Raw genomic sequence first — 54,663 nt, forward strand, 5'->3', positions numbered from 1 at the left:
ACCTGATCGAGAACTTTTTCTGCAAACTCAAAGAGTTCAAACGCATCGCCATGCGCGCCTGCAAAACCGACAGCAGCTTCGAGGCCATCATCTACCTCGCCGCAGCCGTCATCAACTCTCGATGAATCCCCACAGGCCTTAGGTCAATAGGCAGGGGTTCAATCGGCTGACAACGCAATTCGGAGGAGATATTATGCGTAACGCCCTGATGGCCATGGCCGCCCTGTCGCTGGCCATTCCCGTGTCGATGGCCGTTCCCACGGACGGCGCGCAGGCCCGCAAACATTACCGCTACAAGGAATGGCGCGGTCGCGATGGTCGCACCTATTGCCGCAAGTCCAATGGCACGACCGGCCTGATCGTCGGCGGCGTCGGCGGCGCCCTGGTCGGCCGAGCGATCGATACCCGTGGCGACCGCGCCACCGGCACGATCCTGGGCGCTGCCGGTGGCGCGCTGCTCGGCAAGGAAATCGACAGCAAGCGCCGCTGCCGCTGATCCCGTCGTCAAGGACAACGAAAAAGGGCGGCCTCCCGATGGGAAGCCGCCCTTTTTGATGGCCGAGGCCAAATGGCTTAGTTGGTCGCGCCCGAAGCCGCGCCGCGCGCGTCATCGACCTTGAACGACACGGTCTGGCCGCCCGAGACGCCCGAAACCTTGTCACCCTTGACCTGCAGGTTGAAGGCGACGGCGTCGGGGTAACGACGGCCCGAGATCACCTTGCCGGTCTTGGTATCCTTGACGTCATAGACGTAGGTGTAACCTTCGTGGGTGAAGCGCTGCTTGGCGGCGTCCTGCGCATTGGCGGGGGCAGCGACGGCAACGATGGCGCTCAGGGCGCCGGCGACAACAAACTTGGACAGCATTCGCATGGGTGTGCTCCTTGTGAATGCCCTCAAACACCTCTTGGACATTCTGTTCTGTTGCCGCCCATATGTTGCAGCGCAAAAACTCATACAATCGCAAAAAAGGGCGTTCCAGTTGCGCGAAACGCAATCGAGACGCTCTCGTTTTTCTAAGCCTTTGACAAGGCGACGATATGCTCGAACTGCTGCGGCGTCAGCGGCGCGACGGAAAGGCGCGATTGCCGCAACATCACCATGTCGGCCAATGCCGGGTCCGCCTTCATCGTCTTCAGCGTCACCGGGCGATCCAGTTTCTTGTGCGGCGCAACATGTACCGCGATCCACTTGCCGGTCTCGTCGGTGCTGTCCGGCGCCGCTTCCTCGACAATCTCCATGATGCCGACCGCCTCGACGCCGATATTACTGTGATAGAAGAAGGCCAGGTCGCCCTTGCGCATCGCCTTCATGTGCAGTTGGGCCGCGTGGTTGCGCACCCCGTCCCATTCCGCCTTCCCCTTCTTGACCAGGTCGGCATAGGAAAAGACGTCGGGTTCCGATTTCATCAGCCAGTAGTTCATGCCGCATCCTTGCATCAGGCGCCAAGGACGATCAAGGATGGGAACCATCGCGGCTGATCGCTATATCATCCGCAAGCCAAATCGATCTGGAGAATATACGTGTCGCAATCCGTGCTGGACCAGGTGCCCGTCCTGTCCATGGCAGAGATGAGCAAGGGCGATTTCGCCGCCGCCTTCGGTGGTTCCTTCCAACGCTTCGGCTTCGCCATGGTCAAGGACCATGGCATGGACCAGGCGCTGGTCGACAAGGGATGGGCGCTGGCCCGCGAATTTTTCGCCCAGCCAGTCGAAATGAAGCGCGCCTATGATGCCAAGTTCAATGGCGGCCAGCGCGGCTACACCGCTTTCGGCGTCGAGATCGCCAAGGGCGCGAGCGAGAATGACCTCAAGGAATTCTGGCATGTCGGCCGCGACCTTGCGCCCGGCGATCCGCTCGCCGAAACCATGCCACCCAATGTCTGGCCGACCGAAATGCCGGCGTTCCGCGACGTGTTCGCGCCGCTCTATGCCGAGTTCGACCGGGTCGGCGCTGAATTGCTGTCGGCGATCGCCCTGTATCTCGGCCTGCCCGAACGCTGGTTCGACGGCCCGATCAAGGACGGCAACTCGATCCTGCGCCTGCTCCATTACCCGCCGGTGTCGCCCGAGGCGCCGGGCATCCGCGCCGGCGCGCATGAGGATATCAATCTCATCACTCTGTTGCTGGGTGCCGAGGAAGGCGGGCTGGAGTTGAAGGATCGCGACGGCAACTGGCTGCCGGTCGTGCCGCCGCCGGGCGCGCTCGCGATCAATGTCGGCGACATGCTGCAGCGGCTGACCAATCATGTGCTGCCCTCGACCAGCCACCGCGTCGTCAATCCGCCGCCGGAACGGCGCGGCCATTCGCGCTATTCCATGCCCTTCTTCCTGCATCTGCGCCCGGACTTCATGATCGATGCGCTGCCGCAATGCGTGACGCCGGACAATCCGCGCCGCGAGGAACCGATCAGTGCACATGACTATCTGACCGAGCGGCTGATCGAGATCGGCCTGATCAAGAAGGCATAAGAGCCTGTTTGAGAAAGTCGGTACCGGCCCGCTCCCCCGCCCAGCCACCCGATCCAGTGTCATCCTGTCGGGTGGTTGGGCGGGGGAGCGGGCTGGCACCGTAACGAAAAATCACTCTTTCGCGATTTCTCAAACAGGCCCTACGAAAAGGCCCGCCGCTGCATCCGGCAGCGGCGGGCCTTTCATTCCCAGCGCAAGCAGCGCTTATTTCCGGCCGCGGCCCAGGGTAATGCCGATTTCCTCGCCCCGTTCGCTCAGCGCCAGCTTGACGATCTTCACCTCGACATGGCGGACCTTGTCGTCCTGCAGGAAGATGGTTTCGATGATATGATCGGCCACCCCCTCGATCAGGGTGAAGTGCAGCCCCTCGGGCAGCGCGGTCGACGCGGCATGCTTGAGGTCCATGTAGTTTTTCGACTCGCTGAGCGGCGTATCGGGATCATAATGGTCCGCGATCCGCAGCTTGGCCCGGATCGAGATGCGCAGCGGCTGGGGCAGATGCGTCTCTTCCGAATAGATGCCGGTCAATACGTCGACGTGCAGGTTGTTGACCTCCAGCGTCAGATAATCGTCAAAAATGCTGTCCATAGCTCGCCATGTCCGGTCGCGCGAAGGGCGCGGGTCCAGTTTGATCTTTCCTTTTGCGGCATGGACGCTATAGGCCCGCCGCTTCCGGCGCGGTCCATGCGCCATTGATGGCGGATCGGCAAGACATGTCAGCAATTCTTCCCCTCGACAGCCAGCCCGCCGACGCGGTCGAGGGCCTGCTGGACGCCGCCTTCGGTCCCGACCGGCACGGCCGCACCGCCTATCTGATCCGTGGCGGCATGCCCTGGCTGCCTGCCCTCTCCTTTGCGGTGCTCGATGAAAAGGACGCCCTGATCGGATCGCTACAGAGCTGGCCGGTGGCGCTAACCCACGAGGATGGCAGCCAAATGCCGCTGATCATGGTCGGCCCGGTCGCGGTTGCGCCAGCACATCAGAAGGGCGGCCACGGCCGCGCGATGATGGATGCAGTGGTCGCCGCCGCCCGCGCCCAGACCTGCGAACCGCTGATGATGATCGGCGATCCGGAATATTATGGCCGCTTCTGGGGCTTCACCGCCGACGGCACCGCCGGCTGGGATTGCCCCGGCCCGTTCGAGCCCCGGCGCCTGCTCGCCTTGTCGGTCGATGGCCGCCCGGTCGGCGGAACCGGCATGCTGTCGCCGCGAATCACCGTTACCGCCTGACCCGACCGAAAGACCTTTGCCAAGCGGGCCGGCCGCTCCTATCTGCTTTTCATGCCGATGGAGCCCCTGCCCGACCTCGCCGACCTGTCGCTCGCCGACATTGCCCGCCTTGCCGCCGAAAAGCGCCTGCCGCCGGTCGAGAAATGGAATCCCGACCATTGCGGCGACAGCGAGATGCGGATCGCGCGCGACGGCACTTGGTTCCATCAGGGATCGCCGATCGGGCGCGAAGCGATGGTGCGGCTCTTTTCCACCATATTGCGGCGTGAGGGCGACGGCTCTTATGTGCTCGTCACCCCGGTCGAGAAGCTGAGCATCGCGGTCGAGGATGCTCCCTTCGTTGCGGTCGAACTCAAGAGCGAGGGCGAAGGCGCCAGCCGCAAGCTCGCCTTCCGGCTCAACACCGGCGAACTGGTGCCGGTCGGCCCCGACCACGCGCTGACCCTGCGCGAGAAGGATGATGGTCCCCATCCCTATCTCCACGTCCGTGCCGGGCTCGACGCGCTGATCGTGCGCAGCGTCTATTATGAACTGATGAACCTGGCCCTGGATGAAGAAGGCGAGCGGGTCGGCCTGTGGAGCGAAGGCCGCTTCTTTCCGTTGGACGGCGCGGCATGACGCTGGCCGAGCGGCTGCGCGCCGCACTGATCGACGGGCATAGCCGCGACATCCAGTTGCTTCCGTCCGAAACCCGCGATCCGCGCATCGTCGGCGACATGGCGCTGGCCCCCGCCGCGGTGCTGGTCGCGATCACCGACCGGGCCAATCCCGGCCTGATCCTGACCCAGCGTTCGGAAAAGCTGCGCAAGCATGCGGGGCAAGTCGCCTTTCCCGGCGGCCGGGTCGATCCGGACGATGTCGACGAGATTGCCGGCGCCCTGCGCGAGGCACGGGAGGAGATCGCCCTGCCCTCCGACAGGGTCGACATCATCGGCACCTCCGATCGCTATCACACCTTCACCGGCTTCGACATCGTCCCGGTGCTGGGCGTCATCCCGCCCGACCTGCCGCTGCGCGCCCAGCCGGGCGAAGTGGCCGACTGGTTCGAACTGCCGCTTGACTATGCGCTCGATCCGGCCAATCGGGTGCGCCGCAGCCTGATGTTCGAAGGCATCGAGCGGCAATATTATGAAATCGACTGGCAGGGCCGCCGCATCTGGGGCGTGACCGCTGCCATCCTCGCCAATCTTTCCCGCAGGCTCGGCCATGACCCGCATTCTTCCTGACGCCCCCTGGCGCCACCGCTCAGGCCTTTCCGGCCTTCTCGCCGCGCTCGACGCCGACCAGGGCCGTGCCCGCTATGTCGGTGGCGCGGTGCGCGACGGGCTGCTTGGCCTGCCGGTCAATGATCTCGACATCGCCACCAGCCTGATGCCGCAGGATGTGGTCGATCGGCTGAAGGCGGCCGGGATCAAGGCGGTGCCGACCGGGATCGAGCATGGCACGATCACCGCCGTGTTGCCCGACGGGCCGGTCGAGATCACCACGCTGCGCCGCGACGTCAGCACCGACGGCCGCCGCGCCACCATCGCCTATACCGACGACTGGCAGCAGGATGCCGCTCGTCGCGACTTCACCTTCAACGCCCTCTATGCCGATCCGTTGACCGGCGCGATTAGCGACTATTTCGGCGGCGTGGCCGATCTCGACGCCCGGCACCTGCGCTTCATCGGCGATGCCAGCGCCCGGATCGCCGAGGATCATCTGCGCATCCTGCGCTATTTCCGCTTCCTGGCCCGCTATGGTGACAACGAAGTTGACGCATCGGCTTATGATGCCTGCGTCGCCGCGGCCAACAGCCTGATGGCCCTGTCGCGCGAGCGGATCGCCGACGAACTGCTCAAATTGCTGGTGGTGAATGATCCCGTGCCGGCGCTGCGCCTGATGGTGGACGGCGGCATCTGGCTGCCGGTTCTGCCCGAAATCACGCACGAAGGCATCGACCGACTGGCGAAACTGATCGCGCGGGAGAATGAGGCGAGCATGGCACCATCGGCGCTGCGCCGATTGGCCGCGCTGGTGCCGGCAGACGCGGCGCTGGCGGACCAGATCGGCGCACGGCTGAAACTCTCCAACAAGGCGCGCAAGCGGCTGATCACCGCGCTCGAAACCGCCTCCGCACCCGAAGGCCCGCGCGCGCTGGCGCACCGGGTCGGCGTGGAAGGCGCGATCGACCGCATCCTGCTCGATCCCGCAGCGTCCCTGTCGGCACTGGTCCCGCTCGACGGCTGGACGCCGCCCAGCCTGCCGATCGGCGGCGGCGCGCTGATCGCGCGCGGCCTCCAGCCCGGCCCGGACGTCGCCCGTGCCTTGCAGGAAGTGCAGAAATCATGGGTGGCGGAGGATTTCCCCGACGCCGACCGGGTCGGCGAAATCGCCGATCAGATCGTCTCGAAATTCCAGCGCACGCGCCAATAGTCGAAGGCATCGGCTTCGCTCATCGGGCGGGCGAAATAATAGCCCTGCCCCTGCCAGCAGCCCATCTTCTGCAGCATGTCGGCCAGTTCCTGGGTTTCTATACCCTCGGCCGTGACCCGCAGGTTGAGCGATTCCGCCAGTGACAATATGGTGCGGACGATCACGGCTTTATCGTGATCTTCCAGCATGTTGGATACGAAACTTCGATCGATTTTTAGGATGTCGATCGGCAGGCTGTGCAGGCTCGCCAGGTTGGAGAAGCCGGTACCGAAATCGTCCATCGCGATCGGCATCTGCAGATCCTTGAGCGCGAACAGCAATTTGCGCGCCTTGTCCGGATCGGCGATGATCGCGCTTTCGGTCAGTTCGGCGGTCAGGCGATGGCCGCCAATGCCCGAATAGCGCAGCGCTTCCTCGAACATCGATGCGACATCGTCGCGCGCCATCTGGATCGGCGACAGGTTGACGTTGACGCCGACCGGCAGGGCCTGGCCGAATTTCGCGTCCCAGCGGCTCAGCGCCTGCGCCGCTTCATAGGCGGCCCAGCGACCGAGCGGGGTGATGAGACCGCTCTCTTCCGCGACCGGCACGAACTCCACCGGCGAGACATGGCCCAGTTCCGGGTCATCCCAACGCGCCAGCGCCTCGAAACCGGTAATTTCGCCGGTCTGGAGATGGATCAGCGGCTGATAGGCCAGGGTCAGCCCGCCATGGGCCAGCGCATCACGCAGTCGGCTCTCGATCGAGAAGCGGCGCTGCGCTTCCTTGAGCACGCCATTGCGGTAAATCTCGACTTTGCCGGTGCGCTTGGCGATCTTGACCGCCGCCTGCGCCTTGCGGACGACATCGTCCGGATCATCCTCCAGATGCGTCGACAGGGCGCAGCCGATCGCGCAATCGACGCGGATCTGCAGGTCGGACAGGCGGATCGGCGAACTCAGCGCCTCCCTGATCCTCTGAACAATCTGAAGAGAGTCAGACAAGCCATTGTTCAAGCGTGCGAAAATGGCAAAATCATTGCCGCCGATACGGGCCAGCACATCGCCCTGGCGCAGGCAGGATTTGAGCCGCTTGGCGACCGTGATCAGCAGTTCATCACCTGCCATCGGACCCAGCGATTCATTCACCCGGCTGAAGCGGCTGAGGTCGATCGCGATAATGCCGAACTGGGCATTGCCCGGCCAGCTGCCATTGGCGAGCCGATCGTCAATCTCCTCGCCGAAGCCGGTGCGGTTGGGCAGCGCGGTCAGGCCGTCGGAGAGCAACTCGCGCCGCAAATTCTTCTCCATCGTCCGCTCGCTGGTGCGATCGATCGCGGTGAAGAGAAATTGTTCGGTGCGCGCGCCGGTGGCCCGCAGCCGTCCGAGCGTGCAGAGAAAATATTCAGGGCCAAGCTTGCCATCGCGGCGAATTTCGAAACTTTCCGAATCGCGATCCGACTGGGCGAAACCAGTGACGCGCGCGCGCCATTCGGCCGATGCCTGGGCCGTTGCGGCCGTACGTTCGCGATGTTCCCGGAACGCCTTGAGGAACGGCTCATTCGCCTCGACAATGTTTATAGCATTGTTTTCACACGATAAAATCGCCGCAGCCTGCGACAGGGCGGTGAGCCATTCGCTCGCTCCGATCATGTGCGGCAGATGCGTGTCATCACCCCCGGGCAAGGGGAGGCCACTGGTCTGTTCAGGGGGCCAGCTACGCACCGACATGGCTTTCATGCCTCTGCCTTATCCGCCAAGGGTAAATATTCGGGAAACGAACATCTGCCGATGGTGCTGAATTTGCGTCAGAACTTGTTGTCGCGCGGGAAGCCTGTCGGTGGCATGCGACCGGCGGCGCCGCGTGCGACCCGCCATGGCGTCATGTCCGCCTCGGTCCGGGTCCGGCCGGTCTCGCCGCCCATAGCCCAGCTGATCCCGTCGCTCAGGCGGAAAGCGATCGCGTCGGACAGGCCGCCGTCCCGATAGCGCTGCATCTGCACACCCTGCCCGCGCGCCATCTTGGGCATTTCGATGATCGAATAGACCAGCAGCTTCCGGTTCTCGCCGATGACGGCAATGCTGTCCGCCTCCGGATCGACCGCATGCACCACAGCAAGCTTCGCGCCCGTGCGGACATTGACCACCTGCTTGCCCTTACGCGTCTCCGCCAGGATATCCGCCACATCGGCAAGGAAGCCGCGTCCGTCGGACGAAGCCAGCAGCAATTGCCCGCCCGTCCTGGCCGGCATCAGCGCGACGATGCCGCCCTGATCGTCCATGTCGACCATCATCCGCACCGGGTCGCCAAAGCCGCGCCCGCCCGGCAACTTGTCCGCCCCCAGCGTGTAGATGCGCCCGCTCGACGTCGCCATCAGCAGCTTGTCGGTGGTATAGGCGTGGAAGGCGAATTGCGGGCCATCGCCTTCCTTGAACTTCAGCGTATCGGCCGCAGCCAGGTCACGATGCCCGCTCATCGCGCGGATCCAGCCGCGTTCGGACAGGATCACCGTCACCGGCTCGCGCTCGATCATTGCCTCCAGCGGGATCTCACGCGCCGGGCCGGCTTCCTCGACCAGCGTGCGGCGCCGGCCGATCACCGTATCGGGGCCATAGCGCTTGCGCAGGTCGGCAATGTCGCGCTTCAGCCGCGTGCGCTGCCGGGCCGGGCTCTCGACCAGCTTTTCCAGCTCCGCCTGTTCCTTGACCAGCTCGGCATGTTCGCGCCGCAGCTCCATTTCCTCCAGCTTGCGCAAGCTGCGCAGCCGCATGTTGAGGATCGCCTCGGCCTGACGATCGGTCAGGCTGAATTCGGCCATCATCACTTCTTTCGGCTCATCCTCGGTGCGGATGATCTCGATCACCCGGTCGAGGTTGAGATAGGCGATGATATAGCCGTCGAGCAGTTCCAGCCGCGCGGCGATCTTCTCCAGCCGGTGCTGCGCCCGGCGGACCAGCACCTCGATCTGGTGCTTGAGCCATTCGACCAGCACCGCGCGCAGCCCCAGCACGCGCGGCGTGTGACTGGCGTCGAGCACGTTGAGGTTGAGCGGAAAACGATTTTCCAGGTCGGTCAGCCGGAACAGGCTGTCCTTGAGGATATCGACCGGGACGTTGCGGCTCTTGGGCACGATGACGATGCGGATCGCCTCGTCGCTCTCGTCGCGCACATCCTCCAGGATCGGCAGCTTCTTGTCGTTGATCAGCGCCGCAATCTGCTCGATCAGCTTGGACTTCTGCACCTGATAGGGGATTTCGGAAATCACCAGCTGCCAAGTACCCCCGGCCAGCTTCTCGATCCCTTCCGCTTCCCAGCTGCCATCCTCGTTGCGGCCGGTGGAGAAGCGGGCACGGGTGCGGAAGGAGCCGCGCCCGGTGCGATAGGCTTCGGAAATGATCGCCTGATTATCGACCAGCACGCCGCCGGTCGGGAAGTCCGGCCCCTTGACGATCTCCATCAGCGCGGCGTCGTCCGCCTCCGGGCTGTCGATCAGCAAGGTGGCGGCATCCAGCAGTTCGCCGACATTGTGCGGCGGGATGCTGGTCGCCATGCCGACCGCGATGCCGCTGGCGCCATTGGCCAGCAGATTGGGGAAGAGGCCGGGAAAAACCTCCGGCTCCTCATCCTCGCCGTTATAGGTCGGACGGAAATCGACCGTGCCTTCGTCAAGGCCCGCCATCAGATCGGCCGCCGCCTGGGTCAACCGCGCCTCTGTATAGCGCATGGCCGCCGCATTATCGCCGTCGATATTGCCGAAATTGCCCTGGCCATCGACCAGCGGGGTGCGCAGCGAGAAATCCTGTGCCAGGCGCACCATCGCGTCATAGACCGACGCGTCGCCATGCGGGTGATATTTACCGATGACATCGCCGACGACGCGGGCGCATTTCTTGTAGCTGGTGGTGTTGCGCGCCGGATTGGCGACCAGAATGTCCGCGTTCGCGCCGCCCGGCTCCATCCGCAACAGCCGCATCGCCCAGAGCAGGCGCCGATGCACCGGCTTCAGCCCATCGCGCAGGTCCGGCAGCGAACGCGCGGTGATGGTGGAGAGCGCATAGACCAGATAGCGCTGCGAGAGCGCCGCGTCGAAAGGATGGTCCTTGATAGCGTCGAACGGGTCGCGAAAATCGGTCATCGGGAGTGGCTTAGCAGGACGGGGGCAAAACGGAAACGGATTTGCTCAATAGCCGCTGACGAGCATGTCCAGCGCGGTGGTGATGACATAATGATGCTGCTCCAGCGACAATAGCGGCTTGCCGATGGAACGCGCCGACACCGCTGCGGAAAATTGCGTCATCATCACCAATTCCTGCCCCTCAACATCGAAGCGCGGATTGAGCCGCGCCATCGGCGTCCCGACCTGCGCGATCGGCACCAACGGCACGACGAAACGGGTGGTAAGATGCGATAATAATTCTGCCTGACAGTCCAGCACATAGGCGCCGTCGGGCAATCGGTGCGCGTGAAAGCGCGCCATCAGAACAACCGATATTTTTCGAGCGGCAGTCCGTATTTCTCGACATAGGCGTTCGACGCCGCGATCCCCTCGGCATTCTCCGCCTGCCATAGCCGACCACGTTCTGCCGCGATCTCCTGGCGCAAGGCATCTTCGCAAGCACGCGACAGGTTGATGCCAAGAGCCTTGGCTTCCTCCACCAAGGCACTGTCGAGCGACAGGTTGGTCGCCTTGCGCGCTCCGATCCGCTCCTGCTTGGTCATACCGGCACTCCTGCATACAACATGCGCATAGATATACGCATGAACGCTCAACGCGGCAAGAAACGCGCGTCCGGATCGGCGGCGATGGCGGAAGCAAACTCGGCGCTGATCCAGTCGCGAAAAGCCTTGATCTTGGGCGTGTTGCGGACATGGGGCGGATAGACCAGCCAGTAGCTGGCAATCTCGCGGACATAGGAGGGCACCGCCTCCACCAGTTGCCCCGCTTCCACCTCTGCCTTCCAGAGGAAATGGTTGAGGATGGCGACACCCTGCCCGGCGATCGCGGCGCGCCCTTCCATCACCTGGCTGTCGAGCGCGATGCCCGGCGGGCCATCGGCCGGGTCGGCCTCAACGCCCATCGCCGCGAACCATTCATGCCACCACATGTCGTCGGGCGAGAGGCGCGGCAGGGCATGGAGCGCCTGCGCATCGGCGATCGGCCCGTGCCGGTCGCGCCAGGCCGGGCTGCACATCGGCACCAGCCGGTTATGGGTCAGCAGCTTCGCCTCCAGCCCCGGCCACTCGCCCTTGCCGCCGCGCACCGCCAGATCGATGCCGTCGCGCGCCAGATCGACCACCGCGTCATCCGCCATGATCCGCACTGCGAGGTTCGGGTGGCGCATCTGGAAAGCCCCGATCCGCGGCGCCAGCCAGAGATGCGCGAAACTGTTGGTACAGCTTATGCTCAGCACCGCCGAATGATCCTGGGTCAGCGCGGCAAAGCCCTGCCGCATCTGGTCGAAGGCGCGGGTCAGGATCGGCGCGATCTCGCGCCCCTTCTCGGTCAGCGCCACCTTGCGCCCGGTTCGCTGGAACAGGCTGATGCCCAGCCGCTCCTCCAACAATTTCACCTGATAGCTGACCGCCGCCTGGGTCATCCCCAGCTCCTGCGCGGCGGCCGTGAAATTTTCCAGCCGCGCGGCGGCCTCGAACACGCGAATGGCGGACAGGGGCGGCAGCGGCGACATGCGCCATTCGATAAGCCAGGCTTATCTATGCTGTCCATGCTTTTGTTGGCGCCAAGCGTGCCGTTCGGGCAGAGACAGCGGTGCCGGCGGCCATCCGCGCCCGGCGATGATCATGGACGGAAGGAACAGTGATGCGCGATCAATATGACGCCCGGCTGTGGAACGACAGCCATGAAGAAATCAGCAAAAGTGCCGACCATTTCCTGCATCGCGTGATGCAGGCATTTCGGGTGCTTCACCGCATCGAATGGAGCGCGCCCTGGGCCGATGAACGCCAATGCAAGCGCCCCTGCCAATCGTGAAAATCCCGGCAAGGGGCAAAACAGGGGTTGCGGTTTCCGGTACAGGCGCCACCTTTAGGCCGTGCCCGAAACCGCTCTTCCCCCTCTGCCCGATCTTCCCGCTCCCCCGCCCGCGCTGCTGACCGGCGCCGCCCTGTTCCTCGATTTCGACGGGACATTGGCGCCGATCGCGGACACGCCCGACGGGGTACATGTTGATGACGATCTGCTCGCCCTGCTGGCGGCGCTGCGGCGCAAGCTGGACGGACGCCTCGCCATCGTCAGCGGCCGGTCGATCGCCACGCTGCGCGATTTCGGCTTTGAGGATTTCCTGCTTGCCGGCACCCACGGCCTTGAATTTGCCGCGCCCGGCGCAGCGCCGGATGCGCCGCCCCGCCTGCCCGCCATAGACGCGGTCGAACGGGCCTTTCATATCTTTGCCGACACCCGTCCCGGCGTGCTGGTCGAACGCAAGTCGATCAGCGTTGGCCTCCATTTCCGTGGCGCCCCCGATTGTGGCGAGGCCGCCGGCCTGCTTGCCCATCAACTTGCAGAGGAACATGGCCTGGCCGTGCAGGCCGGCAAGATGCTGTTCGAACTGCGCCCCGGCGGCGCCGACAAGGGCAGCGCCGTCACCCGCCTGATGCAGCAGGCGCCGATGGCTGGCGGCACGCCGATCTTCATCGGCGACGATGTCACGGACGAGGAAGGTTTCGCCGCCGCCGCGCAATTGGGCGGCCATGGCATATTGGTCGGGCCCGCGCGGCACACGCACGCGGCCTTCGGCTTGGAACAGGTTGCCGCCGTCAGGCATTATCTGGCGCAGGGGGTCGCCGCGATCATCTGACCGGCGGCCACCATTCGCATGAACGAAGGGGGCCGAACATCATCGATACCAGCGACCATATCCTGGCCGGAAACGAGCGTGATCTCGACCTCTGGCCGATCGGAAACTGCCAGGCATCCGCGCTGATCGACCGCGCCGGGCGCATGGTCTGGGCCTGCGTGCCGCGGGTCGACGGCGACCCCGTCTTTTCCGCCCTGCTCGACAACAAGCATTGGGACAGCAAGGAAGCCCGCGGCTTCTGGGCAATCGAGCTGGAAAATTGCGTCGCGGTCGAGCAGCATTATATCCGCAACACGCCGATCCTGGTCACCCGCCAGAGCGACGGCCAAGGCAATGCGATCGAGATTTTCGATTTCTGCCCGCGCCACAAGCATAAGGGGCGCATGTATCGCCCGGTCGCCTTCGCGCGCATCGTGCGCCCCGCCGCCGGCAGCCCGCGCATCCGTGTCCGCCTGCGCCCCACGACAAGCTGGGGCAAGGAAAATGTCCCGATCACCTACGGCTCCAACCATATCCGCATGGTCCTGTCCTACATGGCGATGCGGATATCGACCAATGCACCCATTGGCCTCATTTCCCAGGAAAGCTGGTTCCGGCTGGAATCGGACATGCATTTCTTCATGGGGCCGGACGAGGGGTTTTCCGACGCGCTGCGCCCGGCGATCGAGCGGATGCTGGACGACACCATCCTGGAATGGCAGCTCTGGGTGCGCGGCCTTGCCATCCCGCCCGAATGGCAGGAGGCGGTGATCCGTTCCGCCATCACGCTCAAGCTCTGCCAGCATGAGGAAACCGGCGCGATCGTCGCCGCGCTCACCACCTCCATTCCCGAACATGCCGACAGCGGCCGCAACTGGGACTATCGCTACTGCTGGGTGCGCGACGCCTATTATACGGTCGAGGCGCTGAACCGGCTCGGCGCGCTGGACGTGCTGGAAACCTACCTCGTTTATCTGCGCAACATCGTCGACGGTGCCAAGGGCGGCCATATCCAGCCGCTCTACGATGTGCGCGGCAATGCGACGCTGCATGAATGGGAGGCCGCGCACCTGCCCGGCTATCGCGGCATGGGACCGGTGCGGGTCGGCAATGCCGCCTATGAACAGATCCAGCACGACGCCTATGGTCAGATCGTGCTGTCCTCGGTTCAGGGCTTCATCGACCGGCGGCTGCTGCGCATGGCCGGCCATGCCGATTTCGAGGCACTGGAGGCGGTGGGCGAACGCGCCTGGCAGGTTTATGACCAGCCGGACGCGGGCCTGTGGGAATTGCGCACCCGCGCCCATGTCCACAGCTACAGCGCGGTGATGTGCTGGGCCGCCTGCGATCGTCTGGCCCATGCCGCCACCGCGCTCGACCTGCCCCTGCGCGCCGCCCATTGGGAAAACCGCGCCGAAACCATGCGCGCCCGCATCATCGAATCCGCCTGGCGCGCCGACAGCAAGGCGATCTCCGCCAATTTCGAGGATGACGCGCGCGACGCGTCGCTGCTGCAACTGCTCGACCTGCGCTTCCTGACCGCCGACGATCCGATGTTCACCGGCACGCTCGAAGCACTGGAAAAGGATCTGCGCCGCGGCAACGACATGTTGCGCTACAGCGCGCCGGACGATTTCGGCGAACCGGTGACCGCCTTCAATGTCTGCACCTTCTGGCTGATCGAGGCGCTTCATCGCACCGGCCGGACCGAGGAGGCACGCGAACTGTTCGAGGAGATGCTGTCCCGCCGCACCGCCGCCGGCCTGCTGTCCGAAGATATCGATCCCCATAATGGGGAACTCTGGGGAAATTACCCGCAAACCTATTCGTTGGTCGGCATCATCAACTGCGCCGTCTTGCTGAGCAAACCGTGGAGCGTGATGCGATGAGCCGTCTGATAGTCATTTCCAACCGGGTCAGTCGCCCCAATGGCGCCGCCAACCAGGGCGGGCTTGCCGTGGCACTGGCGCAGGCGCTGCGTGAAAGCCGGGGCATCTGGGTCGGCTGGTCGGGTGGCACCACCGACAATTTCACCGGCCATATCGGCTTTGCCGACGATGACGGGGTGAAGACCGCGACGATCGACCTGGAAGAACAGGATGTCGACGAATATTATAATGGCTATGCCAACAAGACGCTGTGGCCGCTCTTCCATTACCGCATCGACCTGGCCGAATATGCCCGCGATTTCGAGGGCGGATACAACCGCGTCAACCAGCGCTTCGCCGACACTGCCAGCCCGCTGATCGAACCGGAAGACATTATCTGGGTGCAGGATTATCACATGATCCCGCTGGGCCAGATGCTGCGAGACCGGGGCCATCAAAACCGGATGGGCTTCTTCCTGCACATTCCCTGGCCGCCAACCCGCCTGCTGGTCTCGCTGCCCCATCATACCAAGCTGGTCAGCACCCTCTTCGCCTATGACGTCATCGGCTTCCACACCGAGGAATGGCTGGAATCCTTCCGCCATTATGTCGAGCGCGAGATGGGCGGCACCGTGGATGGCGACTTCGTCACCGTCGGCGGTCGCACCATCCAGGCCGTCGCCTGCCCGATCGGCATCAATGCCGAGGAGTTCAAGCAGGCCGCCGCCAGCGACGCGGCGGTGGAGATGCACCGCCAGGTCCGCGCCTCGCTGCAAGATCGCTCGCTGATCGTCGGCGTCGACCGGCTCGACTATAGCAAGGGTCTGGAAGAACGGTTCAACGGCTATGCCCGCTTCCTGAAGGATCATGCCGAACATCATCGCCGGGTCGTGCTGGCGCAGATCGCCCCGCCCTCGCGCGGCGAGGTGGAAAGCTATCAGCAGATCCGCGCCACGCTGGACTCGCTCGCCGGCCGCATCAACGGCGAATATAGCGATGTCGACTGGACCCCGATCCGATACGTCAACCAGGGCTATCCGCGCGACAAGCTGGCCGGCATCTATCGCTCCGCCCGGATCGGGCTGGTGACGCCGCTGCGCGACGGCATGAACCTGGTCGCCAAGGAATATGTCGCGGCCCAGAACCCGGACGATCCCGGCGTCCTGATCCTGTCCCGCTTCGCCGGCGCAGCGATGCAGCTCAAGGACGCGCTGCTCATCAACCCCTATAGCCCCGAAGAGATGTCCGACGCGATCGACCGGGCGCTGGCCATGCCGCTCGACGAGCGCAAGCGGCGCTGGCGGGCCATGATGGACAGCGTCGAGCAGCAGGATATCAGCTGGTGGCGCAGCGCCTTTACCGATCGGCTGGCGGCGACCCGCCAGGAAGAGCCGGAGGCCGAACCGGAACCGGCGACCGAATGATTGAGATCAGGCACCGGTCCCGCTAGGCCGGTGCCATGCATAGCGAAGATGATGACGAACCGCGCGGCCTGTGGGCCGCCATCAGTGCCAAATCCGGCGTGATCATTGGCAGCATCGGCCTGATCGCCTGGCTGGCGCTGATCTGGTTCATGTTCGGCGACGTGCTGTAGCGCGTCCCCTGCGGATTTCCCCTTGCGCCTCGTTGAACCAGCGGCAGACATGATGCCGCTCCGGCTTCGGGAGCGCCAAATGGGGGATGTCCATGCTCGATCGCCGTTCCTTCCTCGGCAGCGCCGCTGCCGCCTCGCTCGCCGCGCCGATCGGCGCGGAAGCGCTGACCAGCGTGCCGCTGCCGGCCGCCGATCTCCATGCGAAGAATGAAGATGCTTATTGGGCGGCGCTGCGCAAACAGTTCCTGATCCCGGCCGATGTCGTGAACCTCAATGTCGGCACCGTCGGCTCCTCGCCGCGCCCGGTATTGAAGGCGATCTTCGACGGGTTCGAGACGACCGAGCAGATGACCCAGGAAGGGTCCGAGGATTATCCGATCTGGGGCTATGGCGCCTGGGACCAGTATCGCAAGCCCTTTGCCGACTTCATGGGCGCGAAGGTCGAGCAGATGGCAATCCTGCGCAACTGCACCGAGGCGAACAGCTACATCGCTAATGGCTTCGACATGAAGCCGGGCGACGAAGTGCTGATATCCGACGAGGAACATGGATCGGGCGAAATGCCCTGGATGCTGCGGTCGCGCCGCTATGGCGTGGTGGTCAAGAAATTCGCCATGCCCAAGCCGCCGAAGAGCGCGGCCGAAATCCTCAACCGCATCAACGACGCGATCACGCCGAAAACCCGGATCATCTTCGTCAGCCATATCAGCACCTCGACCGGCGTGGTGCTGCCGGCCAAGGATATCGCCGCGCTCGCCCGGTCGAAGGGGATCATCTCCGCCTTCGACGGCGCCCATGCGCCCGGCATGATGAAGGTCGACCTCAATGATATCGGCTGCGATCTCTATACCGGGTCGATGCACAAATGGCTGTTCGCGACCAAGGGGACCGGCTTCCTCTATCTGCGCGACAAGAGCGTGATGGACCGGGTGTGGAACACGATCGCGACCGGCGGCTATGACGATCCGACCCGCATGGCCGACCGCTATATGCAGATCGGCTCCTCCTGCATCCCGACCTTGATGGGCCTCAACGCCGCGATCGGTTTCGCCACCAGCATCGGCATGGACCGGATCGAGGCGCGCAACCGCATGCTCGCCGACTATATCCATGCCGAAATGGTGAAGCGCGGCGCGGAGGATTGGACCTCGCCCGATCCGGCGCTGCGCTGCGCGATCACCACCGTCAACGTGCCCCCGGTGCAGCGGATGGAATTGCAGGACTGGCTCTGGAAGAACCACAAGGTCCGGATTCGCGGCGGCAACCCCAGCAAGCTGCGCCTCGCCACCCCCTATTTCCTGAGCAAGGCGGACATCGACCGCGTCCTTGGCCTGTTCGATGACTATCGGAAGATGAAGGGGGCCTAGCGGCTACAATTGCACCCCCGCCTATATTGCTCTATGGGCCACCCCAAGCAGCCCCGGCACCCGCTGATCCTTTCCGATTCGCGTTTGCCGGGGCAAAATCTTTTGTAAGAAAAAGACAGGAACGCGCATGGCCCGTCGCCGCCAGATCTACGAAGGCAAGGCAAAGATCCTTTACGAAGGCCCCGAGCCCGGCACGATCATCCAATATTTCAAGGATGATGCGACCGCCTTCAATGCCCAGAAGAAGGGCACGATTTCGGGCAAGGGCGTGCTCAACAACCGGATTTCCGAGCATATCTTCACCCTGCTCGGCCAGATCGGCGTGCCGACCCACTTCATCCGCCGCCTCAACATGCGCGAACAGCTCGTCCGCCAGGTCGAGATCGTGCCGATCGAGGTCGTGGTGCGCAACGTTGCCGCCGGTTCGCTGTCGAAGAAGCTCGGCATCGAGGAAGGCACCCAGCTGCCCCGCACACTGATCGAATATTGCTACAAGGATGATGCGCTGGGCGACCCGCTGATCTCCGAAGAGCATATCGCCTGCTTCGGCTGGGCCACGCAGGAAGAGATGCACGACATCGCCGACATGGCGATCCGCATCAACGACTTCATGTGCGGCCTGTTCGCCGGCATCGGCATTCGCCTGATCGACTTCAAGCTGGAATTCGGCCGCCTCTATGACGGCGACTACAGCCGCATCATCCTGGCCGACGAGATCAGCCCCGATGGTTGCCGCCTGTGGGACATGGCGACCAACGAGAAGCTGGACAAGGATCGCTTCCGTCGCGACCTCGGCGGCGAAGTCGAAGCCTATCAGGAAGTGGCGCGCCGTCTGGGCCTGCTGCCCGAAGGGCTGGACACCACCGTCCTCGACCTCGACACGCATCGCAAGAAGCGCGAGAAGGACTGATCTACGAAAAGGCCGGCCGCAGCGCCGGCCTTTTTTTATGCGCTTTTGGCGCGCCTGCACCGCTTCCGAAATGCGCTCTTTCGCGCATTTCGAGGCAGCCTCTCAACCGATCAGCGCATCCGCCATCAGCTTGAGCCCCAGCAGCACCATCAGCACATAGATGAGCGTGTAGAAGCGCGCAGCGTCCACCCGCCGGACCAGCCAGACGCCGGCGAAGGTCGAGACCACCGCCACCGGCACCAGCAGCGCCGTCGCCATCAGATTGGCGTGGGTGAACTGACCCAGCGCGGCATAGGCCGGCACCTTCATCCAGTTCATGACAGCAAAGGCGACAGCCGTCGTGCCGACCAGCATGTCGCGCGGCAGCTTTTTGGGCAGCACCCACATCTGGAAGGGCGGTGATCCGGCATGGGCGATCTGGCTGGTGAAGCCGCTGGCGATACCGAACAGGGTGCCGACCCAACCCGGCGAACTGGACGGCAGGACGATCGCCCCGCCCCGCTCGACCCAGAGCCGCTGTAACCCGAACAAGGTGGAAATGGCGCCGAGAGCGCCCAGCACTACGGTTTCGGAAACTTGCGCCGCGAACCAGTAGCCCAGCCCGACGCCGATCGCCATGCCGGGCAGCATCACCGCCAGGATATGCCCGTCCCAGCTGCGGCGGAAGGCCCAGACGCTGACCGCGTCCTGCAGGATCAGGATCGGCAGCAGGATCGCCGCGCCGCGCACCGGATCGACTCCCAGCGCCATGATCGGCATCGCCAGCGCCCCGACACCGGCAAAGCCGCCCTTGGCGAGCCCCGATATGATGACGGCGATGATGGCACAGGCGAGATAGAGAAGGTCGGGACTCATGCCCCAGCCTTATAAGCAGTTGCCCGCAAAGAGAATAAGCGGGGCGACCTGGGCCGCCCCGCCCGTGACATTCAGTTCCGTTCGCGTCCCAGATTGGGCAGGAAGGCGGTGAGCAGGCCGATCGCCGGCAGGAAGGCGCAGACACGGAACACCATCTCGATGCTGCTATGGTCGGCCAGCCAGCCCAGCCCGGCCGCGCCCAGCCCGCCCATGCCGAAGGAGAAGCCGAAGAACAGACCGGAGATCATCCCGACCTTGCCGGGCACCAGCTCCTGCGCGAAGACGACGATCGCGGGAAAGGCAGAGGCAAGGATCAGCCCGATGATGACGGTCAGCGGCCCGCTCCAGAACAGCCCGGCATAGGGCAGCGCCAGGGTGAAGGGCAGCGCCCCCAGGATCGAGAACCAGATCACATATTTGCGCCCGAACCGGTCGCCCAGCGGCCCGCCCGCGACCGTGCCGACCGCCACCGCGGCCAGGAAGGCGAACAGATGGAGCTGCGCATTCTGCACCGACAGGTCGAACCGCTGGATCAGGTAGAAGGTGTAATAGCTCGTCAGGCTGGCGAGATAGACATATTTGGAGAAGATCAGCGCCAGCAGGATCGCAATCCCCCGCGCCGCCTGCCCACGCGGCAGTTCGATATGCAGCGCGCCAGCACCACCGACCTGCAACCGGCTGAGGCCATGATGGCGATACCAGTTGGCGACATTCCACAGCACCGCGCCCGACAGCAGCGCCAGCAGCGCGAAGAAGGCCAGGCTCGACTGGCCCCAGCGCACCACGACCAGCGCCGCCGCCAGCGGCCCCAGCGCCTGCCCCGCATTGCCGCCGACCTGGAACAGCGACTGGGCCAAACCATGGCGACCGCCCGCCGCCATCCGCGCCACGCGCGAGGATTCGGGATGGAAGACCGAGGAACCGACGCCCAGCATCGCCGCGCCGACCAGCACCAGCCCATAGCTGTGCGCGATCGACAGCACGGTCAGGCCCGCCAGCGAGAAGAGCGTGCCGCCCGGCAACGCCATCGGCGTCGGTCGCTTGTCGGCATAGAGGCCGATCATCGGCTGCAGGATCGACGCGGTAATCTGATAGACCAGGGTCACCATGCCGATCTGGCCGAAGCTCAGATGTAGCTCGCTCTTGAGACCCGGATAGATGGCGGGAAGCAGCGACTGCATCATGTCGTTGAGCAGATGGCAGAAGCTGATCGCCACAATCACGCCAAATGCCGTGCCGCCCGCTGCCAATTGTGCGCCTGCCTTTTCTATCCTTATCTCTTTCATTGTCGGTTCCTTTCTGAGGCCGGACCGATTAGCGCTTCCCTTCCCGTCCCGCTTCCGCATATGGGTCAATCTCTTTTGCGATCGGGACAATGATGGACCAGCGCCACCCCGACGATCATGAGCATGTGCCCCGGCCCGTGGTCGGCATCGGCAATGATTATCCGCCCTCCTTCGAACTGGCCGAGCATCAGCATCGCCGCGGGCAATTGCTCTATGCGGCGTCCGGCGTGGTCGCGGTGAGCACGCCGCAGGGCGCCTGGGTCGCCCCACCCGAGCGGGCCGTCTGGATTCCGGGCGGCACGCCCCATGCGGTGCGAATGGTCGGCGCGGTGCAGACGCGCAGCGTGCTGGTCGATCAGGCCGTCTATCCCGGCCTGGCCCGGTCCTGCCGGGTGCTCGGCGTGTCACCGCTGCTGCGCCAGTTGCTGGTGGAGGCTGCCCATGTTCCGGTCGAATATGCGGAAGCGGCGCGCGATGGTCTCGTCATGCGGTTGCTAGTGGCGGAGATCGAGCGGGCGCCTCTGATCCCGCTCGCCGTGCCCTTCCCACGCCATGCCGCGCTTGCGGCGCGCTGCCACGCCTTTGTCGAACAGCCACAGGCCCATGTGACGATCGACCAATGGGCTGGCGCGCTGGCGATGAACCGGCGTCGCTTCACCCGGCTGTTCCGGCAGGAAACGGGGATGAGCTTCGCGCAATGGCGGCAACAGGCCTGCCTGTCGGCCGCCCTGCCCCGGCTAGCGGCGGGCGAACCGATCACGACGATCGCGCTGGACCTGGGCTATGACGGGCCGGCCAATTTCTCGACCATGTTCAAGCGGGCGCTGGGCGTCTCGCCCAGCCGCTATCGCCCCTAAAGGATCAGGCGGACTTGGCGCGATAGCCGACCAGCAAGCCGAAGCAGAAGGTCGCGAACAGCGCCAGCTGAACCCGCCCATGCGGGTCGTCATAGCCCACAATCTGCTGCCCCCAGGCAAAAAGCCCCACAAACATTGCCAGTGCCAGACCGGACATGCCCCATATCCCTGTAAAAAACTCGGCGATCAGATTATCCTCAGCTTCCTAAGAAAGTCATAATCTCTTGCCTGCGCGCCGCGCCGCGCCTAGGGGGAGCGGCAAAGTTCATCCCCCCGCATCGGCGGGCGGCATGCCAAGGAGTTTGCACCTCATGAAAGCCCGCATCTTCGTCACTCTCAAGGGCGGCGTCCTCGATCCGCAGGGCCGTGCGATCCATCACGCGCTCGAAGGCCTGGGCTTTGGCGGCGTCAACGACGTGCGCGCCGGCAAGCTCATCGAGCTGGACCTGGCCGATGGCACCAGCGACGAGGATATCGACGCCATGTGCCGCAAGCTGCTGGCCAACACGGTCATCGAAAATTATCGCATCGAAAAGGTGGCCTGAGCCATGAAGAGCGCCGTCATCGTCTTTCCGGGCAGCAATTGCGACCGCGACCTGGCGGTGGCGTTCGAGGCTGCGACCGGTTCCAAGCCCACCATGGTGTGGCATCGCGATACCGAACTGCCCGACGACATCGACCTGATCGGCGTGCCCGGCGGCTTTTCCTATGGCGACTATCTGCGCTCCGGCGCTATGGCCGCCCGCTCGCCGGTGATGCAGGCTGTCGCCCGCGCCGCTGACCGTGGCGCCTTCGTCCTGGGCATCTGCAACGGCTTCCAGGTGCTGACCGAAAGCGGTCTGCTGCCCGGCGCGCTGCTGCGCAACGCCGGCGGTCATTTCGTCTGCCGCGACGTCGCCCTGACCGTCGAGAACGCCCAGAGCGCCTTCACCAGCCGCTATGCCGCCGGCGAAGCGATCAGCTTCCCGGTCGCCCATCATGACGGCAATTATTTCGCCGACGACGCCACGCTCGATCGGCTGGAAGGCGAAGGCCGCGTCGCGCTGCGCTACGCCCTGAACATCAACGGTTCGGCCCACAACATCGCCGGCGTCCTCAACGAAGCCGGCAATGTGCTGGGCATGATGCCCCACCCCGAACGCGTGATCGAACAGGCCCATGGCAACACCGACGGCCAGCGCCTGTTCGCCGGCCTGGTCGAGGGCCTGCTCGCCCGCGCCTGATCCTCCGGATCGAGATCACAAAAAAGCCCGCCACGCATCAGCGCGGCGGGCTTTTTTTTTAGTCCGGCTGCGGCGATGCCGGCATCGGTCCTGACTTGCATCATTCCCCCTTTGTTCTACACGGGATGGACAATGACCAAGGGGGATCGATGATCAGCAAATCGCGCGTGCAGCTGATGGCCTTGCTGCTATTGCCGACGGCCGCTCAAGCTGCCGAACCCGGCACGATCGCGGTTCCCGAAGCGGTCCTTGCGCTAAGTGGCTGCTGGGAAGGCGAAGGCAGCGTGATGGGCAAGCCGGTCAGCGTGTCCATCCGCAGTCAGCCCATCACGCTCGACGCCATGCTCGCACTCGATGTGGAAAGTAGCGCCCTGGCCGATCCCAAGGATCGCTATGCTGCGCATCTGATCTTCGGCGGCACCGCAAAATCCCATCCGATCATCGGTTTCTGGGCCGACAGTTTCGGCGGCGCCTTCACGGCCCTTGGCGAAGGCGAAAGCCAGCCCGATGGCTTCGACATCGACTATGCCTATCCCGACGCGACCTTCGTCAACCGTTGGCGCATCAAAGGCGCGCAACTGACATGGACCATCGTCGCGCGGGACGAGGCAAATGCCGAAAAGCCCTTCGCCAGCTACAGCCTCCACAAGGTTGCGTGCGCGCCCGCCAAGACGCGCTAAACGATCAGGTTCTAGCCGCCCCGGTGATAGTCATAATCATAGGCCCGGCCATGCGCCTTGGTCAGCACCGCGCCGACGATCGAGCCGCCAGCCCGGCGCAGTCGTTCCACCGCGACCCGCAGGCCGCCATGATGGTTGCGGCCCCATTCGACCACCAGCAGCGTGACCTGCACCTTGGCGGCGAGCAGTTGCGCGTCGGACATGCCCAGGATCGGCGGCGCGTCGATCAGCACCGTGTCATAGCGGTCGCGCACCGCGCCCAGCAGCGCGTCGAGCGCCGGGGTGGAGAGCAGTTCCGCCGGATTGGGCGGCACCGCGCCACAGGGTAGCAGCGACACGCCCGCGACACCGCTGTCGAGGATCAGATCCTCGGCCTTGCCCTGCCCGGTCAGCACCTCGCTGATGCCGCGCGTCGCGGTCACCCGGAACAGGCTGTGCTGCACCGGCCGGCGCATGTCGGCGTCGATCACCAGCACCTTCTTGTCCAGCCGCGCCAACGCGCGGGCCAGCGCGTTGACGGTCAGCGACTTGCCTTCCTCCTCCTGCGCGCTGGTAACCAGGATGGAGCGCGGCAGGCCGGCAACCGATGCCAGTTGCAGCGACGCCGCGATCGGCGCGAAGATGTCGGGCGCGCTCGGCTGGTCGCCGGTGGTCGGCACTGCGCCCAGCAGCGGCAGGTCGACACGCTCCGCCAGCGTATCGGCCGACGTCACCGCATCGTCGAACATGTGCCGCGCCGCGATCAGCAGCAGGCCCAGCAGCATACCGCCGAGCAGCGCAAGCAGCATGATCTGGCCGGCATGGGGGGCAAAGGGCGTGGTCGGCACCGCCGCCCGGTCGAGCGGCTGGATGCGGCCGGCCTGGAAGCCCGCCTGCGACGCCATGTCGCGATAACGCTGCAACAGGCTGTCATGCAGCAGGCGATAGGTTTCGACCGACCGGCTCATCATGCTCATCTGCATGTCGCGGCCGCGCTCGACCCGCGCATCGCCTTCCAGCGCGGCGATTTCCGAAGCGATCTGCTTCTCGCCATGCGCCGCCACCTCATATTCCTGGCGCAGCGACGCGCGGATGGTGTTCGCCATGCTCTCGGCCTGATCGTCAAGCGCCGCCAGCCGCGCCCGCGCCTCGCGCATTTCTGGGTGGGCATCCTTGCGGAACTGCCGTTCCTCGACCAGCGCCGCCCGCGCCTGCGCCCGCTCCGCCATCAACTGCTGCATGGCGCCGTTACCCAGCACCTCGGGCAGCGTCTCGGCGCTCGCCGCCTTGGCGCTTTCCCAGCGCTTCTGCGCGGCGATACGGTCGGCGACGGCCTGCGCGCGGAAGGCGTTGAGCTGCGCCAGACGCGCTGCGGTCGACCCTTCCGGCACCGGCGCGGCATCGGGCTTTGCATCCTTGCCGTCGCTCTTCTTGTCCTCGTCCGTGGCCGCCTCGGCCGGCACAGCGCCGGTGCGCGAGGCATAGACCGCCAGATCCCGCTCGGCCCGTTCCAGATCCTTGCGTGCCCCATCCAACTCGCCCAGCAGGAAACGACGCGCCTGCACGCCGGATTCAAAACCGCGCTTCAGGTCCGCCCGGATCAGGCTGTCGGCATAGCTGTTCGCCACCCGCGCCGACAAGGCCGGATCGGCGCTGACGAAGCTGATGCGCAGCACGCGCGACTTGCCCGGCAGTTCGACCTGCAGATTGTCGCGCAGCAACTTGATGACCTGCTCATGCTCGACCTGGCGCTGGGTCAGGCTGCCCTGCCCCTGTGCCGGGCGGCGCGCATCCATGCCCTGGAAGAAGACCGGGCTGCCGACCAGCGCCAGATCGCGCGCGACATCCTCGGCCAGTGCCCGACTGCGCAGCACTTCCAGTTCGGTCTGCATCATGCTTTCCGTGTCGGCCGCGCTGACCGGCTTCTGCATCGCGCCGGCGCCGGCGGCTCCCGCCGGCACATCCTCCACCTCGACCGAGGCGGTCGCGCGATAGTCGGGCGTCGACAGCAGGATATAGATCACGCCCGCCAGCACGCAGAGCGCCATGGTAACGAACAGGATCACCCTGTGCCGCCGCACCACGGTCCATGTGCCGCGCGCGCTCTCGACAAAGCGGGTGGTGCGATCCTCCTCCCCGGCCTGACGCTGTTCCAGTTCGATGATCCGGGACACCATCAATTGCCTCCGTCTATGGCGATGAAGCCGGTCGCGACGGCAGGAATGGCGATCAGCGCGCCGCCAAGGATAGCCTTGGCGCGCGACAGGCCGACGATCACCAGATCGCCGGGCAATATTTCAGGATCGGGCGCTTCGCCCCTGCGGATGGCACCCAGGTCGAAAGTCGCAGCCTGGCGCTGCCCCTCGACGGTGCGGACCACCACCACCTGCCCCAGGCTCGCCAGCCGGGTTGGGCCATGGGCCAGCGCCACCGCCTGGATGAGGCCGATCCGGCCTTCGATCGGGAACAGGCCGGGCTCGCGCACCTCGCCATCGACGGTGATGCGGCGGCCGATCGCCTGCTTCACGAACACCGTGACCTGCGGCGACACCAGATAGCGCTCGCCAAGCCTACCGGCGATCACGTCCGACGCCTCGCCGGCGGTCAGCCCGCCGATCGACACATCGCCGACCAGCGGCATGCGGACCATGCCGGCCGCGCTGACCCGCGCATCCTCCAGCGACAGGTCGGGCTCATGATAGACCTGGATACGCAGCACATCGTCGGGACTGATGACATAGTCGCGGCCCACCGCGGCGGGCGCGGGCATCAGCGCATAGGCGGCCTCGCCGCGCGGGGCATCCTCAACAGTCGAGCAGCCGGCGAGCAGCATCGCCGCTGCCGCGACGGCGCCGCCCTTCATGCCCTTGCCATAGTGCCCCAAAATCTGGCGCTTCATGCGCATCAACACCCCATTGCGAACCGGGTGCGGCCCGCAAAAGGGCCGCTCGGCTCGGGGGTTAGCGACGCGGCACCGTCATGGCAACCGCGCGGGGGGCAGGACGAACCGCCCGGCCGACGATCAGACCGCGATGCGCTGCGCAGCCGGCTCGGGCTGACGGCGCGGCTGGTCGGGCCAGATGCCGCGCGTGTCATAGACGGCCTTACCGGCGCGTTCGTCGACGGGAACGGATTTGAACATGTCATGATCGACAAGAATGATGAACACGCCGCATTGTTCCAGAGCCGTATCGAGATCGATCAGTTCGGCGCCGGTGCCGGCGAACTCCATCGGCAGATCCTGGGCATAGGGTTCGACCAGCTTGACCCGCTTGCCGTAGCGGCGGGCTAGCCGGCTGGCGACCTTGACCGCCGGGCTTTCGCGGAAATCGTCGATGTTCGGCTTGAAGGCGAGGCCGAGACAGGCGACATCCTCGCCGGCAAAGGCGTCGATCATGTCCGACGATTTGGCCACGACATAATCGGTCTTGCCGTCGTTCACTTCGCGCGCGGTGCGGATGATGCGGGCATTTTCCGGGTCGCCATGGACGATGAACCAGGGATCGACGGCGATGCAATGACCGCCGACGCCCGGCCCCGGCTGCAATATGTTGACGCGGGGATGACGGTTGGCCAGGCGGATCACTTCCCACACGTCGATGTCCATGCGGTCGGCGATCACCGACAATTCATTGGCGAAGGCGATGTTGACGTCGCGGAAGCTGTTTTCAACCAGCTTGACCATCTCGGCTGCCCGCGCGGTGGTGGTGATGCAGGCTCCGCGCACGAACTGGCGGTAGAAGCCCAGCGCCTTGCGCGCGCAGCGCGGCGTGATGCCGCCGATGCAGCGATCATTGTCGATCAGCTCGACCAGGATGCGGCCGGGCAGCACCCGCTCGGGGCAATAGGCGATAGCGATGTCGCCCGCCACGCCCGGCGCCGGCATCTTGAGGTCGGGGCGTAGCTCGGCGATCAGGTCGCGCATCGCCTCGGTCGTGCCGACCGGCGAGGTAGATTCCAGGATCACCGTATCGCCGTTCTTCAGCACCGGCGCGACGGTCCGCGCCGCCTGCAACACATAGGAGATGTCGGGCGCGCGGTCCTCGGCCACCGGGGTCGGCACGGCGATGATGAAGACGTCACTGGCCTCTACGCTGAGCGACGCACGCAGATTACCGCGTGCCACCACGCCCTGCACCAGGCCGTCCAGATCGACTTCCTCGATATGGACCCGGCCCGAATTGACCGTCTCGACCACATGGGCGCTGACATCGACACCGACGACCTGCGCCCCGCCGCGCGCGATCAGCGCCGCAGTCGGCAGGCCGATATAGCCCAGGCCAATGACGGAAACCTTCTGCTTGCTGTCGACGGGCATGGATATTTCAAATCCTTTTTGATCTGTTCAGCCTGTTCCTGCCCGAAAATACTGAAGATTCTGGTAATAGGCAGGATCGAATGTCAGTGCCGCGCCATTTGCAAGCCGATCAGCAAGATCGATGCAACCCAGACCATGCCGATATAGAGGCGTATCCGTCGTTGCGGAAGGACCATGCCTGACGGCAACCGAACGGCTGGCTTTCCCCATGCCCAGACCAGCACCGCGCCCTGCGGGAGTGTGACGTAGAGCAGCATCAATGCCCGACCGACCCAACTCGGCGCACCAAGGCTGAACAGCAGCATCTGGAGGATTGCCAGGACGATGAAAGCCATGACGACCGCGCAGGCAACCACCGGCCCATAGCTGCCAAATTCCTCGAGATCGACGGCCTCCGCTTGATCGGCGGCTTCATCAGCGAACAGCCGATCGAGTTGGTCCTCGTTAGGCAGCATCGGCAATGATATCCGCGATCCGCTCGGCCGCCTTGCCGTCGCCGAACGGGTTATGGGCACGGGCCATCGCCTGATAGGCGGCATCATCGTCGAGCAGCCCCAGCACCTCGCGCACGATCCGGTCCCGGTCCGCGCCGACCAGCTTCGCCGTGCCGGCCTGCACCCCTTCGGGCCGTTCGGTGGTCTCGCGCATCACCAGCACCGGCTTGCCGAGCGAGGGCGCCTCTTCCTGCACGCCGCCGCTGTCGGTCAGCACCAGATGGCACAGGTCGAGCAGGCGGACGAAATGCGGATAGTCGAGTGGTTCGATCATCGCGACATTGGGCAGGTCTCCCAACACCGCATCCATGACCGGACGGACATTGGGATTGGGATGGACGGGGAAGATCACCGCGACATCGGGCCGCGCGGCGATATCGGCGATGGAGCGCGCGATCGCCTCCATCCCACCGCCGAAATTCTCGCGCCGGTGACTGGTGACGGCAACGATGCGCTTGCCGGCGAAGCGCGCCGCCAGATCGTCGAGGCCGCTGGCCAGTGCCGGTTCGCCATTGACCCGATCGACCGTCGCCAACAGCGCGTCGATCACGGTATTTCCCGTGACATGAATGCCGGCCGCGTCGCGATTTTCCCGCAGCAGCGCATCGGCCGCCGCCTGGGTCGGCGCGAAATTCATGTCGGCAATGCACGCCACGACGCGGCGATTGACCTCCTCGGGCCAGGGATGATGGATGTCGCCGCTGCGCAGGCCGGCCTCGACATGGGCGACCGGGATCTTGCGATAATAGGCCGCCAGGCTCGCCACCATCGTCGTCAGCGTGTCGCCATGCACCACCACCCGGTCGGGCTTCTCCGCGTCGAACGCCTCGCCCAGCGCGACGATCAACTTGGCGGTCAGCCCGTCCAGCGTCTGGTTGGGCGTCATGACGTCCAGATCGATGTCGGGCACGATACCGGCAATCTCCAGCACCTGATCCAACAGGCCACGATGCTGCGCCGTCACGATCACGCGGGTGTCGATATCGGCACGCGCCTTGAGCGCGTGGATCACCGGAAACAGCTTGATCGCTTCGGGCCGTGTCCCAAATACCAGCGCTACCTTCATCTTCGCCCCATCCTGCTGCGGTTTCCGCCCCATCGCAGAAATTCGTAACCATCGCCTGAACGCGCGGCGCTTTTCCTGCCCACACCATTGATGCTATCGGCAGGAGCCTCCCTGCCCGACGCTATGGATCGCCAGTATGACAGCCATCAAATGGAACGCGCCATGATGTGGCCCTGGCAAGAGGAAGGGCCTGAGCACCTTCCTCCGCTGCGCCACTGGCTGCTGGCCGCCATGCTGATCCTGGGCGCGATGCTGGCCGTGCCGATCTTCGCCGCGCTCACCTGACGTCGTCAGGCCTTGAGCTTCCAGCCCTTGCGCAGCAGCACATAGCAGAGCACCGCCAGCCCGGCATTGAGCGCCAGCAGCACGACGCTGCCGACCAGCACATTGCCGTCCGCCGCCGCGACGAAGCCATAGCGGAAACCGGAAATGGCGTAGAAGAAGGGGTTGGCGTGGCTGATCGCCCGGAAGAGCGGCGACAGGCGGTCGATCGAATAGAAGGTGCCCGACAGCAGCGTCATCGGCCCGATCACGAAATTGGTGATCGCGGCGGCATGATCGAATTTTTCCGCCCAGATCGACGTCATCACGCCGATGAAGGCGGTCAGGCTGGCGCCCATCAGGCCGAACCAGATCACCGCCCACAGATGCGTCGGCGTCACATGCACGCCGGGCCACAGCGCCATCGCCCCCCACAGCGCCAGACCGACCGCCACCGCGCGCGTCACCGCCGCGCCGACCAGCGCCAACAGCAATTCACCCACCGACAGCGGCGGCATCAGATAGTCGATCAGCGTCCCCTGCATCTTGCCCGCCAGCAGCGAGAAGCTGCTGTTGGCGAAGGCATTGTTCATCATGCCCATCATCATCAGGCCCGGCGCGATGAAATCGGCAAAGGGCACGCCCAGCACCTGGCGGTTCGCCCCGCCCAGCGCGATGGTGAAAATCACCAGGAACATCAGCGTGGTAACGGCCGGCGCCCAGATCGTCTGGAGCTGCACCTTCATGAAGCGCCGCACTTCCTTGCGGTAGAGCGCGCGCATGCCGGCCCAGTTGACGTTGCGGATCACCAACTCCCCCGGTTCGTGGAAGGGAACGGGTGCGGGATGGGCGGCTGCAATTTTGGGCTGGTCGTTCATGATGGGATCGACTATCGGCTGGTCCGTTATGCCGCAAGGGCGTTCTGCGCGGTTGGAAGTCGCGCCTGCATGCCCCATATAGGGCGCATAGCACAGATTGTGAGGAGTTTTCATTGTCCTGGACCGACGAACGTATCGACCAGCTCAAGGCGATGTGGGAAAAGGGCCTGACCGCGAGCCAGATCGCGGACGAACTGGGCGGCGTCAGCCGTAACGCGGTAATCGGCAAGGCGCATCGCCTTGGCCTGCAGTCGCGCCCGTCCCCGGTGAAGGCCAACGAGGCGCCCAAGAAGGCCGCGCCGGCCCGCAAGCCGGCAGCCCCTGCCCCGGAAGCTGAAGCGCCCCGCGCCGCCGCGCCCGTGGCCGCCCCGCCGCCGCCGCCGCGTCCGGCCCCGGTCGCCGCACCGGCTGCGCCTGCCGCACCGGCTGCCGCCGCTGCCCCCAGCGACGCGCCCGCCGCGCCGCAGCCGCGCATCGTGTCGGTCGGCCCCGGCGGCTTCCTGCGCCAGGGCCCCGGTGACCAGCAGGCACCGATCCCGCCGGCACCGCCGCGCCGCCTGGTGCCCGCCAAGCCGAGCGCCGAAATTGCCGGCAAGACCAGCCTGCTCGACCTGACCGAGCGGATCTGCAAGTGGCCGATGGGCCATCCGGGCGAGCCGGACTTCCATTTCTGCGGCGAAGCAGTGAACCCCGGCTTCCCTTATTGCGTGGAACATTGCGGCCGCGCCTATCAGGCACAGCTGCCGCGCGGCACGCGCCGCCCGCCCCCGCCGCTGCCCTTTGGCGGCCCGCGGGTTCGCTGAGCCAAACCAGATAAGGAAGGCCGCCCCACCGGGCGGCCTTTTCTTTTGCCCCTATTTGCCGACCAGTTGCGGATTTTCCGCCTTCCAGACCATCGCCGCATGGATGCGCCGCTCGACGCTGGGATGGTCGTAGAACAGGATTTCCTCCAGCCGCGAGGGCGATGAGGCGCGATATTCGATCGTCTTGACCAGCGCCTTGGCAAGGCCATCGGGCTCATGCGCGACCTTGAGCGAGAAACGGTCGGCGGCATTCTCGTCATAGCGGCTGATGCTGTTCATCAGCGGCACCAGGAATATCCCGACCACTGCCGCCACCGCCCAGGCGACCGGCATATGCGCCGGATCGCTGATCGCGCTGCCCGCACCGAACCAGCGCGCCGCCACCGGATAGAGCCGGTCGACCAGGAAGAAGAGCAGCATCGCCAGCAGGCTCATGCCGCCGGCCAGCCACAGCACATGATGTTCGGCATAATGGCCCATTTCATGGCCTACGACGCCGCGCACTTCTGCCAGGTCGGCGCCGCGCTTGAACATGGTGTCGCTCATCGCCACTCGCGCCGTGCCGAACAGGCCGGAGACATTGGCGGTATAGCGTTCCGACTGCTTCGACCCGTCATAAATATAGATTTTGTCGCCCGGCACGCCGGCACGATGGGCCAGTTCGACCACCGCATCGCGCGTCGGCCCGGCGGGCGCGGGCGTATAGTTATTGAACAGCGGCTCGATCGCCACCGGCGCGATCACGACCATCAGGATGATGCCCAGCACGACCACCAGCCCCGACCATGCCCACCACCAGCGCGGCGTCCGCCGCATCAGCGCATAGATGGCGACCGCCAGCAGCGCCACCAACGGAATGCTGATCGCGCTCGACAATATATCCTCGCCCAGCCAGCCGCCGAAACCCTGGCTGGTCAGCCCATAGCTGCGCTCGCGTCCCCAATTGGCATAGATGGACCAGGGCAGTTCAATCAGCCAGTCGAGCAGGAAGAAGAGCAAGGCGGACAGGAACACCGCCAGATTGGGGCGCCGCACATGCACCCGCCGCCCCAGCCGCACCAGCAGGCCGCTGCGCCAGATCAGCCCCATGGCGACCAGCGTCACCAGCACGCCCCACAGCAGCAGCCAATGCCCGCCCTGGGTATAGGCGATCGCCCGTTCATGCTGGGCCGGCGACAGCGTCGCCAGATAGGCGGCGGTCGCCGCATCGGGATTGAAACCTGCCGGCATTTTCTCGACCTCCCGCCATATCCTGTCGGCGGAAAGCTATGTCGGGCGCGGGATCAGGTAAAGATCACAAGAGGAAAGGGCCGGAACATCGTCCCGGCCCCTTCATTGCGGCGGATCAGAAGCGGAAGCTGGCGGTCGCCATCAGGCTCTGATTGTCGAACTTGTCGCCACGGTTGATGCTGGTGCCGCCGGATGGCGTGATGATGAAGGGGTTGGTCGCGGGCGCGCTGCCCTGCCCCACATCGACGCGATAGTCGCCCGTGTTATAACGCGTCCACAGATAGCGGGCGCCGATCGAGAAATTCTGCGCGACCTTCGCCTCAATGCCGCCGCCCATGGTGTAGCCCCAGGCATCTTCCTTGCGATCATATTCGGTGAAGCTGTTGGCGGTGTTGCTGGTGTCGAAATGATTCTTCACCTTGGCATAGGCCAGGCCGCCGGTGATATAGGGCATGACCCCGCCATCGGTGGTGTAGCCCAGCCGCGCGCGCAGATTGGCGTTCCAGCCGATCCGCCGGGTCATGGTATAGCTGGCCGGCGTGGTCGAATATTCGGTCACGCTGTCGCTGACATAGGCCTTGCCCGCTTCGCCGACGATGCCCGCCACGATGTTGCCGAACTGCCGGTCATAGCCGACATGGCCCATCCAGCCGATCGCATCCTTGTCGCCATTGCAGCCGCTGGCTGGCGTCGCGCCCCGTGCCGAACCGCCGCAGGTGCCGGGCGAAAAGGCATTGGCCCCAGCCGCCGTGGTGACGACATTATCGTAATTGCCGTCCCCGTCCGTGTCGAAGCGCAGATGCTCGCCGCCATCACCCTTCGACCAGTTGTAGCCGAAGGAACCGCCGACATAGGGGCCGGTCCAGTCGACCTTGCCGCTGTCCTGCTGCGCCATTGCCGGCGTCGCCAGGGCGAACGCCAGCGTGGCGCTAATCGGCGCAAAATGCTTGAATGTCATGAATTTCTCCAGCCTGACCTTGGGAATATACCCTGATGGAGGCAACCGACCGGACGGCCGATTTGTTGCACCACGGCTTGTAACAATTGATTGCTGACGATCGCGTGCGCGCAGCGCTTGCGCCCGACGCCCGGCTGCCTATAGCTTGGCGGAATGTCCGAAGACCTGTTCGCCTCCGCCCAGTCCACCACCTCGCCGGGCTATGACGCCTCCACCATCGAAGTGCTCGAAGGACTGGAGCCGGTCCGGCGCCGTCCGGGCATGTATATTGGCGGCATTGACGAGCGCGCCTTCCACCATCTCGCCTCCGAAGTGCTCGACAACAGCATGGACGAGGCAGTGGCCGGTCATGCCACCCGGATCGAGATCAGCCTGGAACCGGGCAACAAGCTGACCATCACTGACAATGGTCGCGGCATTCCGGTGGATGACCATCCCAAATTCCCCGGCAAGTCGGCGCTGGAAGTCATCCTCACCACGCTCCATTCGGGCGGCAAGTTCGAGGGCAAGGCCTATGCCACCTCGGGCGGCCTGCATGGCGTGGGCATCAGCGTCGTCAACGCCCTGTCGATCAAGACCGTGATCGAGGTCGCACGCAACAAGGAACTGTTCCGCCAAAGCTTCAGCCAGGGCCTGCCCACCAGCGGCCTGGAAAAGGTCGGCGCCGCCCCCAACCGGCGCGGCACCGCGGTCAGCTTCATCCCCGACGGCGAGATTTTCGGCGAGCAGAAGTTCAAGCCGGCCAAGCTCTATCGCCTTGCCCGGTCCAAGGCCTATCTGTTCGCCGGGGTCGAGATACGCTGGAAATGCGCGCCCGAACTGATCGGCGACGACACCCCGCCCGAAGCGGTATTCCAGTTCCCCGGCGGCCTGGCCGACCATCTGAAGGAGCAGCTGGGCGACCGCGAATGCGCCACCACCCAATTCTTCTCGGGCAATCAGGATTTTCCGGGCGAAGCCGGCCGGGTCGAATGGGCGGTCGCCTGGCCGCTCTGGTCCGACGGCAGCTATAGCTGGTATTGCAACACCATCCCCACGCCCGATGGCGGCACCCATGAAAACGGCCTGCGCGCCGCGCTGGTAAAGGGCATCCGTGCCTTTGGCGAACTGGTGGGGCAGAAGAAGGCGAAGGACATCACCGCCGATGACATCATGACGTCATCGGAAATCATGCTGTCGGTCTTCATCCGCGATCCCCAGTTCCAGAGCCAGACCAAGGATCGCCTGACCAGCCCGGACGCCGCGCGCCTGGTCGAAAATGCGGTGCGCGACCATTTCGACCATTTCCTGACCGACCATATGGACCGGGGCAAGGCGCTGCTCGCCTATGTCATCGACCGCATGGACGAGCGGCTGAAGCGCAAGCAGGAAAAGGAAGTCAAGCGCAAGACCGCCACCAGCGCGCGCAAGCTGCGCCTACCCGGCAAGCTCACAGATTGTTCGAATGATGACCCGGAAGGTGCTGAAATCTTTCTGGTCGAAGGCGACTCGGCCGGCGGATCGGCCAAGCAGGCCCGCGATCGCAAGACGCAGGCGATCCTGCCCTTGCGCGGCAAGATCCTCAACGTTGCCTCAGCAAACACCGCCAAGATATTGGCAAACCAGGAAATTGCCGACATGATCCTGGCGCTGGGCTGCGGCACGCGCAAGGATTGCAACCCAGACCAGCTGCGCTACGAGCGCGTTGTCATCATGACCGACGCCGATGTCGACGGCGCCCATATCGCCACCTTGCTGATGACATTCTTCTTCCAGGAAATGCCCGAACTGGTGCGACGTGGTCACCTGTTCCTGGCCCAGCCGCCGCTCTATCGCCTGACCGCCGGCGGCAAGAGCCTCTATGCAATGGACGATGCCCAGCGCGAGGCGATGCTGGCCAAGGAGTTCAAGGGCAAGAAGGTCGAGATCAGCCGCTTCAAGGGGCTGGGCGAGATGAACCCGATGCAGCTGCGCGAAACTACCATGGACCCCAAGACCCGCAGCCTGATCCGCATCACCCTGCCCGACGATATCGAGGACCGGCAGCAGGTGCGCGATCTGGTCGAGCGGCTGATGGGCACCAATCCGGCCCATCGCTTCGCCTTCATCCAGGAAAATGCGGCAGCGGTCGATGAGGAAGCGATTGACGCATGAGGCTGCTGGCGGCCGCGCTTGTCCTCATCGGGATGGCGCTGCTGCCGGGCCGCGCCATGGCTGATCCTGCCCCTGCCTTTCGCGCACGCGCCACGCAACTGGTGACCATCCTCGCCGGCCCCGGCAACGAAGCCGACTTCTTCTCCCCCGTCTTCATCGACGCCATCCCGGTCGACCGCTGGCGCGCGCTCGCCGCCGACCTGCGCCGCCAACATGGCCGGCCGGTCGCGCTGGGCGCGCTCACCCAGCAAAGCGCAACCGCCGGGCAGATGGAGGTCCGCTACGAACGGGCGATCGTCGCCATCACGCTGGTGATCGCCCCCGATCCGCCCAACCGCGTCGTCGGCCTGCGCATCATCGGCAGCCGCCAGGCCGATGACAGCATGGCCGCGGTGCTGCGCGACATTGCCGCCCTGCCCGGTCGCAGCAGCTTCGCCATCGCCCGGCTGACCGATGCCGGTCCCGTCCTGCTCCAGTCGCACCATCCCGACCAGCCGATGGCCACCGGCTCCTCCTTCAAGCTGACCGTGCTGGCCGAACTCGCGCGTGCGGTGCAGGCCGGCGAGCGGCGCTGGAGCGATGTCATCCCGCTCGGCCCGAAAAGCTTTTCCGGTCGGCTGATGGCATGGCCCGATCACGCGCCGATGACGCTGCACAGCCTGGCGACCGCGATGATCGCCGAAAGTGACAATAGCGCGTCGGACACGTTGCTGCTGGGCCTGGGCCGCGACAAGGTCGACGCCATGCGCCAGCGCTTCGGCATCACCGATCCCCGCAGCCTGCCGATGCTGACCACGGCCGAGGCCTTTGCCCTCAAGATGCCGGCCAATGCCGAATTGCGCCGCCGCTATGAGGCCGGGACCATCGCCGATCGCCGCGCCCTGTTGCGGGATGCCGCCACCCGGCTGACCGCCGCTCATGTCGATGTCGGCACCGTGTCGGAAAATCCGGTAGCAATCGACACGCTCGAATGGTTCGCCAGCCCGCAGGAGGAAATCGCCCAACTCGACTGGCTCCGCCGCAACGGCGGCGACGCCCTCTCGATCATGGCGGTCAATCCGGGCATCCCCCCCGCCAACGCGAAACGCTGGCGCTATTTCGGCTACAAGGGCGGCAGCGAACCCGGCGTCATTGCCATGAACTTCCTGGTGCAGGCGCAGGACGGCCAATATTACGCGGTCAGCGGCGCCTGGAACGATCCGGTCGCCCGCGTCGACGAAGGCCGCTTCGTCATGCTGATGACGCGCGCGCTCAACCTGCTCGCCGACTGATCCCCGGCCCGGCGCCTGTCCTACACGCCGCCGATCCTCTATACATGCCCGATGGGACATGAACGGAACGCGCAACAATCCATCACCAGCTGGACATTTAATGTCGAAATATGCGGGAAATATGCGAAGTTAAGCGGACGAAATCCTATTTTCCCGGCCGCGCCGGATCAGGCCGTGAGCGCCTCGACCAGCGCCTTAACCTTCTTCTGGCGCCACTGCGGCAACGGCGCGATCAGCCAGTAGCTGAGCATCGTCGGCAGGGCCTCGCCCACCTTGCGCACCCGTCCATTCTCGATATCCGCCTGCGCCAGCAGCAGCGGCACGCTCGCCCGGCCAAAGCCGTTCGCCGCCGCCTCGATCGCCAGCCCTGCATCCGCCACCCGGATCGCGGCAGGCAGGTCGCCCGAGGGGCAGCCGGGCCATTCGATCCGCTGCTCCGGCCCACCTGCCGCCGCTTCCACGGTGACGAAGGCGGTTTCGCCGATCTTGATGCCCTCATGCTCGCCCGCGCCATCGGTCAGGCGCAGCGCCAGGTCCAGATTGGCCTCGGTAAAGTCCAGCGCCTCATCGGCTGCGACCAGTGAGAAGGTCAGGCCGGGTTGGCTCGCGGCATAGGCGGCCAGGCGCGGCTGCAGCCATTTGGCGGTGATGTCGCGCGGCGCCGCGATCGTCAGCGACGAACTGGACTGGCCCGCCTGCATCGCCCGCACCGCTTCCTCGAACTCCAGGAAACCGGCGCGCAGCGCTTCCAGCCCCGCCTCGGTCTCGGGCGTCAGTTCCAACCCCTTGGGCGTGCGGCGGAACAGCACCACGCCAAGCATATCCTCCAGCGCGCGGATCTGCTGGCCGACCGCCGCCGGCGTCACCGCCAGTTCGTCGGCGGCGCGGGTGAAGGACAGGTGACGCGCGGCGGCATCCAGCACGCGCAGGCCGTTGAGCGGCAAATGGGTCCGCTTCATTCGGCCACCGCCGGCGCGATCAGCGCGAAATGGGGAATGGTAACCTCGAACGTCTCGCCATCGGAACCGATCATCGTATAGGCGCCGCGCATCGACCCCGTCGCCGTGTTGAGCGGGCAGCCCGACACATAGTCATAGCTTTTGCCCGGTTGCACCACCGGCTGTTCCCCGATCACGCCTTCACCCTCCAATTCCTGCTGAATGCCCCGCCCATCGGTGATGATCCAGTGACGGCTCAGCAGTTGCACCGGCTGTTCGCCCTGATTTTCGATCCGGATATGATAGGCCCAGAACCAGCGCCCCCGGTCCGGCTCCGACTGTTCGGGCAGGAAAGTCACGGCGACATGGACGATGATGTCCCGCGTCGTCGCGTGCAGGGGGAACAATGCGTTCATGTCTCCCGCATGCGCCTCCCTGCCCGGTTCCGTCAACGCCCTATCGTCTTGAGCGCCTGGTCGAAGTCCGCGATCACATCGTCCGGATCTTCCAGGCCGACGTTCAGGCGCAGCATATCCTCGGTGATGCCGACTTCCAGTCGCGCCTCTTCGGCCATGCCGAAATGGGTGGTGGATGCCGGATGGGTCATCAGCGAGCGCGAATCGCCGATATTGTTGCTGATGTCGACCAGTTCCAGCGCGTTGAGCAGGCCATGCGCCTCGGCCCGGCCACCACCGGTGTAGATAGAAAAGATCGGCCCGGCCGCGTCCATCTGCCGCATCGCCAGCGCATGCTGCGGATGGCTCTCCAGCCCCGGATAATTGACCTTGGGCAGGCGGGTTTCGAGGAATTGCGCAACCTTGAGCGCATTCTCGCTCTGGCGGCGAATGCGCAGGTCCAGCGTCTCCAGCCCCTTCAACACCACCCAGGCGTTGAACGCACTCAGCGTCGGGCCGGTATTGCGGTGGAAGGGCAGCAGCACATTGTCGATCCAGTCGCGGCTGCCGCAAATGGCCCCTGCCAGCACGCGGCCCTGTCCGTCCATCATCTTGGTCGCGCTATAGGCGACGACATCGGCGCCGAACTCCATCGGCCGCTGCAATGCGGGCGAGGCGAAGGCATTGTCGACGACGGTGGTGATGCCGCGTGCCTTTGCGATCGCGCAGACGGCGGCGATGTCGACCACGTCCATGGTCGGGTTGGCCGGCGTCTCGAAGAAGAAGACCTTGGTATTGGGCTGTGCCGCCGCTTCCCATGCTGCAACGTCGCTGCCGTCGATCGTCGTCGTCGCGATGCCGAACTTGGGCAGCAGCGTGTCGACCAGCCAGCGGCAGGAGCCAAAGGCCGCCTTGGCCGCGACGACATGGTCGCCGGCCGACAGCTGGCACAGCAGGGCAGCGGTCATCGCCGCCATGCCGGTCGCGGTGGCGCGACAGGCTTCGGCGCCTTCCAGCAGGGCGATGCGCTGCTCCAGCATCTCGACGGTCGGGTTCTGCAGCCGGCTATAAGTCATGCCCTGCTGTTCACCGGCGAAGCGCGCGGCGGCATCCTCGGCCCGGTCATAGCAATAGCCGCTGGACAGGAACAGCGCCTCGGACGTCTCGCCATATTCGGTGCGCGCGGTGCCGCCCCGGATGGCCAGCGTCGCCGGCTTCCAGTTCTTGGTGATCTCAGGGTTCTGCCCGCTCTTCCGCTTCATATCGCCTTCCGCATATCCGTCGTGACGCGCGGCGTTTCGCCGCCCAATATCTGTGCCATCTGGCTCATGTCGCCATTACCGCCCGAGAGGATAACCGCAACCTTCTTGCCGCGCATCTGCTCCTTTTCCTGGATCAGCGCAGCGAGCGCCACCGCACCGGCGCCCTCGGCCAGATTATGCGTGTCCTGCCAATAGATGCGGATGGCGTCCGCCACCTCGTCATCGGTGACGCCGACGAAGCGGTCGGCCCGCGGCCCGAAATAGTCAAGCGCGGCCTGAACCGGGGTACAAACGGCGACGCCATCGGCAAAGGTATAGGCGGTCGGGCTGGTGAGCAATTGCCCTGCCTCGAACGAGCGCTTGGCCGCATCGACATGGGCGGAAACGACGCCGACGACCTTGGTCTTTAGGCCCAGCGCATCCCTTGCCGCAATCGTGGCGCACAGGCCTGATCCGCAACCGACGGGAACATAGACGGTGTCGAGATCCGGCACCGCATCGAACAGTTCCAGCCCATAGCTGGCGACACCGCGCACCAGTTGCGCATGATAGGCCGGGACCATGAACAGCCCCTGCTCGGCGGCCAGGCGCACCGCCTCCGCCTTGGCACTGTCGAAATCATGGCCATGCTCGATCAGGGTGGCACCGAATGCCCGCATTGCAGCATTCTTCTCCAGCGCATTGCCATGGGGAACGACGATCGTCGCCTGCAACCCGGCGGCGCGGGCCGCGCGCACCTGCGCCTGGCCATGATTGCCGCGGGTCGCGGTGATGATGCCTGTCACCTCGGGATGGGTGCGGCGCAGCCAGTCGATATAGGTGATGGCGCCGCGCACCTTGAAGGCGCCGGTGGGCGTGTGGTTCTCATGCTTGACCCAGGTTTCAACGCCGATCCGCCCGGCCAGCAGCGGCCAGGCATATTGCGGGGTCGGCGGCACCTGGTCATGGACCATGGCGGCGGCGGCACGAAGGCTGGGCAGGGAAAAGTCGTCCATGCCGCTGCCTAGCTGGCGCGTGGGAGAGCCGACAGGACCGATATGCGCGAATTGGCCCCCTTAGGCTGCGCGGCGGACCCTACCCTCGATCAGCGGATGCAGATGCGCCTCTTCCCACTCCATATGGTCATAGAGGGAATCCTGCAGCGCCAGCGTCGCCCGCTTGTAATTGCCCCAGTCGGCGGCGATCTGGGCCGGGGTCCATTGCTTGATATGGTCGCTGTAGCGCAGGAACAGGGCCACCATGGTGCGGCCATGCTGATGCACGATCGGCTCGGCTTCCATCGCCAGCGGCCCCTGACGCAAGCCCCGCGCCAGCATGTCCTCACGCCCCATATGGTCGCGGAACAGCTGGGCGAAGCGGATGCGCCAGCGGGTCAGAAGTGCCATATCACGGACGTCATCGTCCATCATGCTGGCAAAATCCCGCATCATGCCCCGCAGGACATGATGGTCTTCAATCAGTTCAGTCGGCATTTGCGTCCCCATTCACCGCTCATATCGACCGGAAACGAAGAAACTTTACGTTCGCGTCACGCAAATGCGACGAACCGAAGTCGGATCAGAGCGCAGCGAGGACCGCGTCGCCCATCTCCACCGTGTTCATCGTGCCGCCCAGATCCGGCGAACGGGCACCGTCGGCCAGCGCCTTGGCCACCGCCGCCTCGATCCGGTCGGCCGGCTCGGGCAGGTTCAGCGAGTAACGCAGCATCATCGCCGCCGACAGGATGGTCGCCAGCGGGTTGGCCTTGCCCTGGCCGGCAATGTCGGGCGCGGACCCGTGGATCGGTTCATAGAGGCCCTGACCGCTGCCGTTCAGCGTTGCCGATGCCAGCATGCCGATCGAGCCGACGCACATGCTCGCCTGGTCGGACAGGATGTCGCCGAACATGTTGCCGGTGACGATGACATCGAACTGGCCGGGGTTGCGGACCAGCTGCATCGCGGCATTGTCGACATACATGTGAGTCAGGGCGACGTCGGGATATTCGGCCGACACCTCGATCACCACGTCCCGCCACAGCTGGCTGGTTTCCAGCACATTGGCCTTGTCGACCGAGCAGAGCTTGCCGCGACGGGCGCGCGCCGCCTGAAAACCGGCATGGGCGATGCGGCGCACTTCGGCTTCGTTATAGGACATGATGTCATAGCCTTCGCGCAGGCCATCGGCGGTGGTGCGCATGCCCTTCTCGCCGAAATAGACGTCGCCATTGGTCTCGCGCACGATCAGAAGGTCGATCGAGCCGGCCACTTCCGGCTTCAGAGCGCTTTCATGCGCCAGTTCGGGGAAGACCTTGGCCGGGCGCAGGTTCGAGAACAGGCCCAGTTCCTTGCGCAGGCCAAGGATCGCCTGCTCCGGACGCAGATGCCGCTCCAGCGAGTCGCAGTCGGGATCACCGACCGCGCCGAACAGGATGGCGTCGGCGCGCTTGGCGATGTCCAGTGTTTCGGGCGGCAGCGGATGGCCGACTGCCTTATAGGCCGAACCACCGACCAGACCCTCTTCATAGGTGAGGCCATCGATCGCCAGCGCATCAAGCACGCGCTTCGCCTGCGCGACGATCTCGGGGCCGATACCATCTCCAGGGAACAGGGCGATCAACATGGGAAACCTCTTTCTAAATCTCTGTCGGCACGGTTCCGCGAAAGAAAATGGCCGCCATTGCCCGACGGGCGAACGGAGAATGCGGAAACGGCGCGCCCGCCCTTGCAAAAACTGCGCGCGTTACGCAACCGCTCTTTTCAGCCGATCGACCAGTCGTTCGCGCGCGGCCAGCACATCGGCCCGCCTTTCGGTCAGCACGGACCGCTCCAGGAAGAAGCCGGTCAGCCGCAATCCATCCATGATCTGCGGCCAGTCTCCGGCCCCACCCTGCAACAGGAAAGGCGGCAGCGCCAGCAGGCGCGCCTCATAGCCCTCCGCCCCGGCCCGGCTGACCGCCGCCGCGCTACGCGGGCTGACAAAGGCCAGCTCGTCGGCAGTCCCGGTGGCGGCGCAGCGGCTGAGGTCGAGGCCGAACCCCAGCTCCGCCAGCAACAGCAATTCGTAGCGGACCAGAGCCGCCGCCCAGCCCCGCGCCGCCGGCGCCGCCTCGACCGCGCCGAGCACGCCGTCCAGCGCTTCGTAAAGCGTCGGATAGGGCGTTCCCTCCGGCAAAGCCGCCGCCGTCAGCGCGCAGGCCCAGTCGATCGCTGCCGCCGGCAATGGCTCGCCCAGCATGGGCGCGCGGCTATGCTCCAGTTCGACCGTCAGGCTCGCGAGCTGATCTTCGGTACGGGCGCGGAACTCGGCCTTCACCGCATTGCCCGGCAGCAGCACCGGGCGCAGCGCCCGCGACCGCCCGCCGCGCACATAGCCGGCGACCAGCCCATGATCAGGCGTCAACAGCCGCGCGACCGCGCCATGTTCGCCATGGGCACGCAGCGCGCAGACGATGCCGGATGTGATGAGGACGGGCATGACGCCTTCCTATCGACGATCCGGCATTCGTGCCAAATCTAATGTTGCGGCTGCGCCTCGCCACGGGTGCGCCACAGCGACAGACCGATGCCTGCGCCCAGCACCCCGGCGGTCACCAGCAGGGAAAAGGCCGGCGGGATCTTCTCCAGCCCCAGCGCATCGGCCAGGAAGATCTTGGCGCCGATGAAGATCAGCACCACCGACAGCGCATATTTGAGATAATGGAAGCGGTGGACCGCCGCCGCCAGCGCAAAATAGAGCGCGCGCAGCCCCAGGATCGCGAAGATGTTGGAGGTATAGACCAGATAGGGATCGGTGGTGATGGCGAAGATCGCCGGCACAGAATCCACCGCGAAGATGACGTCGGCAATCTCGATCATCACCAGCGCCAGGAACAGCGGCGTCGCATGGAGCAGCGGCTTGCCGCCCGGTTCGGCCGGCTGGCGCACGAAAAAATGATCGCCCTCCACCCGGTCGGTCACGCGCATGTGACGGCGCAGGAAACCGAGCAGCCGGTTGCCCTCCATCGTCTGTTCCTTGCCCACCGTCCACAACATGCGGATGCCGGTGAAGATCAGGATCGCCGCGAAGAAATAGAGCGCCCAGGAGACATTCTGGACCAGCGCCGCGCCCAGCCCGATCATGATCGCACGCAGGACGATGACGCCGATGATGCCCCAGAACAGCACCTCATGCTGATAGCGGCGCGGCACATGGAAGAAGGAGAAGATCATCGCGATAACGAAGACATTGTCGAGCGCCAGCGATTTTTCAACGACGAAGCCGGTCAGATAGGCGACCGCCGCCTCCTGCCCCATCTGCCAGGCGATCCAGCCGCCAAAGGCCAGGCCGATCGCAATGTAGAAGCCGGCCAGCTTCACGCTCTCGCGCACGCCGATCTCGCGCTGCTTGCGATGCAGCACGCCCAGATCCAGCGCCAGCAGCGCGATGATGATCGTCAGGAAGAGCGCCCACATCCAGATGGGCTTGTCGAGAAAGTCGGTCGTCAGGAAATCCATGATGGGTCCGTGCTGCAAAGATGCAGGTCAAGCGGACGGCATGGCTCCCGGTTCCCTCAGCGGGAATATGTCGGAAAGCGGCAATCGAACAGCAATGATCAGTGGCCCGGCGCAGGTCAGGCTGCACCGGGCCATTGATGATCAGCCCGGCATCATCGTGCCGGTATCGATGAAGCGCTGGTGCCAGGCAAAGGCCTCGGCCGGCAGCATCGGCGACTGCAGGCCATAGCTGCCCTGCATCGCCCGCCTGAAATAATCCTTCAGCATCGGGCGATAATCGGGATGGGCGCAATTGTTGATGATCAGTTCTGCCCGCTGGCGCGGCGCCAGCCCGCGCAAGTCGGCCAGCCCCTGTTCGGTGACGATCACCTGCACATCCTGATTGATATGGTCGACATGGCTGGCATGCGGCACGATCGCCGAAATCTTGCCCTGCTTGGCGGTCGAGGGCGTCATGAAGATCGACAGATAGGCGTTGCGGGCAAAGTCGCCCGATCCGCCGATCCCGTTCTGGATGCGCGATCCCATGACGTGGGTGGAATTCACATTGCCATAAATGTCCGCCTCGATGAGGCCGTTCATGGCGATGCAGCCCAGGCGGCGAACCAGCTCGGGATGGTTGCTGATTTCCTGCGGACGCAGGATCATCTTGTTGCGGAAGCGCGCCATGTCGGCATTGAGCCGCGCCGCCGCCTCGGGGCTGAGCGAGAAGGCGGTGGCGCTCGCCATGCGCAGCTTGCCGGATTCCAGCAGGTCGAGCATGCCGTCCTGAATGACCTCCGTATAGGAGACCATATTGTCGAACGGCGCGTCGATCAGGCCGGTCAGCACGGCATTGGCGATATTGCCGACGCCCGACTGGAGCGGCAGCAGCGACGCCGGGATGCGGCCCATCTTCACTTCATGGCCGAGGAATTCGAGCAGATGGCCGGCAATCGCCCGCGCACTGTCATCGGGCGGGGTGAAGGGCGCGTTGCGATCGGGCGAGTCGGTTTCGACCACCGCCAGCACCTTGGCGGGATCGACCCGGAAATAGGGTTCGCCGATGCGATCGTCGGCGCGGGTCAGCGGGATCGGCACGCGGCTCGGCGGCAACGCCGTGCCGTAATAAATGTCGTGCATCCCTTCGAGCGCGGCATTCTGCCAGCTATTGACCTCCAGGATGATGCCCTTGGCACGGTCGAGCCAGGTCTTGTTGTTGCCGACCGAGGCGGACGGGATCAGCAGGCCGTCGGGGGTGATGCCAGTCACTTCGACCACGGCGACATCCAGTTCGCCCAGGAAGCCCTGCCACGCCATCGGCGCGACCTGGCTCAGATGCATGTCGAAATATTGCATCTCGCCGCGGTTGATCCGCTCGCGGGCGATCGGATCGCTATTATAGGGCAGGCGAAATTCGACGCCGTCGGCCTTGGCGAGCGCGCCATCCAGTTCAGGCCCGGTCGATGCGCCGGTCCACACCTTCACCCGGAACGGATCACCAGCGGAATGGGCGGCAGTAATTCGGTCGGCCAGCGCCAGAGGGACGGCCTTGGGATAGCCCGAACCGGTGAAGCCGCTCATGCCCACGGTCATGCCGTCGGCGATCAGGGCAGCTGCGTCCTGCGCGCTGCGCCTTTTTGCCGCAAACCCTGCATGACCGATACGATCCGATGCCATCCTCTCGTCTCCATTAAATGTCTGACTGGCGTCCCTGCGCCGGCGCTTAGGTCTGGCTTTTCCGTTCTCCGCACAATAGGGATTCCCGGCACAATATCTGTGCAGGACATGTTCAAATGAGCGACCTGCTTCTTTCGATCCGCACCTTCATACGGCTATGTGAAAAGCCCAGTTTCACGCGCGTCGCTGCCGAGATGCATGCGAGCCACACCACCATAGCGCGACGGCTCGATCAGGTGGAAGCCCATTTTGGCACCGTGCTGTTTCATCGCACCACGCGCCGGCTGGTCCCGACGCCGGAAGCCGACCAGTTGCTGGTCCATGCCCGCACTCTGGTCGATGCGCTGGAAGTGGCCGAACAGGAATTGCGCCCGGTCCAGGGCGATGTCAGCGGCACGGTGCGGATCGGCGTCACCACCGCGCTGGGCCTCTATTATCTGGGCCTGCTGAGCCTGCTGAGCGATCAGCATCCCGGCCTGCGGATCGACATGGCGATGACGGACTGGCAGCGCGACCTGGTCCAGGACCGGCTCGATCTGGCGCTGCGCGTCGGCCCGGTCGGGGACGACATGCTGGTCGTGCATCGGCTGGGTGCCCTGCCCCGCATGCTGGTCGCCCATCCCGACTATGTCGCGCGCCATGGCCTGCCAACCAGCGCCGACGATCTGCCCAGCCATCGCTGTATCGCCTATGGCTATGGCGACCTGCCCGCCAAATGGACGGTGGACGGCCGCGACCAGTTGATCAGCGGTCCGTTCCGCAGCGACAATAGTGAAGCGGTGCATCGCGCCGCGCTCGCCGGCCTCGGCATCGCGATGCTGCCCGCCGTGCGGGTGGCGGACGATCTGGAGGCGGGGCGCCTCGTGCATGTCCTCCCCGCCAGCCAGATCGACCCAATCGACATTTTGGCGGTGCATCCCGCGCTGAAGCGCCTGCCCGCCCGCGCCAGGCTGGTGCTCGATTTCCTGAAGGCGAATTTCCCCGGCGATCCGCCCCAGCGCTAGGCGGCGCGCAGTTCCTCCAGCACGTTACGCACCGTTTCCTGCAATTCCTGCGAACGACTGGACAGGGCCGTCGCCGCCGCGTCGGTTTCGCCCATGGCCGATTGCGCCTCCGCCAGCGCCAGGCTCAGCGCTTCGGCCTGGGACGCCGCTTCGGCGATGTGGCGGGCCATCTCCTCGGTCGCCGCGGCGATCTCGCCGGTGGCGCGTATCTGTTCCGCCACATCATCGACGATGCCGGCGGTCGACCGATCGATCGTGTCGGCCGATTGGGTCGCGACGTCGATCGCGCCCGACACGCTGTCGGCCGCACGGCGAATATCCTGCAGATAGATGTCAATCTGGCGGGTCGCCTCGGCCGTCTGCGCGGCGAGGCTCTTCATCTCCGATGCCACGACGGCAAAGCCCCGCACCTCGCTGCCGCTACGCGCCGCCTCGATCCCGGCGTTAAGCGACAGAGTTCGGCTCTGCGCCGCGATCTGCGAAATCAGCGCGACGATCGAACTGGCGGAATCGACCGTCGCCGACAGCATGTCGACCTCCGGCGTCAGCGCACGGGTGGCCATCGCGCCACGCAACGCATTGTCGCGGGTGTGGCTGGCGCTGCCGCCGACGCCATTGATCGAAATGGCCAGCTTTTCCGTGTCCTGCGCCACCGCGCGGACATCGCCATCGGCGCGGGCATGGGCCTTGCGCAATTCGGCCGAGCGCTGGGTCGTGCGATCGAGCAGATCGAACAGCCATTGCTTGCTGGCCGACAATTGCCCCGCCAGTTGGCCCAGATCGCCGACCACCGCGCCCAGCCGCGCCTCCAGCGCGTCTGCCACCAGCCGACGCCGCTCGCTTGCCTCTTCGGCCCGCCGCGCCGCCTCCTCGATCGCGCGCTGCCGCGTCGCGATCGTTTGCGCCCGCTCCAGTTCGGCCAGCGCGACCTCGGCCCGCTCCTTTGCCGCATCGGCTTCCTTACGCAGACCTTCGCTCCGCTGCCGCTCCTCGGTCTGCAAGCGGATGGTCTGGGTCAGCAGCGACACGATCCACCACAACATCAGGGTCTGGATCACCACGATCAGCGCATGCACCAGCACCCGCGGCAGATCGCCCTCGCTGGCGAACACCCAGGCGGGATAGCTATAGTTTAGGATCAGATGGTGGAGCGCCGTCACGCCGGCCGCGACCAGCAACGCCCGCCGATCGAGCAGCACGGTCTGCGCCGCCAGCGCCGCGAAAAAGCCCATATGCATGTCCATCTGCCAACCATGGCCGCGCAGCAGGAAGACATAGAGCGCCGGGATCGCCACCGATGTCACCGCCAGCGTCATGCGCGCTGGCGCCGAAATGTCGCGCTGCCGCACCATATGGGTCGGCAGCAGCGCCAGCAGCGCGGCCGCCAGCGCGCCGACTTCCGCATCGGGTGCCTTCAGCCACCATCCGATCAGCATCAGCGCCGGCACATTCAGCCAGAATAGCCACATCAGCATGCGCGCACCGGCCAGGCGGATGCTTTCCATCGGGCGTTCGACGTTCATGCCCGCCCTCCCTTGCCAGCGCAGAGGAAATCGGGCGCCGCCAGCAGCAATACGCCGCGCGTCAGCATCGGCCAGGCCAGGCGGTCGCGGTCCCCCCGCACCACCAAAGCGCCATCGATCTGCCCCTTGCCGATCGGGATCGCGCCGACCGCAATCAACCCCGCCGCCAATCCATGGCTGCTGACCGTCGTCAGGGGAATGGCGAGCATGTCGCCCCGCGCCGGCGGCGCCAGAACGCCCGCCAGCATCATAAAACCGACCGTCGCCAATTGCGCAGCCGCAAGCCCCCACCTGTTCCCCACTCTTGTCTCCCCTGCCGATCGGCCGGGGAAACATCGCCAGCAATTGTTAACGCGTTACTTATGAGCCAGCAAAAATCATTGCGTTATCGTTACATTTTTCAGCCGTGGAAATAATCATAGACCTGCTGGGCCACCGCCTTCGACACGCCGGGTGCGCGCTGCAGATCCTCCAGCGCCGCATCGCGCACCGCCCGCGCCGTCCCGAAATGCATCAAAAGCGCCTTTTTCCGGGCCGGGCCGATGCCGGGCACCTCGTCGAGCGACGACACGGTGATCGCCTTGCTGCGCTTCGCCCGATGCGCGCCGATGGCAAAGCGATGCGCTTCATCGCGCAGGCGCTGCATGTAGAAGAGCAGCGGATGATTGATCGGGAAACTCACCTCCCGGCCATCCATCAGGTGGAAAACCTCGCGCCCGTCGCGGCCATGATGCGGCCCCTTGGCGATGCCGATCATGCAGACATCCTCGATGCCCATATCCTCCAGCATCGCCCGCGCCGCCGACAATTGCCCCTTGCCGCCGTCGATCAGCACAAGGTCCGGCCATTCGCCGCCGTCGCGATCGGGGTCTTCGCGCGCGGCCCGGCCAAAGCGCCGCTCGAACATCTCACGCATCATCGCGAAATCATCGTTCGAGATGTCCGGGTTCTTCATGTTGAACTTGCGATAGGCGTTCTTGCGGAAGCCCTCCGGCCCGGCAACCACCATTGCCCCCAGCGCATGGGCGCCCTGGATGTGGCTGTTGTCGTAAATTTCGATCCGGTCGGGTACGCCGTCCAGCCCGAAAGCCTCGACCATCTCGTCCAATATCTTGGCCTGCGTGGTCGTCTCGGCCAGACGCCGGTCGAGCGCCTCCACCGCGTTGCGCTGCGCCTGCTTGATAAGCCGCGTGCGCTCGCCGCGCTGGGGCACCTCGATCCTTACCTTGCTGCCCAGCCTTTCGCTCAGCGCGAGCGCCATCAGTTCGCACTCGGCCGGCTCACGGTCGGTCAGGATCAGCTTGGGCGGCGGCACTTCCTCGTAAAATTGCGCCATGAAGCTTTCCAGCACCTCTTCGGTCGCCACATCATTGGTGTGGACCGGGAAGAAGCTGCGATGCCCCCAATTCTGGCCGCCGCGAATGAAGAAGGCCTGGATGCACATCGATCCACCCTTCTCCGCCAGCGCAAAGATATCGGCGTCGCCCAGCCCCTCGGCGTTGATCGCTTGGGATCCCTGGATGAAGGTCAGCGCCTTCAGCCGGTCGCGGATCATCGCCGCCTGTTCGAAATCCAGCGCCTCGGCCGCTGCCTCCATCGCCGCACCCAGCTTCTGCTGCACGGCGGTCGACTTGCCGCCCAGGAAATCCTGCGCGTCCTGCACCAGTTCGGCATAGCCGGCCGTGTCGATGCGATCGACGCAGGGGGCCGAGCAGCGCTTGATCTGATACAACAGGCAGGGCCGCGAACGATTGGCGAAGAAGCTGTCGGTGCAGGACCGCAGCAGGAACAGCTTTTGCAGTGCGTTGATCGTCCGCGTCACCGATCCGGCGCTGGCGAAGGGGCCATAATAGCGCCCCTTATATTTGCGGGCGCCGCGATGCTTCTGCACGCGGGGAAAGGCGTGATCCTCGCGCAACAGGATGAAGGGGAAGCTTTTGTCGTCGCGCAGCAGGACATTATAGGGCGGGCGATAGCGCTTGATGAGTTGCGCCTCCAGCAGCAGCGCTTCCGCCTCGCTGTTGGTGGTGACGATCGTCATGCTGCGCGTCTGCGCCACCATGCGCCGCAGCCGGTTGGGCAGCCGGTCGACCTGGGTATAATTGGCGACCCGGTTCTTCAGCGCCCGCGCCTTGCCGACATAGAGGACATCGCCGCGGGCATCCTGCATCCGATAGACGCCGGGCCGGGTCGGCAAGGTCTTCAGCGTCGTGCGGATCGCCTCCACGCCCGCATCGATATCGGGCTGGCTGCCGGTGACGGTATAGGTCGCCTTGTCTTCGTTGAAACGGTCGGGGGATTGCGGCTGCGACATGGCCGCAGAGATAGCGGCACCGGCGCGGATCGCAATGGCGGTGTGGAACAAAGGGCGGCCAACACCGGCATTCATGATTGCCATTCATGGCTGTGTTGCCGAAAGCCGGCCTAATCAACAGCCTGTCGACTTCCTATGTTGGACAGGCACAGGCCGTCCCACGGCCCGCGCCCATCCAAGAATAGCAGCGGAGGGGCATATCCGCCCTGCACACCGCGAACCTCAAGCAAAGGGACATCCCCATGGCCACCAAAGCCTATGGCGCCAACGCCGCCGACAAGCCGCTCGAAGCCCTCGACATCGAACGCCGCGCCGTCGGTCCGCATGATGTCGCGATCGATATCGCCTATTGCGGCGTCTGCCATTCGGACCTGCACCAGGTCCGTTCCGAATGGGACGGCACCCTCTATCCCTGCGTTCCCGGCCATGAGATCGTCGGTCATGTGACCGCCGTTGGCGATCATGTCAGCGCCTTCAAGGTCGGCGACACGGTTGGCGTCGGTTGCATGGTCGACAGCTGTCAGGGCTGCGCCTCCTGCGACGAAGGGCTGGAGCAATATTGCGAGAGCGGCTTCGTCGGAACCTATAATGGCAAGACCAACGACGCGCCGGGCCACACGCTGGGCGGCTATTCGCAGAATATCGTGGTGAAGGACAAGTTCGTCCTGAAGATCAGCCACCCCGCCGATCAGCTCGCCGCGGTGGCGCCGCTGCTGTGCGCCGGCATCACCACCTGGTCGCCGCTGCGCCACTGGAAGGTCGGCCCCGGCCAGAAGGTCGGCATCGTCGGCATTGGCGGCCTGGGCCATATGGGCATCAAGCTGGCCCATGCCATGGGCGCCAAGGTCGTCGCCTTCACCACCTCGGAATCCAAGCGGCAGGACGCGCTGGACCTGGGCGCGGACGAAGTCGTCGTCTCGCGCAATGCCGAGGAAATGCAGGCCCATGCCAACAGCTTCGACTTCATCCTGAACACGGTCGCGGCCAGCCATAGCCTCGACGCCTTCACCACCCTGCTGAAGCGCGACGGGACGATGACGCTGGTCGGGGTGCCCGAGCATGCTCACCCCTCGCCCAATGTCGGCGCGCTGATCTTCAAGCGGCGTTCGATCGCCGGCTCGCTGATCGGCGGTATCGCCGAGACCCAGGAAATGCTCGATTTCTGCGCCGAAAAGGGCATCACTGCCGATATCGAGATGATCCGCATCCAGGATATCGAAGACGCCTATGCCCGCATGCAGAAGAGCGACGTCAAATATCGTTTCGTGATCGACAACGCCACGCTGGCCGCCTGATCGCCAGGCAAAGGGGCGAATGGCCAGGCGCCATTCGCCCCGACTGCGGGCCATGCCCGCCCCTTTCCGGGGGAAACCCCGATTGCTCCCGCTTTGCCGTCGCGGTCCAATCACCGGACGTTCAAGCGCCGAGGAGCCAGCCATGTCCGATCCCCTATCGTCCTGGAATGACGGACCTGCCAAGGCCGCAATCCTGGATTTCGTCGCCCGCGTGACAGGCTCGGGACCGGAGCATATCCCCGCCCCGCAGCGCATCGCCACCTTCGACAATGACGGCACGCTCTGGGCGGAACAGCCACTTCAGACCCAGTTCCTGTTCGGCCGCATGCTGCGCGCAAAGCTGATCGAACAGGAACCGGAACTCGCGCAGCAACAGCCTTTCAAGGCCTATGTCGAGCAGGACATGCCGGCCATGAAAGCGCTGGGGAAGCTAGGACTGCTGGAGGTTGCCGCCCGTGAGCACGCTGGTGCGACCGAAGAGGAATTTGACAGAATCGCACGCGACTGGCTCGCCACCGCACATCATCCCCTGCTCGACCGACCCTTCACCCGATGCGTCTATCGCCCGCAGATCGAATTGCTCGATTTCCTGCGCGCCCATGATTTCAAGACCTACATCGTCTCGGGTGGCGGGCTCGACCTGATGCGCGCCTTCGCCGAAGACGTCTATGGCATTCCGCCCGAACAGGTGATCGGCTCCAGCCTTCGCACCCGGTTCGAAATCGACGGTGATGGCGTCGCGCAACTTGTCAAGCTGCCCGAACTCCACTGTTTCGACGACCGCGAGGCGAAGGCGCAGAATATCGCCCTTCATATCGGCCGTCGCCCGATCCTGGCCTTCGGCAATTCGGACGGCGACCTCGCCATGCTCCGCTATGTGAAGACCGGATCAGGGCCACGGCTGGCGCTGCTGCTGCATCATGACGATGCCGCTCGGGAATTTGCCTATGATCGGGATTTCTTCCTGAGTCCCTTGGCCGAGGCCCTGAACAAGGCCGCGGATTATGGCCTGACCCTGGTCAGCATGAAGCATGACTGGAACAGCATCTTCGTCTGATCCGCGGACCGCGCCACCTTCAGACAACCGGCCGTGGCACTCCGCACGCTGGCGCGCCTATGACCGCCTTATGGTCCATCTCCTTCCCTTCACCCCTGATCATTTCTCCACCCTGTCGGGCTGGTTCGGCAGCGACGCAGATGTCGTTCAGTGGGGCGGACCTTTTGTCCATTTCCCGCTGTCCGACGACCAGATGATGGCGATGCTGGACGAAGGACGCAGTGATCCGCCCGCACGCCTGTGCTGGATTGCGCAGGACGGTGATCGACTGGTCGGCCATGTCCAGATCGCCTTCGACTGGCGCAACGGCAATGCCACGCTGGGCCGTGTCGCGATCGCGCCCGATGCGCGCGGCCGGGGTCTGGCGGTGCCGATGCTGCGCCTTGCGCTCGCCAGCGCCTTTGCCTTCGACGCCGTCGAGCGGCTGGAACTCAATGTCTATGCTTGGAACCGGCCCGCCATTCGCAGCTATGAACGGCTGGGCTTCGTGACCGAAGGCGTCCGCCTGTCCTCCGTTCGGGTCGGCGATGCGCGGTGGGATACCGCGATCATGCGGATGCTGCGATCCGAATGGACCGACAGCACGCCAGCCTGAACCCAAACAAAAGGGCCGGCGCCTTTCGGTGCCGACCCTTTTGCTAATTCTGCCTGTTTCGATCAGGCGACCGGGCCAAGACCCTTGATCGCATCATCGACCAGCGCCTTGTCCGCCTTGGCATCATGGCCTTCGGCAATCAGGGCAGCGGCAGCGCCGGTAGCGGCCTTCACCGCCTTGGCACGAATGTCGGCGAGTGCGCTGCGCTCAGCTGCACCGATCTTGTCTTCCGCCATCTTCTGGCGACGGGCGACCAGATCGGCAGCCTGCACCTTGGCATCGGACAGAAGCGTTTCGGCTTCATGCTCGGCCGACTTGCGCATGGCGTCGGCTTCGCCGGCCGCAGCGGCCAGCTTGGCTTCATATTCGCCCTTGAGCGCTTCGGCTTCGGCTCGAAGCTTCGATGCTTCGGCCAGCTGTTCCTTGATCTGGGTGATCCGGCCATCCAGAACGCCACCGATCAGGCTGGGCACCTTCTTGATCAGCAGGATGACGATGAACACCGCCATCGCCAGGCTGACCCAGGCCGTCGCGTCCATGCCGACCGCCTTGGGATCGGTATGCGGCGCGACGCCTTCATGCGCCACGGTGCCAACCGGCTCCATGCCTTCGGCGTGGATTGCCTGATTGAGGTGCGGGGCCTGCGCCTCGCTATGCTCTACTGCTGCCTCAGCCATGAGCCAGTGCCGCCTTTACTGCGTTGCGGGCCGCTTCGTCCGACGCTTCCACGCCGGAAATCCGGACGACCATGTCGCGCGCCGCATCGGCGGCGACGGTTTCAATCTGTGCCATGGCGGCATCCGTGGCGGTCTTGATCCGGGCTTCGGCAGCGCCGATCTTGTCCTGGATCTCCGCATCGGCGGCGGCCAGCTTCGCTTCCGAAGCCTTGGCGGCATCCGCCTTCGCCTTGGCCAGCGTCGCCTGGGCGGCGGTGCGGCTTTCGGCATCACGGACGCGATAGTCCGCTTCCGCTTCGTCGGCGCGGGCGAAGGCTGCCTTGGCAGCATCGAGATCACCCGAAATCTTCGCGTCGCGCGCGTCGGCCGTCGCCTGCACCTTGGGCACCATGCCGCGGCCGATGACGAAGAAGACGAAGCCGAACGTCAGCAGCAGCCAGAAGATCTGGGAAGCATAAGTATCGGCGATTTGCGCGATTTGAGGCATTTTCATCCGTCCGAAAAGGGGGCGGTCGTCAAGGGGCAGGCAGCCAGGCTGCCCGCCCCG

General features: G+C 65.0%; 58 protein-coding genes and 1 pseudogene. 25 read left to right on the forward strand and 34 right to left on the reverse strand.

The features are described 5' to 3' along the window. A pseudogene (locus AC13EK_RS09605) lies at nt 1-125 on the forward strand (IS5/IS1182 family transposase); the annotation flags it as partial. A gap of 68 nt (nt 126-193) precedes the next feature. Further along, on the forward strand, nt 194-496 hold the full coding sequence (locus AC13EK_RS09610) for a glycine zipper 2TM domain-containing protein (RefSeq protein ID WP_010337759.1): 303 nt from the start codon (nt 194-196) through the stop codon (nt 494-496). 77 nt (nt 497-573) lie between these two features. Here the strand turns inward: AC13EK_RS09610 and AC13EK_RS09615 are convergent, their stop codons facing one another. Both AC13EK_RS09615 and AC13EK_RS09620 read right to left on the reverse strand, forming a co-directional pair. Continuing rightward, entirely contained in the window at nt 574-864 is a 291-nt protein-coding gene (locus tag AC13EK_RS09615; protein WP_010337758.1) for a hypothetical protein, read from the reverse strand. 149 nt (nt 865-1,013) lie between these two features. Further along, nucleotides 1,014-1,421 (reverse strand): EVE domain-containing protein, encoded by a 408-nt coding sequence (locus AC13EK_RS09620; protein ID WP_004207335.1) that lies wholly within the window; start codon nt 1,419-1,421, stop codon nt 1,014-1,016. Between the two features lie 99 nt (nt 1,422-1,520). On the opposite strand from AC13EK_RS09620, the gene AC13EK_RS09625 reads away from it, so the two are divergent. Next, nucleotides 1,521-2,468 (forward strand): isopenicillin N synthase family dioxygenase, encoded by a 948-nt coding sequence (locus AC13EK_RS09625; protein ID WP_004207336.1) that lies wholly within the window; start codon nt 1,521-1,523, stop codon nt 2,466-2,468. 204 nt (nt 2,469-2,672) lie between these two features. On the opposite strand, the gene AC13EK_RS09630 is transcribed toward AC13EK_RS09625, so the two are convergent. Then, entirely contained in the window at nt 2,673-3,056 is a 384-nt protein-coding gene (locus AC13EK_RS09630; protein WP_004207337.1) for a dihydroneopterin aldolase, read from the reverse strand. Between the two features lie 125 nt (nt 3,057-3,181). On the opposite strand from AC13EK_RS09630, the gene AC13EK_RS09635 reads away from it, so the two are divergent. The 4 genes from AC13EK_RS09635 to AC13EK_RS09650 are packed head-to-tail and all read left to right on the forward strand — an operon-like array spanning nt 3,182 to nt 6,118. Next, the gene (locus AC13EK_RS09635) at nt 3,182-3,700 is read left to right on the forward strand and encodes a GNAT family N-acetyltransferase (RefSeq protein ID WP_069338272.1); all 519 of its coding nucleotides are present in this window, start codon (nt 3,182-3,184) and stop codon (nt 3,698-3,700) included. Nucleotides 3,701-3,751: 51 nt separating this feature from the next. Next, on the forward strand, nt 3,752-4,318 hold the full coding sequence (locus tag AC13EK_RS09640; RefSeq protein ID WP_069338270.1) for a DUF1285 domain-containing protein: 567 nt from the start codon (nt 3,752-3,754) through the stop codon (nt 4,316-4,318). Next, entirely contained in the window at nt 4,315-4,926 is a 612-nt protein-coding gene (locus AC13EK_RS09645) for a CoA pyrophosphatase (RefSeq protein ID WP_069338269.1), read from the forward strand. Before AC13EK_RS09640 ends, AC13EK_RS09645 begins: the two co-directional genes overlap by 4 nt. Beyond that, nucleotides 4,907-6,118, forward strand: coding sequence for a CCA tRNA nucleotidyltransferase (locus AC13EK_RS09650; protein WP_069338268.1), 1,212 nt, complete (start codon nt 4,907-4,909; stop codon nt 6,116-6,118). The genes AC13EK_RS09645 and AC13EK_RS09650 overlap by 20 nt, the downstream gene beginning before the upstream one ends. Here the strand turns inward: AC13EK_RS09650 and AC13EK_RS09655 are convergent. The 6 genes from AC13EK_RS09655 to AC13EK_RS09680 all read right to left on the reverse strand — a co-directional run bounded on the left by AC13EK_RS09655 (nt 6,082) and on the right by AC13EK_RS09680 (nt 12,062). After that, nucleotides 6,082-7,836: a putative bifunctional diguanylate cyclase/phosphodiesterase gene (locus AC13EK_RS09655; RefSeq protein WP_069338267.1), complete on the reverse strand. Its 1,755-nt coding sequence runs from the start codon at nt 7,834-7,836 to the stop codon at nt 6,082-6,084. The genes AC13EK_RS09650 and AC13EK_RS09655 overlap by 37 nt on opposite strands. Before the next feature lie 68 nt (nt 7,837-7,904). Continuing rightward, nucleotides 7,905-10,232 carry a DNA topoisomerase IV subunit A gene (gene parC / locus AC13EK_RS09660; RefSeq protein WP_069338266.1) on the reverse strand — a complete coding sequence of 776 codons (2,328 nt, stop codon included), beginning with the start codon at nt 10,230-10,232 and terminating at the stop codon, nt 7,905-7,907. A 45-nt stretch (nt 10,233-10,277) separates the two neighbouring features. Next, a complete protein-coding gene (locus tag AC13EK_RS09665) occupies nt 10,278-10,574 on the reverse strand; it encodes a CcdB family protein (protein ID WP_069338265.1) in 297 nt (98 codons plus the stop codon). Further along, complete coding sequence (locus tag AC13EK_RS09670) at nt 10,574-10,816, reverse strand: type II toxin-antitoxin system CcdA family antitoxin (RefSeq protein ID WP_048939136.1); 243 nt, start codon at nt 10,814-10,816, stop codon at nt 10,574-10,576. The genes AC13EK_RS09665 and AC13EK_RS09670 overlap by 1 nt, the downstream gene beginning before the upstream one ends. Before the next feature lie 47 nt (nt 10,817-10,863). Then, nucleotides 10,864-11,784: a LysR substrate-binding domain-containing protein gene (locus AC13EK_RS09675; protein WP_170828746.1), complete on the reverse strand. Its 921-nt coding sequence runs from the start codon at nt 11,782-11,784 to the stop codon at nt 10,864-10,866. Nucleotides 11,785-11,894: 110 nt separating this feature from the next. Continuing rightward, the gene (locus AC13EK_RS09680) at nt 11,895-12,062 is read right to left on the reverse strand and encodes a hypothetical protein (RefSeq protein WP_164546042.1); all 168 of its coding nucleotides are present in this window, start codon (nt 12,060-12,062) and stop codon (nt 11,895-11,897) included. Between the two features lie 85 nt (nt 12,063-12,147). Here AC13EK_RS09680 and otsB point away from each other — a divergent pair, with 85 nt between their 5' ends. The 6 genes from otsB (at nt 12,148) to purC (ending at nt 18,630) form a co-directional block, all read left to right on the forward strand. Further along, a complete protein-coding gene (gene otsB, locus AC13EK_RS09685; RefSeq protein WP_069338264.1) occupies nt 12,148-12,912 on the forward strand; it encodes a trehalose-phosphatase in 765 nt (254 codons plus the stop codon). A 98-nt stretch (nt 12,913-13,010) separates the two neighbouring features. Next, nucleotides 13,011-14,780, forward strand: a complete 1,770-nt coding sequence (locus AC13EK_RS09690) for a glycoside hydrolase family 15 protein (protein WP_268801849.1) — start codon at nt 13,011-13,013, stop codon at nt 14,778-14,780. Continuing rightward, a complete protein-coding gene (gene otsA / locus AC13EK_RS09695) occupies nt 14,777-16,183 on the forward strand; it encodes an alpha,alpha-trehalose-phosphate synthase (UDP-forming) (protein WP_004207349.1) in 1,407 nt (468 codons plus the stop codon). Before AC13EK_RS09690 ends, otsA begins: the two co-directional genes overlap by 4 nt. A gap of 35 nt (nt 16,184-16,218) precedes the next feature. Beyond that, complete coding sequence (locus tag AC13EK_RS09700) at nt 16,219-16,353, forward strand: hypothetical protein (RefSeq protein ID WP_004207350.1); 135 nt, start codon at nt 16,219-16,221, stop codon at nt 16,351-16,353. Nucleotides 16,354-16,445: 92 nt separating this feature from the next. Beyond that, nucleotides 16,446-17,720, forward strand: a complete 1,275-nt coding sequence (locus AC13EK_RS09705) for an aminotransferase class V-fold PLP-dependent enzyme (RefSeq protein ID WP_277788358.1) — start codon at nt 16,446-16,448, stop codon at nt 17,718-17,720. Nucleotides 17,721-17,847: 127 nt separating this feature from the next. Beyond that, nucleotides 17,848-18,630 (forward strand): phosphoribosylaminoimidazolesuccinocarboxamide synthase, encoded by a 783-nt coding sequence (gene purC / locus AC13EK_RS09710; protein WP_004207352.1) that lies wholly within the window; start codon nt 17,848-17,850, stop codon nt 18,628-18,630. Between the two features lie 102 nt (nt 18,631-18,732). On the opposite strand, the gene AC13EK_RS09715 is transcribed toward purC, so the two are convergent. Beyond that, on the reverse strand, nt 18,733-19,485 hold the full coding sequence (locus tag AC13EK_RS09715) for a sulfite exporter TauE/SafE family protein (protein ID WP_069338261.1): 753 nt from the start codon (nt 19,483-19,485) through the stop codon (nt 18,733-18,735). 71 nt (nt 19,486-19,556) lie between these two features. Further along, nucleotides 19,557-20,771 (reverse strand): MFS transporter, encoded by a 1,215-nt coding sequence (locus tag AC13EK_RS09720; protein ID WP_069338260.1) that lies wholly within the window; start codon nt 20,769-20,771, stop codon nt 19,557-19,559. Between the two features lie 92 nt (nt 20,772-20,863). On the opposite strand from AC13EK_RS09720, the gene AC13EK_RS09725 reads away from it, so the two are divergent. Then, the gene (locus AC13EK_RS09725) at nt 20,864-21,628 is read left to right on the forward strand and encodes an AraC family transcriptional regulator (protein ID WP_338329095.1); all 765 of its coding nucleotides are present in this window, start codon (nt 20,864-20,866) and stop codon (nt 21,626-21,628) included. 4 nt (nt 21,629-21,632) lie between these two features. Here the strand turns inward: AC13EK_RS09725 and AC13EK_RS09730 are convergent, their stop codons facing one another. Further along, entirely contained in the window at nt 21,633-21,785 is a 153-nt protein-coding gene (locus AC13EK_RS09730) for a hypothetical protein (RefSeq protein ID WP_004207357.1), read from the reverse strand. A gap of 154 nt (nt 21,786-21,939) precedes the next feature. Between AC13EK_RS09730 and purS the strand changes: the two genes are divergently transcribed. The 3 genes from purS (at nt 21,940) to AC13EK_RS09745 (ending at nt 23,531) form a co-directional block, all read left to right on the forward strand. Beyond that, nucleotides 21,940-22,173 carry a phosphoribosylformylglycinamidine synthase subunit PurS gene (purS, locus tag AC13EK_RS09735; RefSeq protein ID WP_004207358.1) on the forward strand — a complete coding sequence of 78 codons (234 nt, stop codon included), beginning with the start codon at nt 21,940-21,942 and terminating at the stop codon, nt 22,171-22,173. Nucleotides 22,174-22,176: 3 nt separating this feature from the next. Further along, the gene (purQ, locus tag AC13EK_RS09740) at nt 22,177-22,851 is read left to right on the forward strand and encodes a phosphoribosylformylglycinamidine synthase subunit PurQ (RefSeq protein ID WP_069338256.1); all 675 of its coding nucleotides are present in this window, start codon (nt 22,177-22,179) and stop codon (nt 22,849-22,851) included. A gap of 149 nt (nt 22,852-23,000) precedes the next feature. Beyond that, nucleotides 23,001-23,531: a hypothetical protein gene (locus AC13EK_RS09745; protein ID WP_069338258.1), complete on the forward strand. Its 531-nt coding sequence runs from the start codon at nt 23,001-23,003 to the stop codon at nt 23,529-23,531. An 11-nt stretch (nt 23,532-23,542) separates the two neighbouring features. Here AC13EK_RS09745 and AC13EK_RS09750 read toward each other — a convergent pair whose 3' ends face one another. The 5 genes from AC13EK_RS09750 to wecB form a co-directional block, all read right to left on the reverse strand. Continuing rightward, complete coding sequence (locus tag AC13EK_RS09750; protein WP_010337740.1) at nt 23,543-25,687, reverse strand: GumC family protein; 2,145 nt, start codon at nt 25,685-25,687, stop codon at nt 23,543-23,545. Then, the gene (locus AC13EK_RS09755) at nt 25,687-26,415 is read right to left on the reverse strand and encodes a polysaccharide biosynthesis/export family protein (protein WP_069338255.1); all 729 of its coding nucleotides are present in this window, start codon (nt 26,413-26,415) and stop codon (nt 25,687-25,689) included. Before AC13EK_RS09755 ends, AC13EK_RS09750 begins: the two co-directional genes overlap by 1 nt. A 117-nt stretch (nt 26,416-26,532) precedes the next feature. Continuing rightward, the gene (gene wecC, locus AC13EK_RS09760) at nt 26,533-27,828 is read right to left on the reverse strand and encodes a UDP-N-acetyl-D-mannosamine dehydrogenase (protein ID WP_069338254.1); all 1,296 of its coding nucleotides are present in this window, start codon (nt 27,826-27,828) and stop codon (nt 26,533-26,535) included. Between the two features lie 83 nt (nt 27,829-27,911). Beyond that, nucleotides 27,912-28,289, reverse strand: a complete 378-nt coding sequence (locus AC13EK_RS09765) for a hypothetical protein (protein WP_483022181.1) — start codon at nt 28,287-28,289, stop codon at nt 27,912-27,914. Continuing rightward, a complete protein-coding gene (gene wecB, locus AC13EK_RS09770) occupies nt 28,273-29,388 on the reverse strand; it encodes a non-hydrolyzing UDP-N-acetylglucosamine 2-epimerase (protein WP_069338257.1) in 1,116 nt (371 codons plus the stop codon). Before wecB ends, AC13EK_RS09765 begins: the two co-directional genes overlap by 17 nt. Before the next feature lie 150 nt (nt 29,389-29,538). On the opposite strand from wecB, the gene AC13EK_RS09775 reads away from it, so the two are divergent. Then, the gene (locus AC13EK_RS09775; protein WP_483022182.1) at nt 29,539-29,673 is read left to right on the forward strand and encodes a hypothetical protein; all 135 of its coding nucleotides are present in this window, start codon (nt 29,539-29,541) and stop codon (nt 29,671-29,673) included. Between the two features lie 5 nt (nt 29,674-29,678). Here the strand turns inward: AC13EK_RS09775 and AC13EK_RS09780 are convergent, their stop codons facing one another. After that, entirely contained in the window at nt 29,679-30,527 is an 849-nt protein-coding gene (locus AC13EK_RS09780; RefSeq protein WP_010337736.1) for an ABC transporter permease, read from the reverse strand. A gap of 113 nt (nt 30,528-30,640) precedes the next feature. Here AC13EK_RS09780 and AC13EK_RS09785 point away from each other — a divergent pair, with 113 nt between their 5' ends. Next, complete coding sequence (locus AC13EK_RS09785; protein ID WP_037519632.1) at nt 30,641-31,330, forward strand: GcrA family cell cycle regulator; 690 nt, start codon at nt 30,641-30,643, stop codon at nt 31,328-31,330. A 51-nt stretch (nt 31,331-31,381) separates the two neighbouring features. Here the strand turns inward: AC13EK_RS09785 and AC13EK_RS09790 are convergent, their stop codons facing one another. Both AC13EK_RS09790 and AC13EK_RS09795 read right to left on the reverse strand, forming a co-directional pair. Continuing rightward, nucleotides 31,382-32,560: a M48 family metalloprotease gene (locus AC13EK_RS09790; protein WP_069338449.1), complete on the reverse strand. Its 1,179-nt coding sequence runs from the start codon at nt 32,558-32,560 to the stop codon at nt 31,382-31,384. A gap of 115 nt (nt 32,561-32,675) precedes the next feature. Beyond that, nucleotides 32,676-33,518 (reverse strand): outer membrane protein, encoded by an 843-nt coding sequence (locus tag AC13EK_RS09795; protein ID WP_069338450.1) that lies wholly within the window; start codon nt 33,516-33,518, stop codon nt 32,676-32,678. Nucleotides 33,519-33,671: 153 nt separating this feature from the next. Between AC13EK_RS09795 and parE the strand changes: the two genes are divergently transcribed. Both parE and AC13EK_RS09805 read left to right on the forward strand, forming a co-directional pair. Then, nucleotides 33,672-35,651, forward strand: coding sequence for a DNA topoisomerase IV subunit B (gene parE / locus AC13EK_RS09800; protein WP_069338451.1), 1,980 nt, complete (start codon nt 33,672-33,674; stop codon nt 35,649-35,651). After that, nucleotides 35,648-36,922: a serine hydrolase gene (locus AC13EK_RS09805; protein WP_069338452.1), complete on the forward strand. Its 1,275-nt coding sequence runs from the start codon at nt 35,648-35,650 to the stop codon at nt 36,920-36,922. The genes parE and AC13EK_RS09805 overlap by 4 nt, the downstream gene beginning before the upstream one ends. Before the next feature lie 167 nt (nt 36,923-37,089). On the opposite strand, the gene AC13EK_RS09810 is transcribed toward AC13EK_RS09805, so the two are convergent. The 9 genes from AC13EK_RS09810 to AC13EK_RS09850 all read right to left on the reverse strand — a co-directional run bounded on the left by AC13EK_RS09810 (nt 37,090) and on the right by AC13EK_RS09850 (nt 45,651). After that, a complete protein-coding gene (locus AC13EK_RS09810; RefSeq protein WP_069338453.1) occupies nt 37,090-37,881 on the reverse strand; it encodes a LysR family transcriptional regulator in 792 nt (263 codons plus the stop codon). Then, nucleotides 37,878-38,276 (reverse strand): Co2+/Mg2+ efflux protein ApaG, encoded by a 399-nt coding sequence (gene apaG / locus AC13EK_RS09815; RefSeq protein WP_004207375.1) that lies wholly within the window; start codon nt 38,274-38,276, stop codon nt 37,878-37,880. The genes AC13EK_RS09810 and apaG overlap by 4 nt, the downstream gene beginning before the upstream one ends. 32 nt (nt 38,277-38,308) lie before the next feature. Continuing rightward, entirely contained in the window at nt 38,309-39,517 is a 1,209-nt protein-coding gene (locus AC13EK_RS09820) for a trans-sulfuration enzyme family protein (protein WP_277788360.1), read from the reverse strand. Beyond that, entirely contained in the window at nt 39,514-40,512 is a 999-nt protein-coding gene (locus AC13EK_RS09825) for a threonine dehydratase (protein WP_004207377.1), read from the reverse strand. The genes AC13EK_RS09820 and AC13EK_RS09825 overlap by 4 nt, the downstream gene beginning before the upstream one ends. A 60-nt stretch (nt 40,513-40,572) precedes the next feature. Further along, nucleotides 40,573-40,989 carry a hypothetical protein gene (locus AC13EK_RS09830; protein ID WP_048937906.1) on the reverse strand — a complete coding sequence of 139 codons (417 nt, stop codon included), beginning with the start codon at nt 40,987-40,989 and terminating at the stop codon, nt 40,573-40,575. Between the two features lie 85 nt (nt 40,990-41,074). Continuing rightward, nucleotides 41,075-42,118 (reverse strand): 3-isopropylmalate dehydrogenase, encoded by a 1,044-nt coding sequence (leuB, locus tag AC13EK_RS09835; RefSeq protein WP_017502837.1) that lies wholly within the window; start codon nt 42,116-42,118, stop codon nt 41,075-41,077. 120 nt (nt 42,119-42,238) lie between these two features. After that, nucleotides 42,239-42,973 (reverse strand): DNA repair protein RecO, encoded by a 735-nt coding sequence (gene recO / locus AC13EK_RS09840; protein ID WP_069338455.1) that lies wholly within the window; start codon nt 42,971-42,973, stop codon nt 42,239-42,241. A 38-nt stretch (nt 42,974-43,011) separates the two neighbouring features. Next, nucleotides 43,012-43,992 carry a TerC family protein gene (locus AC13EK_RS09845; protein ID WP_069338456.1) on the reverse strand — a complete coding sequence of 327 codons (981 nt, stop codon included), beginning with the start codon at nt 43,990-43,992 and terminating at the stop codon, nt 43,012-43,014. A 141-nt stretch (nt 43,993-44,133) separates the two neighbouring features. After that, nucleotides 44,134-45,651: an acetyl-CoA hydrolase/transferase family protein gene (locus tag AC13EK_RS09850; RefSeq protein ID WP_069338457.1), complete on the reverse strand. Its 1,518-nt coding sequence runs from the start codon at nt 45,649-45,651 to the stop codon at nt 44,134-44,136. Nucleotides 45,652-45,767: 116 nt separating this feature from the next. Between AC13EK_RS09850 and AC13EK_RS09855 the strand changes: the two genes are divergently transcribed. Continuing rightward, a complete protein-coding gene (locus tag AC13EK_RS09855) occupies nt 45,768-46,655 on the forward strand; it encodes a LysR family transcriptional regulator (RefSeq protein ID WP_069338458.1) in 888 nt (295 codons plus the stop codon). On the opposite strand, the gene AC13EK_RS09860 is transcribed toward AC13EK_RS09855, so the two are convergent. From AC13EK_RS09860 to uvrC, 3 genes are all read right to left on the reverse strand, one after another. Continuing rightward, a complete protein-coding gene (locus AC13EK_RS09860; RefSeq protein ID WP_069338459.1) occupies nt 46,652-48,178 on the reverse strand; it encodes a methyl-accepting chemotaxis protein in 1,527 nt (508 codons plus the stop codon). The genes AC13EK_RS09855 and AC13EK_RS09860 overlap by 4 nt on opposite strands. Next, nucleotides 48,175-48,429, reverse strand: a complete 255-nt coding sequence (locus AC13EK_RS09865) for a hypothetical protein (RefSeq protein ID WP_483022183.1) — start codon at nt 48,427-48,429, stop codon at nt 48,175-48,177. Before AC13EK_RS09865 ends, AC13EK_RS09860 begins: the two co-directional genes overlap by 4 nt. Before the next feature lie 149 nt (nt 48,430-48,578). Then, nucleotides 48,579-50,492 carry an excinuclease ABC subunit UvrC gene (gene uvrC, locus AC13EK_RS09870; protein ID WP_069338467.1) on the reverse strand — a complete coding sequence of 638 codons (1,914 nt, stop codon included), beginning with the start codon at nt 50,490-50,492 and terminating at the stop codon, nt 48,579-48,581. A 242-nt stretch (nt 50,493-50,734) separates the two neighbouring features. Here uvrC and AC13EK_RS09875 point away from each other — a divergent pair, with 242 nt between their 5' ends. The 3 genes from AC13EK_RS09875 to AC13EK_RS09885 all read left to right on the forward strand — a co-directional run bounded on the left by AC13EK_RS09875 (nt 50,735) and on the right by AC13EK_RS09885 (nt 53,439). After that, nucleotides 50,735-51,787: an NAD(P)-dependent alcohol dehydrogenase gene (locus AC13EK_RS09875; RefSeq protein WP_069338460.1), complete on the forward strand. Its 1,053-nt coding sequence runs from the start codon at nt 50,735-50,737 to the stop codon at nt 51,785-51,787. 142 nt (nt 51,788-51,929) lie between these two features. Continuing rightward, the gene (locus AC13EK_RS09880) at nt 51,930-52,844 is read left to right on the forward strand and encodes an HAD family hydrolase (RefSeq protein WP_069338461.1); all 915 of its coding nucleotides are present in this window, start codon (nt 51,930-51,932) and stop codon (nt 52,842-52,844) included. A 70-nt stretch (nt 52,845-52,914) separates the two neighbouring features. After that, nucleotides 52,915-53,439, forward strand: a complete 525-nt coding sequence (locus tag AC13EK_RS09885) for a GNAT family N-acetyltransferase (protein WP_069338462.1) — start codon at nt 52,915-52,917, stop codon at nt 53,437-53,439. A gap of 62 nt (nt 53,440-53,501) precedes the next feature. On the opposite strand, the gene AC13EK_RS09890 is transcribed toward AC13EK_RS09885, so the two are convergent. Together AC13EK_RS09890 and AC13EK_RS09895 are read right to left on the reverse strand one after the other, a co-directional pair. Continuing rightward, nucleotides 53,502-54,116 carry a F0F1 ATP synthase subunit B family protein gene (locus AC13EK_RS09890; protein ID WP_069338463.1) on the reverse strand — a complete coding sequence of 205 codons (615 nt, stop codon included), beginning with the start codon at nt 54,114-54,116 and terminating at the stop codon, nt 53,502-53,504. Then, complete coding sequence (locus AC13EK_RS09895; RefSeq protein WP_004207391.1) at nt 54,109-54,603, reverse strand: F0F1 ATP synthase subunit B family protein; 495 nt, start codon at nt 54,601-54,603, stop codon at nt 54,109-54,111. Before AC13EK_RS09895 ends, AC13EK_RS09890 begins: the two co-directional genes overlap by 8 nt. Nucleotides 54,604-54,663 lie beyond the last annotated feature (60 nt).

Source organism: Sphingobium sp. L-44 (assembly GCF_056859495.1).

Coding starts and splice junctions, on each gene's coding strand:
- AC13EK_RS09640 (WP_069338270.1), top strand. CDS start 3,752: ATGCCGATGGAGCCCCTGCCCGACCTCGCCGACCTGTCGCTCGCCGAC.
- AC13EK_RS09830 (WP_048937906.1), bottom strand. CDS start 40,989: ATGCCGACTGAACTGATTGAAGACCATCATGTCCTGCGGGGCATGATG.
- AC13EK_RS09875 (WP_069338460.1), top strand. CDS start 50,735: ATGGCCACCAAAGCCTATGGCGCCAACGCCGCCGACAAGCCGCTCGAA.
- AC13EK_RS09885 (WP_069338462.1), top strand. CDS start 52,915: ATGGTCCATCTCCTTCCCTTCACCCCTGATCATTTCTCCACCCTGTCG.
- AC13EK_RS09615 (WP_010337758.1), bottom strand. CDS start 864: ATGCTGTCCAAGTTTGTTGTCGCCGGCGCCCTGAGCGCCATCGTTGCC.
- AC13EK_RS09860 (WP_069338459.1), bottom strand. CDS start 48,178: ATGAACGTCGAACGCCCGATGGAAAGCATCCGCCTGGCCGGTGCGCGC.
- AC13EK_RS09655 (WP_069338267.1), bottom strand. CDS start 7,836: ATGAAAGCCATGTCGGTGCGTAGCTGGCCCCCTGAACAGACCAGTGGC.
- AC13EK_RS09730 (WP_004207357.1), bottom strand. CDS start 21,785: ATGTCCGGTCTGGCACTGGCAATGTTTGTGGGGCTTTTTGCCTGGGGG.
- AC13EK_RS09850 (WP_069338457.1), bottom strand. CDS start 45,651: ATGGCATCGGATCGTATCGGTCATGCAGGGTTTGCGGCAAAAAGGCGC.
- AC13EK_RS09665 (WP_069338265.1), bottom strand. CDS start 10,574: ATGGCGCGCTTTCACGCGCACCGATTGCCCGACGGCGCCTATGTGCTG.
- AC13EK_RS09725 (WP_338329095.1), top strand. CDS start 20,864: ATGGACCAGCGCCACCCCGACGATCATGAGCATGTGCCCCGGCCCGTG.
- purQ (WP_069338256.1), top strand. CDS start 22,177: ATGAAGAGCGCCGTCATCGTCTTTCCGGGCAGCAATTGCGACCGCGAC.
- AC13EK_RS09810 (WP_069338453.1), bottom strand. CDS start 37,881: ATGAAGCGGACCCATTTGCCGCTCAACGGCCTGCGCGTGCTGGATGCC.
- parC (WP_069338266.1), bottom strand. CDS start 10,232: ATGACCGATTTTCGCGACCCGTTCGACGCTATCAAGGACCATCCTTTC.
- AC13EK_RS09750 (WP_010337740.1), bottom strand. CDS start 25,687: ATGGTGTCCCGGATCATCGAACTGGAACAGCGTCAGGCCGGGGAGGAG.
- apaG (WP_004207375.1), bottom strand. CDS start 38,276: ATGAACGCATTGTTCCCCCTGCACGCGACGACGCGGGACATCATCGTC.
- AC13EK_RS09890 (WP_069338463.1), bottom strand. CDS start 54,116: ATGGCTGAGGCAGCAGTAGAGCATAGCGAGGCGCAGGCCCCGCACCTC.
- AC13EK_RS09670 (WP_048939136.1), bottom strand. CDS start 10,816: ATGACCAAGCAGGAGCGGATCGGAGCGCGCAAGGCGACCAACCTGTCG.
- purC (WP_004207352.1), top strand. CDS start 17,848: ATGGCCCGTCGCCGCCAGATCTACGAAGGCAAGGCAAAGATCCTTTAC.
- AC13EK_RS09780 (WP_010337736.1), bottom strand. CDS start 30,527: ATGAACGACCAGCCCAAAATTGCAGCCGCCCATCCCGCACCCGTTCCC.
- AC13EK_RS09715 (WP_069338261.1), bottom strand. CDS start 19,485: ATGAGTCCCGACCTTCTCTATCTCGCCTGTGCCATCATCGCCGTCATC.
- recO (WP_069338455.1), bottom strand. CDS start 42,973: ATGCCCGTCCTCATCACATCCGGCATCGTCTGCGCGCTGCGTGCCCAT.
- wecB (WP_069338257.1), bottom strand. CDS start 29,388: ATGAAGGTAGCGCTGGTATTTGGGACACGGCCCGAAGCGATCAAGCTG.
- AC13EK_RS09630 (WP_004207337.1), bottom strand. CDS start 3,056: ATGGACAGCATTTTTGACGATTATCTGACGCTGGAGGTCAACAACCTG.
- AC13EK_RS09880 (WP_069338461.1), top strand. CDS start 51,930: ATGTCCGATCCCCTATCGTCCTGGAATGACGGACCTGCCAAGGCCGCA.
- AC13EK_RS09675 (WP_170828746.1), bottom strand. CDS start 11,784: ATGTCGCCGCTGCCGCCCCTGTCCGCCATTCGCGTGTTCGAGGCCGCC.
- AC13EK_RS09795 (WP_069338450.1), bottom strand. CDS start 33,518: ATGACATTCAAGCATTTTGCGCCGATTAGCGCCACGCTGGCGTTCGCC.
- AC13EK_RS09775 (WP_483022182.1), top strand. CDS start 29,539: ATGGAACGCGCCATGATGTGGCCCTGGCAAGAGGAAGGGCCTGAGCAC.
- AC13EK_RS09855 (WP_069338458.1), top strand. CDS start 45,768: ATGAGCGACCTGCTTCTTTCGATCCGCACCTTCATACGGCTATGTGAA.
- AC13EK_RS09650 (WP_069338268.1), top strand. CDS start 4,907: ATGACCCGCATTCTTCCTGACGCCCCCTGGCGCCACCGCTCAGGCCTT.
- AC13EK_RS09865 (WP_483022183.1), bottom strand. CDS start 48,429: ATGATGCTGGCGGGCGTTCTGGCGCCGCCGGCGCGGGGCGACATGCTC.
- AC13EK_RS09790 (WP_069338449.1), bottom strand. CDS start 32,560: ATGCCGGCAGGTTTCAATCCCGATGCGGCGACCGCCGCCTATCTGGCG.
- AC13EK_RS09620 (WP_004207335.1), bottom strand. CDS start 1,421: ATGAACTACTGGCTGATGAAATCGGAACCCGACGTCTTTTCCTATGCC.
- AC13EK_RS09720 (WP_069338260.1), bottom strand. CDS start 20,771: ATGAAAGAGATAAGGATAGAAAAGGCAGGCGCACAATTGGCAGCGGGC.
- AC13EK_RS09895 (WP_004207391.1), bottom strand. CDS start 54,603: ATGCCTCAAATCGCGCAAATCGCCGATACTTATGCTTCCCAGATCTTC.
- purS (WP_004207358.1), top strand. CDS start 21,940: ATGAAAGCCCGCATCTTCGTCACTCTCAAGGGCGGCGTCCTCGATCCG.
- wecC (WP_069338254.1), bottom strand. CDS start 27,828: ATGCCCGTCGACAGCAAGCAGAAGGTTTCCGTCATTGGCCTGGGCTAT.
- uvrC (WP_069338467.1), bottom strand. CDS start 50,492: ATGTCGCAGCCGCAATCCCCCGACCGTTTCAACGAAGACAAGGCGACC.
- otsA (WP_004207349.1), top strand. CDS start 14,777: ATGAGCCGTCTGATAGTCATTTCCAACCGGGTCAGTCGCCCCAATGGC.
- AC13EK_RS09705 (WP_277788358.1), top strand. CDS start 16,446: ATGCTCGATCGCCGTTCCTTCCTCGGCAGCGCCGCTGCCGCCTCGCTC.
- AC13EK_RS09805 (WP_069338452.1), top strand. CDS start 35,648: ATGAGGCTGCTGGCGGCCGCGCTTGTCCTCATCGGGATGGCGCTGCTG.
- AC13EK_RS09825 (WP_004207377.1), bottom strand. CDS start 40,512: ATGGACGACTTTTCCCTGCCCAGCCTTCGTGCCGCCGCCGCCATGGTC.
- parE (WP_069338451.1), top strand. CDS start 33,672: ATGTCCGAAGACCTGTTCGCCTCCGCCCAGTCCACCACCTCGCCGGGC.
- leuB (WP_017502837.1), bottom strand. CDS start 42,118: ATGTTGATCGCCCTGTTCCCTGGAGATGGTATCGGCCCCGAGATCGTC.
- AC13EK_RS09610 (WP_010337759.1), top strand. CDS start 194: ATGCGTAACGCCCTGATGGCCATGGCCGCCCTGTCGCTGGCCATTCCC.
- AC13EK_RS09635 (WP_069338272.1), top strand. CDS start 3,182: ATGTCAGCAATTCTTCCCCTCGACAGCCAGCCCGCCGACGCGGTCGAG.
- AC13EK_RS09745 (WP_069338258.1), top strand. CDS start 23,001: ATGATCAGCAAATCGCGCGTGCAGCTGATGGCCTTGCTGCTATTGCCG.
- AC13EK_RS09845 (WP_069338456.1), bottom strand. CDS start 43,992: ATGGATTTCCTGACGACCGACTTTCTCGACAAGCCCATCTGGATGTGG.
- AC13EK_RS09645 (WP_069338269.1), top strand. CDS start 4,315: ATGACGCTGGCCGAGCGGCTGCGCGCCGCACTGATCGACGGGCATAGC.
- AC13EK_RS09700 (WP_004207350.1), top strand. CDS start 16,219: ATGCATAGCGAAGATGATGACGAACCGCGCGGCCTGTGGGCCGCCATC.
- AC13EK_RS09755 (WP_069338255.1), bottom strand. CDS start 26,415: ATGCGCATGAAGCGCCAGATTTTGGGGCACTATGGCAAGGGCATGAAG.
- AC13EK_RS09820 (WP_277788360.1), bottom strand. CDS start 39,517: ATGAAGCGGAAGAGCGGGCAGAACCCTGAGATCACCAAGAACTGGAAG.